The organism is Kroppenstedtia sanguinis (genome assembly GCF_050433445.1).
Classification (GTDB): Bacteria; Bacillota; Bacilli; order Thermoactinomycetales; family DSM-45169; genus Kroppenstedtia; species Kroppenstedtia sanguinis.
This window is the reverse complement of sequence record NZ_JBNPXF010000005.1, coordinates 57,672-115,342: the sequence shown is the minus strand read 5'-3', so window position 1 is coordinate 115,342 and position 57,671 is coordinate 57,672. Positions and strand designations below refer to the sequence as shown.

General features: G+C 51.6%; 56 protein-coding genes, 1 tRNA gene and 1 pseudogene (1 of these 58 only partly in view). 10 read left to right on the top strand and 48 right to left on the bottom strand.

What is annotated here, in order from left to right:
• The 18 genes from murD to JOD24_RS04725 all read right to left on the bottom strand — a co-directional run.
• Positions 1–651: the beginning of a UDP-N-acetylmuramoyl-L-alanine--D-glutamate ligase gene (gene murD, locus JOD24_RS04810; RefSeq protein WP_380164051.1), read on the bottom strand. The gene continues 717 nt to the left of window position 1, outside the view; 651 of the gene's 1,368 nt are visible here — the first part of the coding sequence; its start codon is at positions 649–651; the stop codon falls past the left edge of the window.
• A complete protein-coding gene (gene mraY, locus JOD24_RS04805) occupies positions 648–1,649 on the bottom strand; it encodes a phospho-N-acetylmuramoyl-pentapeptide-transferase (RefSeq protein ID WP_380164053.1) in 1,002 nt (333 codons plus the stop codon). The genes murD and mraY overlap by 4 nt, the downstream gene beginning before the upstream one ends.
• Positions 1,650–3,044: a UDP-N-acetylmuramoyl-tripeptide--D-alanyl-D-alanine ligase gene (locus tag JOD24_RS04800; protein WP_380164055.1), complete on the bottom strand. Its 1,395-nt coding sequence runs from the start codon at positions 3,042–3,044 to the stop codon at positions 1,650–1,652.
• Positions 3,045–3,055: 11 nt separating this feature from the next.
• A complete protein-coding gene (locus JOD24_RS04795; RefSeq protein ID WP_380164057.1) occupies positions 3,056–4,537 on the bottom strand; it encodes a UDP-N-acetylmuramoyl-L-alanyl-D-glutamate--2,6-diaminopimelate ligase in 1,482 nt (493 codons plus the stop codon).
• 123 nt (positions 4,538–4,660) lie between these two features.
• Positions 4,661–6,580, bottom strand: coding sequence for a stage V sporulation protein D (locus JOD24_RS04790; protein WP_380164059.1), 1,920 nt, complete (start codon positions 6,578–6,580; stop codon positions 4,661–4,663).
• Positions 6,581–6,736: 156 nt separating this feature from the next.
• Positions 6,737–8,866, bottom strand: a complete 2,130-nt coding sequence (locus JOD24_RS04785; protein ID WP_380164061.1) for a penicillin-binding transpeptidase domain-containing protein — start codon at positions 8,864–8,866, stop codon at positions 6,737–6,739.
• A 4-nt stretch (positions 8,867–8,870) separates the two neighbouring features.
• Positions 8,871–9,272 carry a hypothetical protein gene (locus JOD24_RS04780; protein ID WP_380164063.1) on the bottom strand — a complete coding sequence of 134 codons (402 nt, stop codon included), beginning with the start codon at positions 9,270–9,272 and terminating at the stop codon, positions 8,871–8,873.
• Positions 9,269–10,222: a 16S rRNA (cytosine(1402)-N(4))-methyltransferase RsmH gene (gene rsmH / locus JOD24_RS04775; RefSeq protein ID WP_380164065.1), complete on the bottom strand. Its 954-nt coding sequence runs from the start codon at positions 10,220–10,222 to the stop codon at positions 9,269–9,271. The genes JOD24_RS04780 and rsmH overlap by 4 nt, the downstream gene beginning before the upstream one ends.
• 23 nt (positions 10,223–10,245) lie before the next feature.
• A complete protein-coding gene (mraZ, locus tag JOD24_RS04770; RefSeq protein ID WP_380164067.1) occupies positions 10,246–10,683 on the bottom strand; it encodes a division/cell wall cluster transcriptional repressor MraZ in 438 nt (145 codons plus the stop codon).
• Between the two features lie 140 nt (positions 10,684–10,823).
• On the bottom strand, positions 10,824–12,077 hold the full coding sequence (locus tag JOD24_RS04765; RefSeq protein WP_380164069.1) for an adenosylhomocysteinase: 1,254 nt from the start codon (positions 12,075–12,077) through the stop codon (positions 10,824–10,826).
• A gap of 170 nt (positions 12,078–12,247) precedes the next feature.
• Entirely contained in the window at positions 12,248–13,873 is a 1,626-nt protein-coding gene (bshC, locus tag JOD24_RS04760) for a bacillithiol biosynthesis cysteine-adding enzyme BshC (protein WP_380164071.1), read from the bottom strand.
• A gap of 76 nt (positions 13,874–13,949) precedes the next feature.
• Complete coding sequence (locus JOD24_RS04755; RefSeq protein ID WP_380164073.1) at positions 13,950–15,356, bottom strand: MFS transporter; 1,407 nt, start codon at positions 15,354–15,356, stop codon at positions 13,950–13,952.
• Positions 15,353–16,279 carry a ketopantoate reductase family protein gene (locus JOD24_RS04750; RefSeq protein WP_380164075.1) on the bottom strand — a complete coding sequence of 309 codons (927 nt, stop codon included), beginning with the start codon at positions 16,277–16,279 and terminating at the stop codon, positions 15,353–15,355. The genes JOD24_RS04755 and JOD24_RS04750 overlap by 4 nt, the downstream gene beginning before the upstream one ends.
• An 80-nt stretch (positions 16,280–16,359) precedes the next feature.
• On the bottom strand, positions 16,360–17,895 hold the full coding sequence (locus tag JOD24_RS04745) for an acyl-CoA carboxylase subunit beta (protein WP_429246429.1): 1,536 nt from the start codon (positions 17,893–17,895) through the stop codon (positions 16,360–16,362).
• A gap of 21 nt (positions 17,896–17,916) precedes the next feature.
• The gene (locus JOD24_RS04740) at positions 17,917–18,693 is read right to left on the bottom strand and encodes an enoyl-CoA hydratase (RefSeq protein WP_380164079.1); all 777 of its coding nucleotides are present in this window, start codon (positions 18,691–18,693) and stop codon (positions 17,917–17,919) included.
• On the bottom strand, positions 18,690–19,613 hold the full coding sequence (locus JOD24_RS04735; protein ID WP_380164241.1) for a hydroxymethylglutaryl-CoA lyase: 924 nt from the start codon (positions 19,611–19,613) through the stop codon (positions 18,690–18,692). The genes JOD24_RS04740 and JOD24_RS04735 overlap by 4 nt, the downstream gene beginning before the upstream one ends.
• A 146-nt stretch (positions 19,614–19,759) precedes the next feature.
• Complete coding sequence (locus tag JOD24_RS04730; protein ID WP_380164081.1) at positions 19,760–19,978, bottom strand: acetyl-CoA carboxylase biotin carboxyl carrier protein subunit; 219 nt, start codon at positions 19,976–19,978, stop codon at positions 19,760–19,762.
• Positions 19,979–19,985: 7 nt separating this feature from the next.
• The gene (locus tag JOD24_RS04725) at positions 19,986–21,326 is read right to left on the bottom strand and encodes an acetyl-CoA carboxylase biotin carboxylase subunit (protein ID WP_380164243.1); all 1,341 of its coding nucleotides are present in this window, start codon (positions 21,324–21,326) and stop codon (positions 19,986–19,988) included.
• Positions 21,327–21,574: 248 nt separating this feature from the next.
• Here JOD24_RS04725 and JOD24_RS04720 point away from each other — a divergent pair, with 248 nt between their 5' ends.
• Positions 21,575–22,048 carry an N-acetyltransferase gene (locus JOD24_RS04720; protein WP_380164083.1) on the top strand — a complete coding sequence of 158 codons (474 nt, stop codon included), beginning with the start codon at positions 21,575–21,577 and terminating at the stop codon, positions 22,046–22,048.
• 335 nt (positions 22,049–22,383) lie between these two features.
• Here the strand turns inward: JOD24_RS04720 and JOD24_RS04715 are convergent, their stop codons facing one another.
• Positions 22,384–23,001, bottom strand: coding sequence for an RsfA family transcriptional regulator (locus JOD24_RS04715; RefSeq protein WP_429246428.1), 618 nt, complete (start codon positions 22,999–23,001; stop codon positions 22,384–22,386).
• A 712-nt stretch (positions 23,002–23,713) separates the two neighbouring features.
• On the opposite strand from JOD24_RS04715, the gene JOD24_RS04710 reads away from it, so the two are divergent.
• Positions 23,714–23,941 carry a DUF2626 family protein gene (locus JOD24_RS04710; protein WP_380164087.1) on the top strand — a complete coding sequence of 76 codons (228 nt, stop codon included), beginning with the start codon at positions 23,714–23,716 and terminating at the stop codon, positions 23,939–23,941.
• Between the two features lie 62 nt (positions 23,942–24,003).
• On the opposite strand, the gene JOD24_RS04705 is transcribed toward JOD24_RS04710, so the two are convergent.
• The 7 genes from JOD24_RS04705 to JOD24_RS04675 all read right to left on the bottom strand — a co-directional run bounded on the left by JOD24_RS04705 (position 24,004) and on the right by JOD24_RS04675 (position 29,246).
• Positions 24,004–25,134 (bottom strand): class I SAM-dependent methyltransferase, encoded by a 1,131-nt coding sequence (locus JOD24_RS04705; protein ID WP_380164089.1) that lies wholly within the window; start codon positions 25,132–25,134, stop codon positions 24,004–24,006.
• A 4-nt stretch (positions 25,135–25,138) separates the two neighbouring features.
• Complete coding sequence (gene cysK, locus JOD24_RS04700; RefSeq protein ID WP_380164091.1) at positions 25,139–26,101, bottom strand: cysteine synthase A; 963 nt, start codon at positions 26,099–26,101, stop codon at positions 25,139–25,141.
• Positions 26,077–26,400, bottom strand: coding sequence for a rhodanese-like domain-containing protein (locus JOD24_RS04695; RefSeq protein ID WP_380164093.1), 324 nt, complete (start codon positions 26,398–26,400; stop codon positions 26,077–26,079). The genes cysK and JOD24_RS04695 overlap by 25 nt, the downstream gene beginning before the upstream one ends.
• Positions 26,401–26,481: 81 nt before the next feature.
• A complete protein-coding gene (resA, locus tag JOD24_RS04690) occupies positions 26,482–27,012 on the bottom strand; it encodes a thiol-disulfide oxidoreductase ResA (protein ID WP_429246427.1) in 531 nt (176 codons plus the stop codon).
• Positions 27,013–27,088: 76 nt separating this feature from the next.
• The gene (locus JOD24_RS04685) at positions 27,089–27,799 is read right to left on the bottom strand and encodes a cytochrome c biogenesis CcdA family protein (RefSeq protein WP_429246426.1); all 711 of its coding nucleotides are present in this window, start codon (positions 27,797–27,799) and stop codon (positions 27,089–27,091) included.
• A gap of 28 nt (positions 27,800–27,827) precedes the next feature.
• Positions 27,828–28,430 carry a TlpA family protein disulfide reductase gene (locus JOD24_RS04680; protein ID WP_380164099.1) on the bottom strand — a complete coding sequence of 201 codons (603 nt, stop codon included), beginning with the start codon at positions 28,428–28,430 and terminating at the stop codon, positions 27,828–27,830.
• A 90-nt stretch (positions 28,431–28,520) separates the two neighbouring features.
• Entirely contained in the window at positions 28,521–29,246 is a 726-nt protein-coding gene (locus tag JOD24_RS04675) for a hypothetical protein (RefSeq protein ID WP_380164101.1), read from the bottom strand.
• 232 nt (positions 29,247–29,478) lie between these two features.
• On the opposite strand from JOD24_RS04675, the gene JOD24_RS04670 reads away from it, so the two are divergent.
• Positions 29,479–30,021 carry a TVP38/TMEM64 family protein gene (locus JOD24_RS04670; protein WP_380164103.1) on the top strand — a complete coding sequence of 181 codons (543 nt, stop codon included), beginning with the start codon at positions 29,479–29,481 and terminating at the stop codon, positions 30,019–30,021.
• Positions 30,022–30,262: 241 nt separating this feature from the next.
• On the opposite strand, the gene JOD24_RS04665 is transcribed toward JOD24_RS04670, so the two are convergent.
• From JOD24_RS04665 to JOD24_RS04645, 5 genes are all read right to left on the bottom strand, one after another.
• A complete protein-coding gene (locus JOD24_RS04665; RefSeq protein ID WP_380164105.1) occupies positions 30,263–31,408 on the bottom strand; it encodes a M20 family metallopeptidase in 1,146 nt (381 codons plus the stop codon).
• 30 nt (positions 31,409–31,438) lie between these two features.
• Positions 31,439–32,287 carry a MurR/RpiR family transcriptional regulator gene (locus tag JOD24_RS04660; protein ID WP_380164107.1) on the bottom strand — a complete coding sequence of 283 codons (849 nt, stop codon included), beginning with the start codon at positions 32,285–32,287 and terminating at the stop codon, positions 31,439–31,441.
• Between the two features lie 74 nt (positions 32,288–32,361).
• Entirely contained in the window at positions 32,362–33,747 is a 1,386-nt protein-coding gene (locus JOD24_RS04655) for a YfcC family protein (protein WP_429246425.1), read from the bottom strand.
• 366 nt (positions 33,748–34,113) lie between these two features.
• The gene (locus tag JOD24_RS04650) at positions 34,114–35,124 is read right to left on the bottom strand and encodes a helix-turn-helix transcriptional regulator (protein WP_380164111.1); all 1,011 of its coding nucleotides are present in this window, start codon (positions 35,122–35,124) and stop codon (positions 34,114–34,116) included.
• 111 nt (positions 35,125–35,235) lie between these two features.
• A complete protein-coding gene (locus JOD24_RS04645; RefSeq protein ID WP_429246424.1) occupies positions 35,236–35,814 on the bottom strand; it encodes a spore coat protein in 579 nt (192 codons plus the stop codon).
• A 188-nt stretch (positions 35,815–36,002) separates the two neighbouring features.
• Between JOD24_RS04645 and JOD24_RS04640 the strand changes: the two are divergent.
• Positions 36,003–36,209: pseudogene (locus JOD24_RS04640) on the top strand (antibiotic biosynthesis monooxygenase family protein); the annotation flags it as partial.
• Positions 36,210–36,851: 642 nt separating this feature from the next.
• Here JOD24_RS04640 and JOD24_RS04635 read toward each other — a convergent pair.
• From JOD24_RS04635 to JOD24_RS04625, 3 genes are all read right to left on the bottom strand, one after another.
• Positions 36,852–36,927, bottom strand: a tRNA-Ala gene (locus JOD24_RS04635).
• A gap of 267 nt (positions 36,928–37,194) precedes the next feature.
• A complete protein-coding gene (gene map / locus JOD24_RS04630; protein ID WP_429246423.1) occupies positions 37,195–37,977 on the bottom strand; it encodes a type I methionyl aminopeptidase in 783 nt (260 codons plus the stop codon).
• A 53-nt stretch (positions 37,978–38,030) separates the two neighbouring features.
• On the bottom strand, positions 38,031–38,666 hold the full coding sequence (locus JOD24_RS04625; RefSeq protein ID WP_429246422.1) for an MBL fold metallo-hydrolase: 636 nt from the start codon (positions 38,664–38,666) through the stop codon (positions 38,031–38,033).
• A gap of 127 nt (positions 38,667–38,793) precedes the next feature.
• On the opposite strand from JOD24_RS04625, the gene JOD24_RS04620 reads away from it, so the two are divergent.
• A complete protein-coding gene (locus JOD24_RS04620) occupies positions 38,794–39,375 on the top strand; it encodes a YhcN/YlaJ family sporulation lipoprotein (RefSeq protein ID WP_380164117.1) in 582 nt (193 codons plus the stop codon).
• 110 nt (positions 39,376–39,485) lie between these two features.
• Here the strand turns inward: JOD24_RS04620 and JOD24_RS04615 are convergent, their stop codons facing one another.
• The 7 genes from JOD24_RS04615 to JOD24_RS04585 all read right to left on the bottom strand — a co-directional run bounded on the left by JOD24_RS04615 (position 39,486) and on the right by JOD24_RS04585 (position 44,617).
• Complete coding sequence (locus JOD24_RS04615) at positions 39,486–39,791, bottom strand: hypothetical protein (RefSeq protein ID WP_380164119.1); 306 nt, start codon at positions 39,789–39,791, stop codon at positions 39,486–39,488.
• Between the two features lie 44 nt (positions 39,792–39,835).
• On the bottom strand, positions 39,836–40,117 hold the full coding sequence (locus JOD24_RS04610) for a YlaH-like family protein (RefSeq protein ID WP_380164121.1): 282 nt from the start codon (positions 40,115–40,117) through the stop codon (positions 39,836–39,838).
• Positions 40,118–40,147: 30 nt separating this feature from the next.
• A complete protein-coding gene (locus JOD24_RS04605; protein WP_429246421.1) occupies positions 40,148–40,978 on the bottom strand; it encodes a deoxyribonuclease IV in 831 nt (276 codons plus the stop codon).
• 124 nt (positions 40,979–41,102) lie between these two features.
• On the bottom strand, positions 41,103–41,834 hold the full coding sequence (locus JOD24_RS04600; protein WP_380164125.1) for a glycerophosphodiester phosphodiesterase: 732 nt from the start codon (positions 41,832–41,834) through the stop codon (positions 41,103–41,105).
• Between the two features lie 120 nt (positions 41,835–41,954).
• Positions 41,955–42,710 (bottom strand): fumarylacetoacetate hydrolase family protein, encoded by a 756-nt coding sequence (locus JOD24_RS04595; RefSeq protein ID WP_380164127.1) that lies wholly within the window; start codon positions 42,708–42,710, stop codon positions 41,955–41,957.
• A 75-nt stretch (positions 42,711–42,785) separates the two neighbouring features.
• The gene (locus JOD24_RS04590) at positions 42,786–44,291 is read right to left on the bottom strand and encodes a leucyl aminopeptidase (protein WP_380164129.1); all 1,506 of its coding nucleotides are present in this window, start codon (positions 44,289–44,291) and stop codon (positions 42,786–42,788) included.
• Positions 44,292–44,425: 134 nt separating this feature from the next.
• A complete protein-coding gene (locus tag JOD24_RS04585; protein ID WP_380164131.1) occupies positions 44,426–44,617 on the bottom strand; it encodes a hypothetical protein in 192 nt (63 codons plus the stop codon).
• 287 nt (positions 44,618–44,904) lie between these two features.
• Between JOD24_RS04585 and JOD24_RS04580 the strand changes: the two genes are divergently transcribed.
• Positions 44,905–45,531: a YktB family protein gene (locus JOD24_RS04580; protein WP_380164133.1), complete on the top strand. Its 627-nt coding sequence runs from the start codon at positions 44,905–44,907 to the stop codon at positions 45,529–45,531.
• A 760-nt stretch (positions 45,532–46,291) separates the two neighbouring features.
• Positions 46,292–47,752: an aminotransferase class I/II-fold pyridoxal phosphate-dependent enzyme gene (locus JOD24_RS04575; protein WP_429246420.1), complete on the top strand. Its 1,461-nt coding sequence runs from the start codon at positions 46,292–46,294 to the stop codon at positions 47,750–47,752.
• 38 nt (positions 47,753–47,790) lie between these two features.
• Here JOD24_RS04575 and JOD24_RS04570 read toward each other — a convergent pair whose 3' ends face one another.
• The 6 genes from JOD24_RS04570 to JOD24_RS04545 form a co-directional block, all read right to left on the bottom strand.
• The gene (locus JOD24_RS04570) at positions 47,791–48,576 is read right to left on the bottom strand and encodes an HAD-IIA family hydrolase (RefSeq protein ID WP_429246419.1); all 786 of its coding nucleotides are present in this window, start codon (positions 48,574–48,576) and stop codon (positions 47,791–47,793) included.
• Between the two features lie 17 nt (positions 48,577–48,593).
• A complete protein-coding gene (locus JOD24_RS04565) occupies positions 48,594–50,297 on the bottom strand; it encodes an ABC transporter permease (protein WP_429246418.1) in 1,704 nt (567 codons plus the stop codon).
• 11 nt (positions 50,298–50,308) lie between these two features.
• Complete coding sequence (locus JOD24_RS04560) at positions 50,309–51,448, bottom strand: ABC transporter ATP-binding protein (protein WP_429246417.1); 1,140 nt, start codon at positions 51,446–51,448, stop codon at positions 50,309–50,311.
• Positions 51,449–51,458: 10 nt separating this feature from the next.
• Complete coding sequence (locus JOD24_RS04555) at positions 51,459–52,499, bottom strand: extracellular solute-binding protein (RefSeq protein ID WP_380164143.1); 1,041 nt, start codon at positions 52,497–52,499, stop codon at positions 51,459–51,461.
• A 144-nt stretch (positions 52,500–52,643) separates the two neighbouring features.
• Positions 52,644–52,763 carry a GapA-binding peptide SR1P gene (locus JOD24_RS04550; RefSeq protein WP_380164145.1) on the bottom strand — a complete coding sequence of 40 codons (120 nt, stop codon included), beginning with the start codon at positions 52,761–52,763 and terminating at the stop codon, positions 52,644–52,646.
• Between the two features lie 242 nt (positions 52,764–53,005).
• Entirely contained in the window at positions 53,006–53,446 is a 441-nt protein-coding gene (locus JOD24_RS04545) for a hypothetical protein (protein WP_380164147.1), read from the bottom strand.
• A 286-nt stretch (positions 53,447–53,732) separates the two neighbouring features.
• Between JOD24_RS04545 and JOD24_RS04540 the strand changes: the two genes are divergently transcribed.
• Both JOD24_RS04540 and dinB read left to right on the top strand, forming a co-directional pair.
• Entirely contained in the window at positions 53,733–54,149 is a 417-nt protein-coding gene (locus JOD24_RS04540; protein WP_380164149.1) for a DUF1885 family protein, read from the top strand.
• 119 nt (positions 54,150–54,268) lie between these two features.
• Positions 54,269–55,489, top strand: a complete 1,221-nt coding sequence (gene dinB, locus JOD24_RS04535) for a DNA polymerase IV (RefSeq protein WP_380164151.1) — start codon at positions 54,269–54,271, stop codon at positions 55,487–55,489.
• A gap of 2 nt (positions 55,490–55,491) precedes the next feature.
• On the opposite strand, the gene JOD24_RS04530 is transcribed toward dinB, so the two are convergent.
• Positions 55,492–56,022 (bottom strand): phosphatase PAP2 family protein, encoded by a 531-nt coding sequence (locus tag JOD24_RS04530; protein ID WP_380164153.1) that lies wholly within the window; start codon positions 56,020–56,022, stop codon positions 55,492–55,494.
• A 764-nt stretch (positions 56,023–56,786) separates the two neighbouring features.
• Between JOD24_RS04530 and JOD24_RS04525 the strand changes: the two genes are divergently transcribed.
• Positions 56,787–57,590 carry a transporter substrate-binding domain-containing protein gene (locus JOD24_RS04525; RefSeq protein ID WP_380164155.1) on the top strand — a complete coding sequence of 268 codons (804 nt, stop codon included), beginning with the start codon at positions 56,787–56,789 and terminating at the stop codon, positions 57,588–57,590.
• The last annotated feature ends 81 nt before the right edge of the window (positions 57,591–57,671 follow it).

The following is a 57,671-nucleotide window of genomic DNA, read 5'->3' as shown; positions in this document are numbered from 1 at the left end:
CGGTTGTTGGTTGGCAAAGAGCTTGCGCTTCGAGTCCAGATAATCCTCCATGGAACCGTGATAATCGAGATGAGCAGGGACCAAGTTGAGCAGCGCCCCGATCCGCGGACGGAAACGGCGTGTCCCTTTCAGTTGGAAGCTACTCAGCTCGGAGATCAGCCACTCTTCTTCTCCCATATCAGGGGCCACCTCGGACAAAGCCATCCCGATATTCCCCGCTACACGGGCCGGGATCCCCCCTCTGGCCAGCATGCGCCCCACCAAGGAGGTGGTGGTCGTTTTTCCGTTAGAGCCGGTGATCCCGATCATCGACGCCTCCGTCAATTGCCAGGCGATCTCCACCTCGGTGACCACCGGGATCCCCTGTGTCTCTGCTTCCTGTAACAAAGGCACTCGGTAAGGGATACCCGGGTTTTTCACCAGAAGATCCCACTCTTGGTGGATCAATCCTTCCGGGTGTCCGCCCAATACCACCTGGATCCCCGCCTTCTCCAGCTCTTCCGCCTCCGGTGCTTCTCTGCGAGACTTGCGATCATTTACTGTAACTTTCGCCCCTAAGCGGCAGAGAAGCCGAGCCACGGCCATTCCACTGCGGGCCAGACCCAATACCAGGATTTTCTTGCCTGTATATCCCTCGTCAGACGGCTTCACTTCAGGAACACCTCCAGGTAAATACCCAAGGCGGCGCACAAGAAGCCGGCGAACCAAAAGGTGGTGACCACCCGCCATTCCGACCAACCTACCAGTTCAAAGTGATGGTGGAGGGGACTCATGCGGAAGATCCGTTTCCCCCTGATTTTGAAGGAGAGCACTTGAATCATCACCGAAAGGGTCTCAACCACAAACACACCCCCGATGATCGGCAACAAAAGCTCTGTCTTAGTGATCACCGCCAAAGCAGCCAGTCCTCCACCCAAGGCGAGGGACCCTGTGTCCCCCATAAACACTTTGGCTGGATGGGCATTGAAAACCAAAAAGCCCAACAAGGCACCCACCACCGCAGCGGAAAAGATGACCACCATATAGTTGCTTTGAACCATCCCGATGACTGCGTAGGCACCATAGGCGATGGCAGCCGTTCCCGCCACCAGACCATCCAAACCATCTGTCAGATTCACCGCATTGGAAGCAGCGATCATCACGATCACCAACAAAGGCAGATACAACCAGCTCAGTTGGAAATGGATATCGGTTCCTGGGATCCCGATGTTGGAGATCGCCGGGTTCTCCCCCCGAACAATCCGCACCTCCCACAATACCCAGAACAGAACCAGGCCGATAAAGAGCTGACCCAGCAGTTTCTGCCGCGCTGTCAATCCCAAGTTGCGCTTCATCACGACCTTGATATAGTCATCCATAAAACCCAAAATGCCATATCCCAATGTGGCAAACAGAAGAAAGAATAAATCCGAGAGCCGTTCAAAAAAGAATACATTGCTCAACGGAATAGCTGTCAACACCAAAACGGTTAGGAAAATGGTTCCCCCCATGGTGGGAGTTCCTGCTTTTTTCATGTGGGCCTTGGGCCCTTCTTCCCGGATCGCCTGACCGAACTTCAAACGTCGCAGGACCGGAATGACGAAAGGTCCCAGCAATACGCCCAGGCCAAAGGCCACAGCGAGGGGAACCAGGATCAGTCTCATATCCATTTACCCTTGGATCTCTCCTTTTGTAAGTTGCTGCACAACCCGGTCCAGACGGGCCATCAAGGAAGCTTTGACCAACAAGGCAATCCCTGATCCTCCCTGCTGGCGAAGGGTTTTGACTGCTTCTTCAACCGAGTTGAAATGGGTCACCGGCCGATCTGGGTCGGCGGCACGGGCACCCTCTGCGATCCAGCGAGCCCGCTCTCCTAGTGTGAACACCTGAGAGATTCCCTGCTGGAAGGCATAACTGCCCACTTCCCGATGAAGGGCCTCCTCTTGGACTCCCAATTCCAACATATCCCCTAGCAAGACCCATTTTTCTCCGTAGCCTTCCAGAGAGGTGAGCCAGTCGATGGCTGCCCGTACTGCGGTTGGGCTGGCATTGTATGAATCATCCACCACGAGCATGCCATTGGAAGCCAGGGAAGTTTCCAGACGCCTTCCTGAACCCTCAGCCCTTTTCAATCCCTCCTGGATCTCGGTTTCCGTCAATCCCAGCAACCGAGCGGCCTGAATTCCCAGCAGAGCATTCAAGGCGTTGTGTTTGCCCATCAACCCAGTTTCAAATCGAGTATGTGTGGCAGAGGAGGAAAAGGCAAGCCCCGACCTCCCCTTCAATTCTAGATCCAGGATGCGATCCTCATTGGACTCTTCGAAGCCGACCCGGATTACAGGGCGTTTCTCACCGACGAGGCGTTCCTGCAACAAGGGTTCATCGCCATTAATGATCAACGTCCCAGAAGAAGGCAAGCCTTCTCGAATTTCCAATTTGGCATCGGCAATCGCCCCTCGGCTACCGAGAAACTCCAGATGCGCTTCCCCGATATTGGTCACCAACGCCAGATCCGGAGTGGCGATGTTCGATAAGCGGGCGATTTCCCCTGCGTGATTCATCCCCATCTCCACCACGGCCACTTCTGTATCCGGTGGCATGGATAGCAGTGTGAGGGGGAGTCCAATATGATTGTTCAGGTTCCCCTGGGTCCGATGAACTCGATAGCGTGTAGACAGAATCGCAGCCGTCAGATCCTTGGTGGTGGTTTTCCCATTGCTACCGGTGATCCCCACCACTTTTACTTCCAACTCCTGCCGATATGCTGCCGCCAGTTCCTGAAGGGCACTCAGTGTATCCTCTACCTGAATCAGTGGGATAATAGGAGGATCTTCAGGAAGGGGAACCTCCTGACTCCAGAGGGAGGCTGCAGCCCCAGCACGGACCGCATCCATCCAAAAATCATGTCCGTCAAAACGTTCTCCGATCAGGGGAACATACAGATGATTGGGTTTCAGCGTTCGGGTATCGGTAGACACCCCATCCACGAGCAGATGAGAGTCGGAAACCCCGCCCACCAGTTTTCCATGGGTCCCTTTCGTGATCTCTATCAGGGTTTTCTGCATGATCATAACCTCTATTCCTTGCCAAGAATGGCTGTTCGCGCCACTTCACGATCATCAAAATCATGGCGGATTCCGTTGATTTCCTGATAGGTTTCATGCCCTTTCCCGGCAATCAGCACCACATCATCCGCCTGAGCATTCCGGACAGCATAGCGGATGGCTTCTGCCCGATCCGGAGTCACCTGAATCCGGTTCTGCGGAAATTCCTCCACCCCGACCAGCATGTCCTCGATGATCCCTTGGGGATCCTCGGTACGAGGATTGTCGCTGGTAATGACGACCTGATCGCTGTTTTCCGCCGCAATCCGAGCCATCTGTGGTCGTTTGCTCCGATCCCGATCCCCACCGCAACCCACTACACAGATGACGTTTCCTTTGGTAAACCCACGGACTGTGGTCAACACATTTTCCAGACTGTCCGGAGTGTGAGCGTAGTCCACCAGCACCGGGAATGGCTGGCCCGCCTTCACCGCTTCCAGACGGCCCGGTACCCCCTCGACCTGAGATAGAACTTCGCCGATCTTCTCTAAGGAAATCCCTTCCCCCAAAGCGACCGCCGCTGCTGCCAAGGCGTTGTAGACACTGAATTTCCCCATCAGCTTCATATCGATATCGACGCTGCCCTGGTAGGTGTTCAGCGTAAAGCGAGTCCCGCCGGAATAAAAGCGGATGTTTTCCCCGCGGACATCCGCCGGGTGTTCCACCCCATATGTAATCACTTGGGCGGAGGTGGTCTCCATATAGATTTTGCCCGCTTCATCATCGATGTTCAATACTGCCAAAGGCTGATCCGCTACCTGATCCCCATAGACGTTCCCCAGCTGACCGAAAAGGATCCCTTTGGCGGCACGGTAGTGATCCATCGTCCCATGGTAATCCAGATGATCCTGAGTCAGATTGGTAAAGACAGCGGTTTTAAAGCGACAACCCCGGGTCCGCCCCAGATGTAGTGCATGGGAAGAAGCCTCGATAACGGCATGGCTACAACCGCAATCCACCATTTTGCGAAATCCCTGTTGCAGTTCCAACACATCTGGCGTCGTGTTCTTCACCGGATAGGTCTTATGTCCGATCTGCATGTTGATGGTGCCAATCAGGCCGGTTTCATGTCCGCAATCTCGGAAAATATTTCGGATCAGATGAGTGACGGTGGTCTTGCCATTGGTTCCCGTCACTGCAATCAAGTTCAGATCATGAGTGGGATGGCCGTAAAAAACATCAGCCAAAACAGCCATCGCCCTGCGGGTGTCCGGTACGCGGATGGTAGGGACCTCCACCTCCATCTCCTCTTCCAAAACGACGGCCTGGGCTCCTTTTTCCACTGCTTGGCGGATAAAGCGATGCCCGTCCACGGTGAATCCTTTCAAAGCAATAAATAAGTCACCCGGCCGAACTTGCCGGGAATCCACTTCCATACCGGTGATCTCCAGATCGGTAATGTTTCCGGTAATCTGTGCTACCACAAGTGAATCGATCAGCGTATTCAGGTTCAACAGAAACCCTCCTCACCGGTTCACCCCGACGGGGCTTTCCGGGCATGCCTTGTGAAACAAGAGAAATGCCAGGGATTCCTGGCATACAACCGTTTATTCTACCTTATTTTAATCCGACGGAGCTCATTTGTCACCCAGATAGATGCGGATGGGCGTCCCCTTCTTCACCCGCTCTCCCGGTTTGGGCGCCTGATTGATCACCATTTTGCCTTTTCCGCTCGTTTGGAGAGGGGTGTCATAAAGACTGTTACGAAGATCTGAAATCTCTTCGCCGATCAAATCCGGCACTTCCACGTAGGTTTCCGTTAAGGGGGTGGTCGCCTCCGGAGGGATCTGTCTCTTCCGTTTCTCCACCTTCATATAGCGCAGACTGTCATGCAGGATGTTACGTACGATTGGAGCCGCCACCACACCTCCGAACTGAACTCCCTTCGGGTTATCGACGGCTAAATAGACCACCATCTCTGGATCATCCATGGGAGCCACCCCGATAAAAGAGACAATGTGATTGTTCCGAAGATATCGACCGTCGGGGCCCACCTTCTGTGCTGTCCCAGTCTTGCCCCCCACCCGATATCCATCGATGAAAGCCCTGCGACCCGTTCCCTTAGCCACCACACTTTCCAAGGAGCTTCTCACTTGAGCCGAGGTCTCTTCAGAGATCACCCGTCGCTTCACCTTGGGTTTTGTTTTTTGCAACAGGGCTTTGCTTTCCGGATCCTTCCATCCCTTTTGCAAGTGGGGTTCCATCAGTTTGCCCCCGTTCACCGCCGCCGCCACAGCTGTCACCTGTTGGATCGGGGTGACTGAAACCCCCTGACCGAAGGAGGTGGTTGCCAACTCCACAGGTCCCACCTTCTTCGGCTGAAACAAAATCCCCTTAGCTTCCCCATTCAAGTCGATTCCTGTTTTCTCTCCAAAACCGAACTTGTGGATATATTGAAACAACTTCTCCTTGCCGAGGCGTTGCCCCAGAGCGACAAATCCGGGGTTGCAGGAGTTTTCCACAACTTCGAGGAAACTTTGAGAACCGTGCCCCCCGTGTTTCCAACAACGGAGTCGCGCTCCCGCCACTTTGACATAACCTGGATCATGAAAGCGTTCTTTCAGATTAACTTTTTGCTCTTCCAGAGCGGCAGCCAAAGTGATGATCTTAAAAGTGGAGCCCGGCTCATAAGTACGCCAGATCGGCAGATTGCGATTGTACACTTCGGGATCCACATTGCGGAAGTCCGCCGGTTCAAAGGTGGGCCGACTACCCATACCTAGGATCTCCCCGGTTTTGGGATTCATGGCGAGGGCCAGGACATTGTCCGGATCATACTGAGCCATCGCCTGGTCCATTTCCCGCTCCATGATCCCCTGTACATGTCTGTCCAGAGTCAGAACCAAGTCCATCCCATCTTCCGATGGTGTGTACTTATCCTCACTGCCAGGCAACCTCTCCCCTTTGGCATTAGCACCGAAGGAGACGCGCCCCTTCGTCCCCCGAAGCTTCTCATCATAAATCAGTTCCAAGCCCGCCAGCCCCTGGTTGTCAATTCCGGCAAAGCCGAGAACATGGGCAGCCAAACTTCCCAAAGGGTAATGGCGTTTATTATCCTCAGCCACGGTGATCCCGGGCAGGCGAAGTTCATGAATGGCTTGGGCACGATCCTCACTGATTTTCCGGCCATAAGGATTAAGACGGACGATCAATTCTTTTTTGGTGATCTGCCGATAGATCTTCTCTTCCGGAGCCACCAAGATCCGGGCCAATTCCCTGGCTGTCCGGGAAGGATCCTTGATCTGGGCAGGAATGGCGAGAACCGAAGGGGAGCTGACATTATAAGCAAGGACTTCCCCCTTGCGATCCAGGATACGCCCCCTCTTCCCTTCAAAGGGAATATCCCGTGTCCACAGATCTTGAGCCTTTTCATTCAACTTTTTTCCCTGGACCAGTTGCACATAGCCGAGACGGGTCAACAGCCCGACAAACAATAAAAGACCCACCACCATGGCGATAAACAACCGTTTCCGAACCAGATGACTGGGTACAGGCAATGGGTACACTCCTTCCGTGAGACAGGTTCTATAAGACAACCATATTTCACGGAAAGGTGGGTTATACCCCTCAAAAATCAAAACCTGGATTGTCCATCCACTGATACTGATACCAAAATAAAACCCAAGGCCCCCCAGGTGGAAGGGCTTTGGGTTTTATCCGCTGTCCGGGTTCAGTTCCAAGCGGATTGTAGACTGTTCCATGATCGGGGCACCAGGAGAGATCGACTGCCGGGCTACAAAGCCTTCTCCGTGAATCTCCGGTTTCAGCTCTAACAATCGACACCACTCCATCGCCTCTCTCAGGGGGCGTCCAGTCAGGTCCGGCATTTCCAGAGCTTGCGGAGATTCCGTCAGTAACAGAACCGTGTTCCCGGACAAACTCTCCCCCGGTGTCGGGGATTGATTAATCACACGCTCCCCGCTACCGAGGACACGGACTTTCACGCCGGTCTTTTTCAGTTTTTTCTTCACCTGGTTCACTGGATCATCAGTCCAATCCGCCGCACTTCGCTTCGATGCAGACTCCCGTGAAGATGAGGAGGACTTAGCTTTTGGAACCCCCAGTTGACGGAGGGATTCCCCGATGATCCGACCCGCAGCAGGAGCCGCCACAGTCCCTCCATGGGCCGAGCGAGCTGGCTCATCGACCGCGACATAAACCACCACCTCAGGTTTTTCCGCCGGGGCGAACCCGATGAATGAGACAATATATCTGCCTGAGGCATAACCTCTCCCACCTTCCCTCGGCTTCTGGGCGGTACCGGTTTTCCCTGCCACAGAATACCCTTCCACTTCCGCCTGGCGGCCGGTTCCCTCCGTTACCACCCCCCGGAGTAGATTCCTCACCGTATCGGCGGTCTGCCGGGAGACCACTTCCTTGCGAACAGGATAAGGTTGATGTTTTTTCACCGTTTTGCCTGTCCGGGGATCTCGGATCTCTTTCACCAGATAAGGACGATATAAAGTGCCTCCGTTGGCAACGGCTGACACCGCCATCACCTGCTGGATCGGGGTGACCGCAATCCCTTGGCCAAAGGCGGTGGTCGCCAGTTCTGTCCCGTGGAGAGGACTGTGACCAAAATAGTAGCCCGCCTCTTCTCCTGGAAGATCAAGGCCTGTCTTTCGCCCATGGGCATCGGTAATTTTTCCGAAACCAAAGCGATCGATATAACGTATCAATCGATCCGACCCCAATTTCTCGCCGAGATGGACAAATGCCACATTGCTGGAAAGGTGGATTCCCCGAGCATAGGAGATCTCTCCCCAACCGCTGTCATTCCAATCCCGGATCGTCTGTCCCGCCACTTGGATGCTTCCCGATTGGAAGCGGTCCTCGGCTCGAAATTTCCCCTCTTCCACAGCGGCAGCCAAGGTGACGATCTTAAAGGTGGAACCCGGTTCGTACTGCGTGCTGACGGCCCGATTGATAGAGTTGTTTTTATCTAAGGTCCGATCAAATTCGTTGGGGTTGAAAGTGGGTCGGGAGGCCATCGCCAGCAGCTCGCCACTGTTCGGGTCGGCCACCATCGCCGTCGCCCCCTTGGCCCCGTATTTATCCATGATTTCATCCAGGGATTTCTCCACGGTGTACTGGATCTCAGCATCCAGGGTAAGGACGAGGTTCTTTCCGTGGTCTGGCGGTTGATAATCCTCAGAGGCGTTGGGGACGGGGTTCCCCTTCGCATCTTTTTCAAAACGGAGCTTGCCGGGGTGGCCCTTCAGGATGGAATCATACTGTTGCTCCAACCCGCCCCCCGGTTTTCCTTCCACATTGAGAAATCCCAACACCTGAGCGGCCAATTTCCCTTGCGGGTATTGTCTGCCCGTGGTTTGGATGGGATAAATCCCATCCAGCCCGAGGGCGATGATCCGATCCCTGACTTCCCTGGAAACTTTGAAATTCCCTTTCCGTTTCAGCTCCACCTGTCTGACACCTTTCTGGGTCAAACGTTGATAAAGCTCCTCTTCGGAATAGCCCTCCATCACTGTCGCCAATTTACGGGCAGTTTTCCGCGGTTTTTTCACCTGGCTGAGATCTGCTGCAATCACGTACTGATCCACGCTTTCAGCCAAGCTGACTTCACCGGTCCGGTCTAAAATACTGCCCCGGTTTGGCTGGATGGCCTCTTTTTTCTCCCATGTTTTTTGTGCCTGTTCCCGAAGGAAGGAAGCACTGACGGTCTGAATCCAAAGCAATCGAAAGATCACCGCCGACAACATCAGAGTAATCCCCAACCCCACCAGCAGTGATCTCATCTTGCTTTTTTTCTTTTCGTGATTCATCGCGTCAACCCCGTTCGTCGTCGCGAGCTGGATTCTTCTGTTTATCTGTTTGTGTTTTGCCGGGGGACTGTTTTTCCATCCGGACCATGCCGTTCTCTTCCGCGAACTGGCGAATCCGCTCCCCGCTCTTCAGTGCGTGGATCCTTTCCCGATGGGCGTCGTTCTCTTCTTCCACCGCGGCAGCCTGACGCTCCACCTGTTGCAATTTCAGATTGACTTCCGCCGCCTTGGCATATTGGGACAGCACACCGGAAGCGAGAGCAACACAGAGAATCAGGCTGGCCAGATACAACAATTTTTCACCTGCTGGAAACCCTACTTGCGGCTGTCTTTTTGTCTGTGTCGCCTGTTTCGGTTGGGGTTCCATTTGGTACGCAACCGAAGTGTTTCCCCGGTAATCTTTCATCTCTCTCTTTGACCCTCCTCACACTTTTCCGCAATACGCAACCGGGCGGACCGTGCCCGGGGATTTCGCCCGGTTTCCGCCGCCGACGGTTGCAAAGATTTCTTTGTGATAATGCGGAGTTCCGGAGTTTTCCCGCAAGTACAGATGGGGAAATCAGGTGGGCAAATGCACCCCTTCGCTTTTTCTTGAAAAAAACGCTTGCAGATCCGATCCTCCAGGGAATGGAAGGTAATGACGCTCACTCGACCACCAGGGTTCAGATAGCGGACGGCCTGCTCCAGTCCCTCTTCCAAAGCATTTAATTCATCGTTGACTGCAATCCGAATCGCTTGAAAACTGCGGCGGGCGGGATGGGGACCCTTTCGTCTCGCCGGCGCCGGAATCCCCTCCTTGACTACCGTAGCCAACTCTGCGGTGGTTTCGATGGGACGCTGAGAACGGGTTTCCACTATTTTGCGCGCAATTCTTCTGGAAAACTTCTCCTCCCCATAGCGAAACAGAATCTGCGCAATCTCCTCTTCAGACCAAGTGTTCACCACGTCGCGGGCGGTCAACTCTCCATCGGGGTCCATCCGCATATCTAGTGGAGCATCATACTGGTAACTGAATCCTCGCTCCCCTTCATCCAGTTGCGGTGAGGAAACCCCGATATCGAACAGGACTCCATCCACTCGCTCCAGATCCAACCGCTCCAACACTTTTTCCAAGCGGCGAAAGTTACTCTTCATCAGGTGAACCTGACAGTCGACACCTTTTAGCCGATCGGAGGCGGCCTGCAAGGCTTGGTCATCCTGGTCCAACCCGATCAGGATCCCCTCTTTGCCCAAGCGCTCCGCTATCAATAAACTGTGCCCGGCACCACCCAATGTGCAATCGACATAGATGCCACCGGGACGGACCAACAAGCCTTCCACTGCTTCTTCTCTCATTACAGTTTCATGTCGAAACAAACGGCTTCAACCTTTCCATCGACCTACAGATTCAAATCCAAGTCCACCAATTTTTCTGCAATTTCGTTGAATGAATCCTGGGAAGTCTCATAGTAGGATGACCACGCTTCTTTACTCCATATTTCCACCCGACTGGAAACACCGATGACGACACAATCCTTTACCAGCTTCGCAAATTCCCGCAGGTTTCCCGGAAGGTTAACCCGGCCCTGCTTGTCCAACTCCGCTACGATCGCACCCGAAAAGAAAAAACGGGTGAATGCGCGGGCGTCGGCTTTTGTGAACGGGAGCGATTTCAGTTTTTGTTCCAACTGCTTCCACTCCGGCATGGGATAAACAAACAGGCAGTGGTCCAGTCCACGGGTGATGACAAAGGTCTCCCCCAGATCTTCCCGGAATTTGGACGGGACGATCAGACGACCTTTATCGTCCACACTGTGACGATATTCACCCATGAACACACCACCTACCCCCCTTCACTCCCCCTTATTCCCCACTTCCTACCACTTTCCACCACAATGTAAATTATACCACAGCCAAACAAAAAAATCCTGCACCGAGTGCAGGATTTTTACATTTTATTCTTTTGGTGGAATAAAGCTTACACCAGCCAACTGTTGAGATACTCTTTCTGTTCATCTGTCATATCGTCAATCGCTACACCAAGGGATTCCAGCTTGTAGATGGCCACCTGTTCATCAATGTGATAAGGAACATCCATGACATGGGGACCTATTTTTTCATAGTTTTCTAGAACATAGATCAGCGAGAGGGTTTGCAGAGCAAAGGTCATGTCCATAATCTCCGCCGGATGGCCATCCCCGGCTACCAGATTGACTAGGCGGCCCTCGCAGAGAAGATGAATCCGACGCCCATCGGCCAACTGGTACTCCGTGATATCCTTACGCACGATCCTTTTGCTCACAGCCAGTCCTTCCAAAGACGGTTTGTCGATCTCCACATCGAAGTGACCGGCATTGGCTAGGATGGCTCCGTCTCTCATCTGGGAGAAGTGCTCTTCGGTGATCACTTTTTTATTCCCGGTCACCGTGACGAAGATCTCGCCCACTTTGGCCGCTTCCGCCATGGGCAGGAGAGTGTAACCGTCCATGTGTGCTTCCGTCGCCTTGATCGGATCCACTTCGACTACCACCACTCGCGCACCCAATCCCTGTGCCCGCATGGCCACACCCCGGCCGCACCAGCCATAGCCGACCACCACCACGGTTTTGCCGGCCACGACCAGATTGGTGGCTCGATTGATTCCGTCCCAAACCGATTGACCGGTTCCGTAGCGGTTGTCAAAGAGGAATTTGGAGTAGGCATCGTTTACTGCCAACATCGGAAACTTCAGCTCTCCTGACTTTTCCAGGGCACGCAACCGCAAAATTCCCGTCGTCGTCTCCTCACAGCCTCCCTTCACCTGTTCCAACAGATCGGGCCGCTCCGCATGGAGGACGCTGACCAAGTCCCCACCATCATCGATGATCAGATCGGGACGAGTTTCCAAGGTGAGCATCAGGTGCTCTTTATATTCTTCCGGGCTCGGATTATACTTGGCAAATACAGTCACTCCAGATTCCGCCAAGGCTGCGGCCACATCGTCCTTGGTGGACAGCGGGTTGCTCCCGGTGATCGTCACCTCGGCTCCCGCATCCTTCAGCAGTTCAGCCAGGCAGGCCGTTTTGGCCTCCAAGTGCAGAGCGATGGCCACTCGTTGTCCCTCCAGGGGCTGTTCCTCGAGAAACTCCCTGCGGATCCGATTGAGCACCGGCATATGTTGACGAGCCCAATCCATCTTCAAACGCCCTTGAGGGGCCAGACTTCTGTCCCGTATGATACTCATCAAACTCATATAAATCCTCCTTTATTCTTTGGACGGGCGGATGTCAAAATCCTGTTCAAGTCCTGAACTTTGCGTTCGTCACACTTTCAGTGTCCCTATTCAGATAGATCTTGTTTCCCTCCGACAGGATACAACGCATACCCATGAACCCGCCTGCATCATGAATTTCCAGGATCATCTTAAAGGTAAACTACCCGGTGAGTCTGAATCGAAAGCAGTGGGGAGCGGACCAGCTCCTCCAATGCACCTTCCCCGAGGAGATTCCACCAGGGGATCCAATTGTGCACTCGCTCTTGCAAGTGGCCGCAGGGTCGCAATTCCGCCTCCAGCTCACTAAACCGGCGCAGATCCGTCTCCCCCCTTTTCTCCAGTGCCTTCCATGTTTCCTTCTTCAGATATTCCACCTGCTCCAGTACTTTCCCTCGGTTGGTCTCACCCAGACTTTCCAAATCAGGTCGAATGGAGGAAATCTCTCGGAGCAAAGGCTGGTAGATCCCATCGATGCGAGTTTGCACCTGAGAGAAGGTCGTCTCCACATCCAGATCCACCTGCGTTTGCAACCATCGCTGCTTTTTTTCCTGCAGACGATGCAACACATCATCCACAGTGAGTCGAAACCGCCTCATCTCTTTCTCTGCCTTACGGCTGACCAAGGTGATCCCGATCCGCGGGAACAGAATCGGCATCTCCAGCCCGGCTTGTTGGAAAGCGGATCGGAGCAATCCCCAGTAACTGATCTCTCCTGGTCCGGCTACAAAAGCGAGGGTGGGAAAGAGAACTTCCTGCATCAGAGGCCGAGTCAACACATTATTGCTGAACCGGACGGGATTCGCCTCCAGTTCCTTCAATAATTGCTCTCGACTAAACCGATTTTCCCCGTCCTTGGTATAAAAGATTCCCTCTGCATTCCGATAAAGGGCTTGTCGCTGCCCTTCCACCTGCAGAAAAAGATGGGCCTTATCCGCTTCTAGATCGACTGAAACTGGATAACCTGCTGCCTGTAATCGGGTGGCCTGCTTCAGCACTGCCTGACCCAAGGTTTCATTATGTTGAATCAGCCACCGGAAAAAAGGGAGTTCCAAATGGCGGAGAGGTGGGAAAGCAGAATCGATCATCAACAGACCGTAATGGCTGAACAGATGATGCATCAACCGGGCAAAATGACGGGAGAGGCTAACTTCATCCCGGGAGATCTCCCTTAAGACCTCCAATAACTGCGATTTGTATGGAGTATCCGGGAGCTGATCTCCCAGCTCCCGGAGCCATGCTTCAAGCAACTCTTTTCCGGGAACGACCTCCGACACGGGCACTTTCTCACCTGCCTCCACAGGCAGAATGATCTTTTCGGTGTTTCCCTGCGAAAAGAGATGGAGATGGTTGACCTCCTCCAGATCATGATCTTCACCGGCGATCCAAAAGACCGGGATGACCGGGCGCTGCAAACGTTTCTCCTCCCGCTGGGCCAATTGGATCAGGGTGATCGCTTTATATATGGTGTAAAGGGGACCAGTCAGAATTCCGGCTTGCTGTCCACCCACTACCACGACGCTGTCAGGTTGGCGCAGACGATCCAGATTGGACTGTACTGCCGGATGTTCCAGCCCCATGTGATACTGCTCCAGCACCGAAGCCAGAGCCTCCCGGGATACAGGAGTCTCCCGACGCTTCAACCTTTCCGCCCGCATCACAAAGGCGGAATCTTCTCCGGGGTTGTAATCATAAAAAGGTTCCAGATGATGAAAGTGATGCAGATAATCTTTTACAAGCGAGTGATCCGGCTCCAGATAGACATCCTCTACTCTCATTTTGTATTTTCCTCCATTAGACACCACTTTCCCGCTGAATCTTCCCCAGTATAGCACGGAGTAGCTTCGCTGAAAATCAATCCTCTCGGGAACCGCCTCCATCGGAAAGAGGAAGCAAAAGGGAGATCACAAAGCCTAGAACCGCCGCCCCCGCCGCTGTTAGTAAGCCTACTTGAAATCCCGTCGCTGCTAACCCGCCTTGGGCCGGATTCAAAGGATCAAAGAGAGTCAGACCGATCAGGAGCAATCCCAAGGTACCCCCTGCCGTCCGGAACATGGCGATCACCATCAATCCATTTTTGATCTCTCGAAGAGGAAGGATTTCAAACAGCAGTTCGTGAACCGGAGCCATCAGGGTCAAACTGAGTCCTCCTCCCAGCAATACCAAAGCGACGATAGATATCAAGGGATCCTCCACCAACGCTAGAGTAAAGTAAGCGGAAGCAAGGACAAAAAAGCCAATCGCCAATGCCCCCTGATATCCCCAGTGGGTGGTGATCCAGCGGGCCAGTGGAAGGCTCAACCATGCCGCACCTGCAACGATAGAAAAAAACAAACCTCCGGTCCCCTGGGGCTGACCAAAGATCTCCACCATCCAGCCGGGCACCAATACCACCGCCACCCAGGTGCAGCCCGCCAACGCCACCACTCCATGTATTCCGATCAGCCGGAGATCCGTGAATATCCGAGGATGGAAGAAGGGGTGTTCCGATTGGCGCTCCACCATCAGCAATGGAACCGTCAACCCGACGGAAAGAATCGCAAAGGGCAGAAAATCTGGATCCGCCAACATGGCCCACCCATGGGACGGGTTGAGACGGGAGATGGCGATCATCGATGAGAGAAGAATGCCTGCGAAATAAAAGAGACCCGCCGTTTGCTGAGAGGAAACGCGGGAACCTCCCCCAGAGGAAAACCGGAAACTCAAGAAGTAGATCCCCACGGTGGCAGGAAGGTTAATCCAAAACAACCAACGCCAACTGGATTGCCACGCCACCCAGGAAGAAAAAAGAGGGACCAGGATGAGCAATCCTCCCAGACCCAAGTGAATCGCAATTCCCCAGAAACGGCTATTCAGTCGGGTGAGGCGGCGGAGTTCCGCAGACAACAGCGGAACAATCCCTCCCGCTCCTACCGCTTGAATCACTCGTCCGCTGAACAGGGTCAGCCACTGGTTACCCGACCCCGCCACGAGAGAGCCCAAGGAAAAGAATGTAAGAGAGATGACAAAACATCGACTCGGGCCGATTCGTGCTCCCCACCTCTCCATCAAGGGAAGAGCGAGGACGAATACCGCTAGGTGAAGAGCGATCACCCAGATCACCCAGTGAACCGGAAAGCCGAGGTCTGTGGCGATCACAGTCAATGACGGGGCGATCATACCGAAATCCAGCGCACTCAGGAAAATCGCAATCACATAAGAGTCCAGGGAGTACTTTTTTCCGAAGGGCACCGTAATCGCCTCCACAACCGGAATCCTCAATCCGCTCCGCCTTCGGCCTGATGGACGAGGCGGGTCAATCGCTCATTGTACGGGGCGGGAATACCTCCCTTTCCCCCCTGTTCCACTACAGCACCATTGATAAAATCCACTTCAGTCAGCTCCCCTCGGTCCAGATCCTGGAGCATGGAGGAGCGGTTGGTTGCCGTATGCAGGCAAACGCTCAAAACTTTTTTCTGCAGTTCCTCCTGGGAAAGGTAAATTCCTTCCTTTTGCGCCACCTGGACCACCTCATGCAGAATCTTCTCCATCCAGGGATAAAAATCGTCCTGCTCCGGTAGCGCACCATTGGGAAGGTTCCATATAGCGGTCAGCGGATTGATCACACAGTTGACAGCTAACTTCTCCCACACCCGCTGACGCAGATCGGTAGCAAAGTGGATCGGAACGGACTTTGAGGAAAGTTCCTGTATCAGTCTCTCCACCCTCGGCGAAAAATTTTCCCCGCAGGCAGGGCCGACCCAGCTTTCCCCACTCCCTGTATGATAAACATGGGCCCATCCCTTCCGCAACGCTCCCTCCGTAGTGACAGCACGGTAAATTTGTTCCGACGAAAAGTAGGGGAGGAAAAATTTTTCCCCACCCAGACCATTCTGCCATAAAAAAAGAGAAGCCGCAGGTGAACAAATTTCAGCCAACCGGGGAGCGATCCCCGAGAGGATCCTTTGTTTCACGGTGATAAATACAGCATCCAGCCGGGGGATTCTCTCACTTGCCACCCATTCGACCTGGATTTGCCTGCGATGACACCTTCCGTCGACTCCTGTGACTCGAATTCCCTGGGCCTGGATTTCATCTCGCTGGGCCCGGGTTCTCGTGATGAGGATCGTCTCCGGAAACTCTGCAGCCAACCGATCTGCCCACAAGAGCCCCAGAGAACCCCCGCCCCAAACCGCCACCTGCATCCCACACCCCTCCTATCCCCCATATAATAACAGATTCCTCCCACCTGATGTGAGAGGAATCGAAGATCAGCTACCAAGGGTCACACCGGATAAACAGGGTGTTTGCGGCGACTGAAGGTCATCGCTTTGTCCGCATAGGCTCTCAATCGCCCACTCAGCTCCCGCCGAAGGTCATCCGGTGCCACAATTCCATCGATGATCAATTCGGAGGCCAGCCGGTAAAGGTCGATATCCTGTTGGTATTCTGCTCGCTTCTCTTGGACAAACTTGACCTTTTCCGCTCCTTCCAGTTGGGTGATCTTGTTGCTGTAGACCGCATTAACCGCAGCTTCCGGTCCCATCACGGCAATTTGAGCTGTCGGCAAAGCTAGACAGCAGTCCGGTTCAAAAGCGGGACCCGCCATCGCATAAAGGCCAGCACCGTATGCCTTGCGGACAATCACAGACAGTTTGGGTACGGTCGCCTCCGACATCGCGGCGATCATCTTGGCCCCATGTCGGATCAGACCCGCCCTTTCCGTCTGGGTGCCGATCATAAAACCAGGAACATCCGCCAGGAACAAAAGCGGAATATTGAAGGCATCGCATAGGGTAATAAAGCGGGCTGCCTTGTCAGCAGAGTCGACGAACAAAACTCCGCCCTTCACTTTGGATTGGTTGGCAATGATCCCGACCGGTCGACCCTCCAACCGGGCCAGACCGGTAATCAATTCTTTGGCAAACAGCGGCTTGACCTCGAAGAAAGAGTCTTCATCCACCAGTGACCGGATCAACTCCGACATATCGAAGGGAGCGTTCTGGTGATCGGGAACGATTTCAGAAACCTTTTTCGTGTCGGGAGCCGGCGCTTTCCCTTCGATTTGGACTGGTTTTTCTCTGTGATGGGCCGGAAAAAAGCGGAGATAATGACGGGCGGAAGCGATCGCTTCCTCTTCATTCGCTGCCAGAACATCCCCACAACCGCTGACCGTACAGTGCATGCGGGCGCCACCCATCTCCTCCAGAGAAACTTTCTCTCCGATCACCATCTCCGCCATCCGCGGGGACCCCAGATACATACTGGCGTTGTTTTCCACCATGATCACCAGATCACAAAAAGCGGGGATATAGGCTCCACCTGCCGCAGAAGGCCCAAACAAAACGCAGACCTGGGGGATGACACCAGAAAGCTTCACCTGGTTATAAAAGATGCGTCCGGCTCCCCGCCTTCCGGGAAACATCTCGATCTGATCCGTGATCCGGGCTCCAGCGGAATCGACGAGGTAGATCAAGGGTACCCGCATCTTCTCCGCCGTCTCCTGGATGCGGATGATTTTCTCCACGGTCCGTGCCCCCCAGGAACCCGCTTTGACTGTGGAGTCATTGGCCATGACACAGACCGTCTGCCCGTTGACCTTACCGATGACGGTTACCACCCCGTCCGCGGGCAAGCCTGCCTCCAGTCCGTTGGCAAACAGTCCGTCCTCCAATTGAAAGCCGTCATCAAACAGAAGTTCCAGGCGCTTTCGGACAAACAGCTTGTTCTGTTCCTTCAGTTTTTCATGATATCTGGGGGCTCCTCCCTGGCGGATCCGTTCCACCCGTTCCTTGAGTTGGTTCACCATTTCTTCCCGCATGGTTTCTCCCTCCCATGATCGTCACTCGCCCAAATAGATGGGCTTTCTTTTCTCCTTAAAAGCTTGCAACCCTTCCAGACGGTCCTTGGTGGGGATCAATCTTTCATATGCCTGGGTTTCCATGACCAGACCCGTCGCCAGATCTGTTTCCGAGCCATGATTGATGGCATATTTGGCCTGAGCCAAGGCCAAGGGCGCATTTTCATTGATTTGAGCCGCCATTTCCAGGGCAGCTTCCATCACCGTTCCCCCCCTCACCACCTGATTGAGCAGACCCAGCGCTTCCCCTTCCTGGGCTGTGATCCGTTTGGCAGTGAAGATCAACTCCTTGGCCCGAGCCGTCCCGATCAAACGGGCTAATCGCTGCGTCCCACCCGCTCCCGGAATAATCCCCAGAGAGGTCTCCGTCAGTCCCAAGACCGCATGTTCATCGGCGATCCGAAGATCACAAGCCAAAGCCAGTTCCATCCCTCCACCGAAGGCAACACCATTGACTGCGGCGATCACCGGTCGAGGAAGAGAGGCCACAGCATCGAAGGTTTCTCGGATCATGTGAATATAGCGGCGAACCTGATCCTCTGTGAAACCCCGCCGTTCTTTCAGATCCGCTCCGGCACAAAAAGCTTTTTCCCCAGCTCCAGTCACCACCACTACCCGAGTAGCTTGAGAATGTCTCAACTCCTCTGCAATTTCACGCAATTGTTGCAAAGCGGACATATTGAGTGCGTTGGACACTTCCGGTCGATTCAGCGTCAAGATGGAGATGCCCTCTTTCCGCTCCCATTCCACCAGACTCACTCCCGGCTCTCCTCCTTCGCCTGAACATGGGCCGCCATCCTTCGCAACATTTTGGATGGCAACCGTTGTCCAAGCAGTTTTTCCGCCAACCATCCCACCTCGCACAGGGCATCCAGATCGATCCCCGTCGCGATCCCCTCTCCTTCCAATAGATAGACCAGATCCTCAGTAGCCACATTACCGGCGGCACCTGGAGCATAGGGACACCCTCCCAACCCGCCGAAGGAACTGTCTAGAGTGGTCATCCCTATCTCCAAACTGACATAAGCATTGGCCAAGGCGGTGCCGGAGGTATCATGAAAATGCCCCGCCAATCGATCCACAGGGATCACCTTTGTAAGGGCTTTCAATTTTTCCTTCACTTGACGGGGGGTGGCCACTCCGATCGTATCCCCGAGGGAGATTTCATATACCCCCATTTTCAGCAACGCTTCACAGATTTCTACGGTATTGGCCACAGGCACTTCACCTTCATAGGGACAACCGAACACCGTGGAGACATACCCGCGCACCCGCTTCCCCTGAGCCAAGGCGACCTGCACTACTTCCTCCAATACCGGATACGTCTCTCGGATCCCTTTGTTGATATTCTTTCGGTTGTGAGTTTCACTGGCGGAAAGAAAGACAGCAAACTCATCTACTGGGGTCTCCAGCGCCCTTTCCAATCCTTTTCGATTGGGAACCAAGGCCCGGTACCGTACATCCGACCGATCCGGCAGAGAGCAAGCCAGTTCAGCTGCGTCAGATAGCTGAGGAATCCATCGGGGGTGGACAAAAGAGGTGATCTCCAGTTCCTTGACCCCGGCGGCGATCAATCCTTCAGTCAGCTGCTTCTTGTCGGCAGTGGACAGGATGCAGGATTCATTTTGCAGTCCATCCCGCAATCCCACTTCCACGAGCGTCACTTCCCTCACCGACAGACCTCCTCTCCTCTATAAGCGTTGTGCTACCCTGCCTTTGCAGAGGGTCAGGTGGGGTTTCACATGACGTTTTCGTTGTTCCTATCGATGCAAACTCACTCCATGTGAAACCCAATCCTCCCTATGAACTTTTTTTCACAACACTTCTATTCCCCTTCCAGTTCGAGCAGGGACTCTCCTTCACTGACAAATCCGCCAACTTCCGCCTTGACAGATGTCACGGTCCCACTTTCCTCCGCTTGCACGGGTACTTCCATCTTCATCGACTCCAGCAGCACCACATCTTGTCCCGCTTGCACCTGATCTCCTTTGGCCACCAGCACCTGTAACACCGTTCCAGCCATCGTTGCCTGCACAGTTTTCATCTTGGGTTCACCTCTGGTTGGATTGAAGTTTGGTCAACAGTGCCGTATCATATTTCCCCCGGCGAAAATCTGGTTGCTCCAGAACCCGGAGCAGCAGAGGGAGATTGCATTGGATTCCCTCGATCCTAAAGGAAGAGAGCGCTTTCATACTTCGGGCCAAAGCTTCCTCCCGGTCCTTTCCCCATACGATGCACTTGGCGATCAGTGGATCATAAAATGGGGTGACCACCGATCCGGTTTCCACGCCAGCATCGACGCGAATCCCCTCCCCTTTTGGAGGGATGAAGTCTTTCAGAGTCCCCGGCGAGGGATAATAACGGTCAGGGTCTTCCGCATAGATGCGGTATTCCAAGGCATGGCCCTTGGACTCGATCCTCTCCTGTCCAAAGGGAAGGGGCTTCCCTTCCGCCACATCCAGTTGCAGAGCGACCAGATCCAACCCAGTCACCATTTCAGTGACGGGATGTTCCACCTGGAGGCGGGTGTTCATCTCCAGAAAGAAAAAGTTCTCCTCTGGATCTATCAGAAATTCCACCGTCCCCGCTCCTGTATATCCCACCGCTTTTGCCGCCTGGACAGCCGACCGGCAAAGAGCCTCCCTTGTTTCAGGCCGGATGGATGGAGAAGGACTCTCTTCCATCACTTTTTGGTTTCTGCGCTGGACAGAACATTCTCGCTCAAAGAGATGCCATGTATTTCCATTTGCATCAGCAAAAACCTGTACCTCCACGTGTCGCGGCGATTCAATAAAGCGCTCCATGAACAAGGTCCCATCCCCAAAGTAGGCCTGAGCGCGCCCTTGCGCGGAGATAAAGGCTTTTTCCAAATCCGCCTCGGAGAAGAGCCTTTCCATTCCGATCCCCCCACCGCCAGCACTGGCTTTCAGCATCACCGGGTAGCCGATCCGGGTCGCCTCCCGGGACGCTTCTGCCAGATCACGGATTCCAGCAGATCCCGGCACCACAGGAATCCCCGCTTCTTCCATCTGACGGCGTGCTGTCACTTTGTCTCCCATCCGGGCGATCACTCCCGGAGAGGGACCGACGAAAATCAAGCCGGCTTCCTGCACTCGCCTCGCAAATTCCGCATTTTCAGAGAGAATACCGTATCCCGGATGGATGGCATCTGCACCGGTATCCTCGGCGGCATCCAAAATGGCGTCCATTTGCAGGTAGCTCTGGGCCACCGGAGGCGGTCCGATGTTTACAGCTTCATCTGCTTCCCGGACAAAGGGCAAATCCCGATCCGCCTCGGAGTGAATGGCAACCGTCTGAATCCCTCGCTGCCGACAAGTTTTCAGAATCCGTCGGGCAATCTCGCCACGGTTGGCAATCAACAGTTTTTGGATGTTCATCTTTCACCTCACTGAAGATCTTCGATGATCCTGATTCTTTGCGTTTCTCTTCAACGTCTGCACACAAATACGGATCTCTCCACTCTTATTAAACAGAATGAGATCCATGTATAAGATATTCGGCAAAAACACCTCCCGATCCTGCCTGAAGAAGTCTGAATTTCACCTCTTGGAACGATTGGGCAAACTCTTCAGGCTCATGTATAATAAATAAAGGAGAGATGGAAAGGAGAGTCTGTTCGATGAATACACATCGAGTGGAACGGCTGAAGATCAATTATAAAACCCTAGAAGAGTTCCAAAAGTTCCGGGAATACGGAGTACAGGAACTCTCCATGCTGGAGGACCTCCAGGCGAACATCATCGAAAATGATAGTAACTCCCCTTTTTACGGTATTTATGAGGAAAATCAATTAGTTGCCCGGATCAGCCTTTACCGGATCGATGCCAAGTATGACCGGTATTTCAAACCGGCCCAAGATTACTACGAACTCTGGAAGTTGGAAGTGCTACCTCAATATCGAGAGCAAAATTACGGAACCGCTTTGGTCAATCACTCCAAGAGTTTCGGCTTGCCAGTCAAGACGAACGCCCGTTGCCGGTCAGATGAATTTTGGAGAAAGATGGGATTTCAGCCGGTCACCTACAATCCGGTGCGTGATCGCGGAGAAAATCCTTTCGTCTGGTTGCCGGCGGGAGTCGACTTGCAAGACTAGCATCTCTCCATACCATGATCAGACACACTCTAGAACAGGGCTGTTGATCAACCATAAAGAGGATGATGGGAACGCAACGATCCTTTCCCTCTTCCCATTGCCCCCCATCACAAAATATCGCTTGAGGGGACGGGGAGGGTGTGAGGGCTACGATCTCTTGCAAAAAACGCAAAGGCTCTTCACCCTCCCACCATCCCGACCTGATTTCCTACCTAAAATAAGGCTAATCAACACGCCTGACTCTCGAAGTATGACACAATGCTTTTAGAACAACCGATCTGGAATAAAAAGAGAAACCCGTTTTCAAAGAAGAACATGAACGGGTTTCTCTTTTTTTATTTGTCCATTCTTTCTAGGTTGCCATTAGCTTCCATGCGAAACCGGGCTTGCCCTCCTTCTTCATCCTCTTCCAAGATAGCCAGTTTCCGTGCTCGGTCCATGATCTGGATCAATGCTTTATAATCGTCATTGACCACCCGGTAGTCCGTCTGCACATGATTGAGTCGGCCTTTCATACTTTCATTTTCCTCGGACAGCCGGCGAATTCGGTCATCTTGCTCCTCAATCTCCTTTTCCAGGTCCCCCTGCCGCTTGCGCATTTCCAGAACCTCCGCCTTATGTTGGCGTAAAAAACGGATAATCGCGTCCAAGGAAGCCGTTTGATCCTGGTCCAGGTTCAGTTCCTCCGTCTTCACCCGATTCCGACTGCGGGCCGGATTCCCCTGTTTCTTCTTCTGCCGTTGGGATTTTGCGATTTGAATCGCCGCTTCATATTTTTTTCGCACCAAGCTGTTCCATCGGAAACCACAGGCGGCGGGAGTGCGTCCTAGCTTTTCCGCCACTTCTTCAAAAGCGTTCAGTTGGGTGCCACCTTCCCGAATATGGCGCAAGGTCACCTCCGCCAAAATCAGGTCGTCGTCTGGTGTCCATGCATCTTGCCTTTTGACTGCCATCAGACCAATACCCTCCAATCCTTGATCCACTGATAACGGCATACTGGGATGTCGTTCTATCTGTATGCGTTTGGTATAAATCGTAGTATATGTAACTACTAATTTTTATTACCCAAACCCCTTCTCCCTATACCTGCTGAACACTTCCAAAAAAAAGAGCCCTTGCGGGCTTTCATCTCAGAGGGTCTCATCAGTCAAAACCAAGCGTGTTAATTAGCCAGGTTGTGAGCGGGAAGATCTTGTTCACCCACGCGGCCATCCCACAAGGAAGTGGAGATGGTCAATACCGACATAATAAGAACGAAACGACCCTTTCGCTCTTCCCACTGCCCCCCATCGTAAAATACCGCTTGAGGGGGCGGGGAGGGTGGCCGGCTACGACTCTTGCAAAGAGTGTAAAGGCTCTTCACCCTCCCACCATCCCGACCTTGTTTTCTACCCAAAATACGGAAGAAACACAAGAATGAATGTTGTCCCTAAGGGGCATGTCTGATCCTTCCTTAGCTGAGTAAGCCGATGTGCTTCCATTTTTACCCGCATCGGATCGGATATGTATTCCTGACGGTTTCATGACACAAACTACCCATGACTTGATCCCTATTTTGCACAGGGTTATAATAAGTGATGATACGAACAACAGGAGTCGGGATCCGCCTGATGGCGTGAGTCACCCATCGGGAGAAAACAGAAGGCAGGCAAGGAGTGGACTGCAATGGACCGCATGTTTCGTGTTTTGGGATTTTGGTTGCTGCTGATCGGATTGATGTTCATGGCCGGAGAGATGACTAGTCTAGCAATTTTGTTCGGCCTGCAGGCGATCCTCTTTTTCGTTCTCGGCTACATGAAGTACACTGAACGTACTTATATGTTGCTTTTCGGAGGCTATATGATCCTCGCCTTCTCCGGGATCGTCTATTGGTCCTTCTTCCAGGTCGGCTGAACCCACAACTCACAAAAACGACTGCCTGACTGCATTTTGCAGAGGCAGTCGTTTTTTTTATTTCAGGTGACCCCCCGCAAACCCCTTTGAGGAACCGCCACTCCCTTGGATTGGATCAAAACCCGAAACGATTCTCCCATTCCACCGGGGAGAGCCAGTTGCCGAATCGCCCGGTTGTGGCGGGCTTCCGGACTGAAGGGATCCCGGGGGGTCTCCAACCACCGCTCCAGGATGCCTGCCGCTTGCAAAAACCGAGGTTGAGTAGTGTACATGCACTTGCGGAATCCCAATTTCTCCCCGTAATCCTGCATTACCGAAAAATTCACATGGGAGGTTATATCGGAGGTTCCCGGCTGGAAATAGAAGTTCTCATGAAGTTGATGGTTCCGATAACAACGGAGGGTACCGTTTTTTCGTTGGGGCTGGGATAACTCTTCCGTCGTCCCCCCATAATCGATAGTGATCAGATAACCGGTTTTCATCCAATCACTCACCGCTTCCAGCCAATCCAGAGCATCCAAGGGTACTTCCACCGTCCATCCTTCTGAAAGGTTCCAATCCAGATTGCGAAAATAGGCTAACAGAGGCGGATGACGAAGTGGCAGGGAGCACTCCATGAATCCCTCACGGTGTTCATCCCAGGTCACGTAGATCTCCTGAAGCTCTCCTCCCTTTCGTGTCACTCGATGCACAGGCAAGGCATCCAGGAACTCATTGGAATAAAGAATACAGGGGGCTCCCTCTGGAATCTCCGTCATCGCCTCCGCCCAGTAGACAGGTACCGGGGCATTTTGGAGCCGTTCTCGTTGCAGATTCTGGTGCAAAGGACTCGTCTCCACCAGCCACAGACTCTGTGGCAGCCTTTTCTCTTCCATCAGAGAAGCGAGGATACTCTCCGCCAAGCGGCCGTCCCCGCCTCCTACCTCCACCAAAGTCCAAGGGCAACCGGGAGAAAAAGAAGGCACCATTCCAGAGATGACCCGACCCAGTGTTTCGCCAAACACCTCTCCCAGCTGGGGACTGGTGTAAAAATCGCCCCTCTTTCCGACCTTCAAACCCTCTCGGCGGTAATACCCCCAGCGGGGGTGGTACAATGCCAGTTCCATATACCGACGAAAAGAAATCCGTTTTTCAGGATGGTCTTCCATCTCCTCGACAATCACCGCCAACAGTGGATCATCCAGCTGCGCCACCCCCTTAGGAGGAAAACAGATCCGTGCTCAAATAACGTTCCCCGGTATCCGGCGCCATGCAAATCACTCGTTTTCCCTGGCCGAGACGCCGAGCCACCTGAAGAGCAGCCCAGACCGAGGCACCAGAGGAAGGGCCCACTAGGATTCCCTCTAGCCGGGCGAGACGGCGAGTGGTTTCCGCCGCATCTTCGTCGGAGACATGCAGGATTTCATCGTAAACATCCTGGTTTAAGATCGGGGGAATAAAACCCGGACTGGTACCAGGGATTTGGTGAGGACCGGGCGCTCCGCCAGCCAAGACCGGTGAGCCCTCAGGTTCAACAACCGTGATATGGATCCCCGGATCATGCTTGCGTAATACTTCCCCGGTTCCAGTGATGGTTCCACCGGTTCCCGCCGTCGCCACAAAAGCATCCAGCTGTCCCCCCGTCTGCTCGATGATTTCCAGCCCTGTGGTCATCCGGTGCACTTCAGGATTAGCGCTGTTTTCAAATTGAAGAGGCATAAAGGAATTCGGAATCTCCTTCACCAAAGCCTCTGCCTTGCGGATCGCCCCCGGCATTCGCTCCCCGCCGGGGGTGAGCACCACTTCTGCTCCGTATGCCTTCAGAATCTGGATCCGTTCCCCACTCATCGTATCGGGCATCACCAGAATCGTCCGATAACCCTTGACCGCTCCCACCAACGCCAATCCGATCCCGGTATTGCCGCTGGTCGGCTCAATGATCGTCGCTCCCGGCTTCAGGAAGCCGGCTTCCTCCGCCCGGCAAATCATACGGAGAGCCGTCCGATCTTTCACACTTCCGCCGGGATTGAAGTATTCCAACTTCACCCATACCTGTGCATCTTCCGGACCGATCAAGCGACGGAGACGAACCAGCGGAGTCCCTCCGATCAGATCGGTGATCCGGTCCGCAGTGCCCAGAGTCTCCCCATGGGAGTTTACTTTTCCGTCGGTCCCGTCCACTCCAGCATGCCTCCCTTCAGGTTGAACAGTTGCTGGAATCCCTTTGCAGAGAGGACATGGGCGGCGATTACACTCCGACGTCCACTCCGGCAGATGAGGAGAATTTTTTGATCCTTGAACTCCTCCAACTCCCCGGCCCGTTCTTCCATCTCATCATAGGGAATGTGTCGGGCTCCAGGGAAATGCCCTGCTTGGTATTCTTCTTCTGTGCGGACATCCACCGGTATATATTGGAGCCGTTCCGCTTCCCCGGCTCGGCTCAGCTCCTCTGCATCTACGTCAGTATATCCCTTTCCCATACTTTCACCTCTTATTTTTTCAGTCTTAACCTATATGATAACACGACTTTGACTGGTCAGAAACTAAGGAAGCCCTGTCCTTCACCTGGACAAGGCTTCCAGTACATAATTCTCAATCTGGGCTTCATCCATCTGGCCCTTCACCATGCGCACCACTTTTCCATCTGAATCGATGAACAGACTGGTGGGAATCGGCCCGATCCGGTATTGATCTACCACTTTCCGTTCTTTATCAAAGACAATGGGAAAAGTTAGATCCAGCTGTCGGACAAAACCTTTCACCGTTAACTGGGATTCGGCGATGTTCACCCCTACCACTTCCAGACCCTTGTCCCGATGCTTTTCATAGACCTTTTGGATCGCCGGCATCTCGTCCCGACAAGGTTCACACCAGGTGGCCCAGAAGTTGAGGAGAACCGCCTGGCCCTGAAGCTCGCTCAATTTCATTTCCTTTCCATCCAAGGTTTGCAGTTGGAAATCCGGGGCTTCCATCCCCTCGTCCACCGTCTGCTGCTCGCCGTCATCTAGAGTCTTATAAATGGCAAGGGCCACCGCTCCCACCATGATCAACATCAGGGCCCGACGGACCCAATACCGTGTTTTCCGCTTCATTTTCCACATCACCTTCTGTCCGTCCGTTACCTGGTCTCAGGCCTGTTGATTAGCCATATTTTAGGCAGAGAGATTCTCAGAATCCGCTAAAACCTCCGAACAAATCAGTCAACCAAGCAATGATCAGGGTCATCTGATCGGTGTATAACAGAATTCCGAAAGCAACCATCAACCCTCCTCCCACTTTCATCATGGAGTTGGAGTACTTCAGGATCCAACGCGTGCGCCCCAGAAAGAAGGCCATGATGAAAAAGGGAATGGCAAAGCCGAGGGTGTAAGCCGTGATATAGGCAAATCCCGCTGAAGGGTTAGAAGCACTCATCAGCATAATAGCCCCCAAAATGGGACCATTGCACGGAGTCCACCCGGCAGCAAATCCGATCCCGATGAGCGTGGACCCCAAATATCCCCATCTTTTTCCGAACTGAAAACGCTTTTCCTTCATCATGAATTCCGGTTTGAAAATTCCCAGCAAAAACAGCCCCATCACCGCGATCAATACCCCACTCAGCATCCGGACCAGATCCCCGTATTCGCTGAAGAGTCTGCCCACCCAACTGGCAGTGAAACCGAGGGCGTAAAAGATGATGGAAAAGCCCAAGATAAAGAAAAGGGTATGGAGCATGGTCAACCGTCGCAGTTCCTTGGATTGACTCTCATCTCTGAGACGACTGACCGAAACTCCGGTGATATAGGAGATATAAGATGGATACAGCGGCAGGCAACAGGGGGAGATAAAAGAGAGAAATCCTGCCCCTACAGCCAGCCAGATACTCACGTCCGCCATTCGGACCCCCCCTCTCGGAACCCAACACTCAGGAAGTCAATTCCTTCATGATTTCTTCCAGCTGTTCTTCGGTCATCGTTCGCGTGATCTTATGAATGACCTGCCCTTTTTCATCCACAATGTAGGTCTGAGGGATGGCAAAGGCCATATATTTCTGACCCACCTTCCCCGTCTCGTCTAATAAAACAGGAAAGGTGAACTTCTCTTCCTTTAAATAGTCGATCATCTTGTCCTTGTTGTCCAGGCTAGTCAGGTTCACCATACGAAAATTCACCTGATCGCCATACTTTTCATAGGCCTTCTGCAGATAAGGCATCTCCATCTTACACGGCGGACACCAAGAGGCCCACAGATTGATCAGAGAGGGCTTTCCCTCATTTTTGGACAAGGTGACCTTGTCTCCGTCTAAGGTGTTTAGTGTGAAGTCAGGGGCTTGGAAGCCTTCTTCCGGTTGCTCTTCCCCTGCTGCCTTCGTGGTTTCACCTGAGGGCTCTTCCTTTGTGCCTTCGGTTTGCCTTTGCTCAACCGCCTCTTCCGTACCGTCATCCTTGTCGAGCCCCATCCAGATCGCACCGGCAATCGCTGCCAGAATCACGATCCCGATCAGGATGTCGCGCCAACGGTAACCCATACCATTCCCTCCTCAAAAATAATCGTAGCGGAGACGTTCTCCTCATTCCACCCCAGACCATTTTCTACTCAGTGGCCCTTGCTACCTTGTTCAGGAACGCTCCCTGCCCATTCTCCATCCCGCGACCCATCCGACCCCGGCCCATGCCACAAAAGCCCATTGTTCACCGGAAAGACCCCACAGCCCGGTGACAGGATAACGGTCGGCATAGGAGATGATCAACAATCCCACTCCCACAGCCGTCGCAATCCGGGCAAAGCTCTCGCCTTTCCGAAGCCGGCTTCGTCCCTGCCACATCCAGATCCCGACAGCCATCAGAACCGCCGCCCGGTAAAAATGGATCGGATGGTAAATCTGCTGGTATCCTTCCGGAGAGACTCCCCAGGGAAGCGTCGTGGGATCCCCCAGCCGGACAAAGAGAAGGGAGAGTCCCACCCCCGCCACCAGCGCCGTGACGGCCGCCGCATCCAACAACCGACGGTACCCGGCACTGGACTTACGGGCCACCCACACAAGAAATCCCCCCGCCGACAGCCAGGCTAACCACCGTCCCTTCTCTGTGCCAGACATATAAAGCAGAGACAAGGGGTGGTTCACAATGGATTGTGGATTCCACAACACCGGGCTCCATCTCCACAGGATATACCACAACAGTGCCGCCTGGACAAAGGGTTCCGACCATTTCACCTTGTTTTCCATGGAATCCCGCTCCAACAGGGTCGCCACTTTGCCACCGATGGCAATGCAAGCCCACAAGGCCAACCACTTGACTGGGATCAGAATGGAACCCCAAGGCAGGACATCAGTTGTCAACATCGGATTCCCCCTGGTAAGGACAACATTCCCCGCTCCTCATCGACCATCCCGAGGGATGACTACAGTATATCCCCTATCTTAACATCCAGTGTCGTCTCTCCCATCCCATTGTAACCACCACTTGTGGTGTTTCTGTGAAAAACGCCTATGGGATGAGGTCAGACCAGCCATAGGCGACAATCACTTTCTATTATATTATGAGAGCAAAGGAAACGGGGAGGCTCCCTTCATCATGATCCAGGATCTCATCCAATGGTCTGCTTCCTTTGGCGGATGGGGCGTATTCGTCGCGCTCTTGTTCAGCATTCTCTTCAATATTCTAGGGGTGATTCCCGGTGCTGTAGTCACCGGGGTTTTTGTATTGCTCTGGGGTCCTCTGGCGGGTGGCAGTCTCGCCTGGCTGGGAGAAGTATTGGGCTCCGGAATTGCCTTTCTCCTCTTGCGTCGTGGGTACCGAGGAGGAACCGGTAAGGATTCTCCTGACTGGCGCTGGGTTCGCTCTCTGAATCACTGGCCTCGAAGGCGGCAATTCCTCTCCCTTCTCTCTGCCCGTCTTCTCCCCTTCGTCCCTGCCGGCGCCATCAATATACTCGGTGCCCTGACCTGCATTCGGTTCGGGGATTACCTTCTGGCCACCGCTCTCGGCAAACTTCCCTCCACCGCTCTGGAGGTTCTCATCGCTCATGACTTGATCCAAATCCGTGAGCATAGCCTGCGGCTGGGATTGGTGTTGGTGGTATTAATCGGGGTCTGGTGGACCTGGAGGAGAAGATGAATAATCATATGGAATATGAGGGGTCTACTCGCACTGAGGATATGGTTGTGTATGGAATCCCTCTTCTCCCATCTGAAAAATGACCTCCGAAGAAACTAGCCAAGCTATCGAGGAATACATTACCTTCTACAGCAAAGTAGGTTTCCAGAAAAAAACAGACGACCTTTTCCCTATAGAACATCGGGAAAAGGTCGCTACATTTTTCATTGCTACTCTACGGATTTACTTTGTGTTCCGGCTCTTAACTCCATGATTGATCAATCTCACTCAGGAGATTCGCAAATAAAGCAACCCGCTTCGATAGGTGATCTATCAATATATGCTCTTCTTTTGCATGAGGGCCTACACCTGCAGCACCAAGGCCATCCAATGTTGGTATACCCAAGGCGGCAGCAAAACTTCCATCGCTTCCCCCTCCTACAGACGCTTCTTGAACCTCGTATCCAAATTTACTGCCACAGTTTTTAGCAATTGCAAACAGTTTTTCGGTTTGTTCTGTTTTTTCCATGCTGGGGCGCACGATACCGCCTTCAATATGAATTGTCGCTTTATCATTATATGGTTTTAGGGACTCTATGATTTCCTTTATTCTGTTAGCTTCTTGCATGCTTTTTACACGCACATCTATGTCCAACTCTGCTTGATCGGCGACAACATTGACTCCCGTACCCCCTTTTATCCTGCCGGCATTTACGGTTGTCCCCAGTGAATAATCTGTCAATCCGTCCAGGAACCTGACTTGATTCGCCAGCTCCACAATGGCATTCACGCCATCTTCAGGGTTATTTCCGGCATGTGCTGCTTTTCCTGATGCATGAATTTTATAGCGAAGGATCCCTTTTCTTTCTGTCTTCAAAGCATTGGTATAGGAAGCGGACGCTTCAGGAACAAGGACGACATCACTTTTTTTCGCTTCATATTCTATGATTTTACGCGAATGCGGTGAGGCTACTCCTTCATGATCACTATTGCAGAAAAATACAACTTTTTTATTTTTTAATGGTATATCCAATTCCTTCAATGCCTTCAACGCCCAAATTGCAATGACAAGCCCTCCTTTCATATCCAGAATCCCCGGACCAAATGCCTTATTTCCGTCCACATAATAGGAAAGTTCGCCTTGATCCCATACGGTATCGTAATGGCAAGTAATTAGAATCTGCGAGTCACTTTCGCCAAATTGATAACGCAGATGATTCCCAAATTTATCATCTTCATATATCTTCGGTTGTGCATTCAAATGGTCAGCAAACAGTTTTTGAATCTCTTCTCTGCACAGATCAGCAAATTTTTTTTCCAAAGTAGGTGATTCCTTTTTTACCAATCTTTCAATATCATACAAAATTTCCGAATCACGGCCTTTAATCCATTGATATATTTCATTCATGTTCCCATCACTCCAGTGTTTAAATATAGCCTATTCAAATAGTGAATCATCCTGTTCGTAAAATGACTCTAATTTCAGGAGCCTTTTACTAATTTCCTTCTGCTTTTTTTGTCTTACACCGACAATTAACACATTTAGTAAGCTAATCACAGGCGAAATACCGTTGTAACCACTCTCATCACGGTTCGTCTTTGTCAATAAGCTTACATCCGCTAAACGGCTAATCGGAGCCAATTCGGAGTCAGTAATGGCAATTACCTTACAGCCTCCCGTTTTTGCTTTGCTCGTAATCGTATACGTATCCTTCCGGTACCTCGGAAAAGAGATCGCTACAATCACTGTTTTGTCTGTTACTCTCAACAATTCCTGGTAGGCATTTTTTTGATCGACTAATTGGATCGATGGGAGCATCAATCCTAATGTAGCCGCAAACCAATAAGCTGCAGCATAGGCAGTATGGTGGCCAACCACCAATACTTTTTCAGCATTACCTATGAATTCGGTAGCTTTTTCAAGATCCTCTACTTGCAGTTGTTTTATTGTTTCTTGTAGGATAGCGATATCTTTTTTTATAATATCGGCGTATACTTTTTTATCTCCATCTACATCCCCACTCTCCTCATCATCCCCTTGAGAATTACCAGACAAGATCTCACGTTGTATCGCTTTTTGCATTTGCGAGAACCCATTAAAACCCAGCGCATAAGCAAAGCGTATAATTGTTGTTTCACTTACTCCAATCTTCTTTTGCAATTGAACAGTTGTACTGTAGCTGGCTTCTTCCAAGGAATTCAGCATAAACTTCGCTACACGCTGTTTCCCGGATGATAATTCATCATAATGTAATTTAACCAGCTCTTCGAATGATGGGCCGCTCATCGAGTACCATCCTTTACATTTAGACTCATTTCACCTTATGATAACCAATTTTATCATGGGTGTCATATGGCTTTTTAGAATGGCCCATATCCGGTGGCTACCGCAATCATTACAAAAATTATTGAAATCACTGACCATATGACTACAAGTGGGAAAATGAATCTGATCCATTTCGTAAACGGAATGCCGCCAATAGCGAGTACCGCCATTAACACTCCGGAAAAAGGGGTAATCATGTTGGTAATGCCATCACCCAATTTAAAAGCAACCACTGCTGTTTGTCTTGTAAGATGAAGCATATCAGCCAAAGGGGTCATTAATGGCATAACAATAGCAGCCTGACCACTTCCAGAAGGAACAAGAATATTGAAAAAGAGATTGAACAGAAACATCGCGATCGCTCCCAACATGGGAGTTAAGTGACTTAAGGGAATGAAAACCATATTGACGATCGTATCCAGAACAAGTCCATTTTCCATCAAAATAATAATCGCTCGGGCCAACCCTATAATTAGCGCCCCATACAAAATATTTTTGGCACCCTTCATGAATGTCTTCACGAACAAATTAGGGCTGATTCTGGCAATGATGGCGCTTCCAATTGCATTGATTAAAAATATAGCCGCTAGTTCGTTGACACCCCACTCCCATGTTAGAGAACCATAAACAAATATGCCTATGCATAAAAAGAAGAAAACAATAATCAGTTTATGTGTCAGTGAAAAAGGTGGCTCTTTATCTGTTTCGTCATTTACTGTCTGGTCGGCGAATCTTCGGCTTCCCATAAGGCTTTTGGATGGGTCATCAGAGATTTTTTTAACATACCTTACTACATAAATAATCGTAGAAATGATGAGCGCTATGAAAATGTAAACCCGAAACATGGCCCCTGAAAACAAAGGAAGACCGGCTATTTCCTGAGCAACCCCTAGAATGATTGGGTCAAACACCGCAGCGGCGCCCCCGGCAAAATATCCTAAATAAACAATAGCCACACCTGCTATAGCATCCAAATTTAATGCTTTTGCAAATATAATCCCTAGCGGTATAAAAGCAATAACGGCGTTAGCGCTTACACCGACTGTAGAGATAATGCCAAATATTAAGCTAACAACTCCAATAAGCAAGTATTTATTGTCGCGTGTTTTATCAACCAGGACACGGATTCCTGAGTTGATGGTACCAGGTTGTTCAATTACCGCAATAGCACCTCCCATAATCAGAACCAAAAAAATCAAATTTGCTGATTCGACAAGTCCTTCATGTATAGATAAAAACACATCCATAAACCCTAAAGATTCGGATTCAACTTGGGAGTAGCTCCCAGGTACTACAGTCCCGTTTTCCGTTTTGTCAAATTGGCCTGACGGGATAATATAACTGGCCAGCCAGACTAGGATCAGCATAACAAATAAGATCACAAAGGCATCTGGCATTGAGAATTTATGTTTCTCTTTCATATAAACACTTCCTTCCTTTTTGGATGAATCAAATACTTCATAATTGATAAACACGAAGTATTTGATTCATTAAAGAAACACTAACATACTCGCATTGTTTAGACAAGTATAATTTGTCATACATAGCTTGAGACCTTGACGAGGGTGCAGGTTTATCATCCCATTGTTGGACCTACCGCGTCTTTATGTCCCTTCAGACAGCTTTGATCTATTCATAATGAGAGACGGGATGATAGGGTAGCTCCGATCTCTCCTCCTATTTTCCTTCTCCTCTCCAAAAAACAGGTTGCCGAGAATTTCCCGACAACCTGTAGGTCCACTACGTTTTTTTCTTATGGGATTCATTTGTTCACCTGCGATCCACCTTCAGCCATGGACTTCCACCGACGCCTCTTGATGGTAGAGAGCGTACACCTGGGCTGCTTTTTCCTTGACCCGATCCACCAACTCCGGTGGTGACAGCACTTCGGCATCTCCGCCCCAGGTCATAATCCAGTTGACGAGACCTTCGCTGACGGTGGCAGTGGTATGGATGATAAAGGTTTCATCATCTGCTCTGGTGAGGGGGACATCCTTTCCGAAACGATCGATGATCACATTGATCAGTTTGTTGTGAAAGCGAATCTTCACCTGCATCTCCTCACCGGAAAACATGTGAAACACCTTGTTTATGTACTCCGCTACATTGACGTTGGGCATTTTGAAGGGCTTCGTCGTCAAGCTTACTTCATTCATCCGGTCCACCCGATAATGCTTGATTTTTCCGTCCAGAACAAACTTCCCCACCAGATAATAGTAATCCTGTTTCCAGACAAGAAAGTAGGGTTCTACCTCATAGAAATTCCCGTTCCGCCCCCATTCAATCTCCTTCATCACATTATACCGGCCGTATTTAAAACGCAGGATCTTCCGCTCAAAGATCGCATTGTGAATCTTGTCCAGCGCGTACCGCAGGTTGCGACTCTCACTGCGGATCGTATGATCCAGGTAGATCTCATTCTGCAACTGTTTCGCTTGATGGCGACTGGTAAGGGTTTTCAGTTTATCTATTAGTCGCTTGGAATCTTCCCGGCAGATAAACCGAGCCGACACCACGGCGTCGATCAACATTCTCAGCTCGTGCAATTCAAACAGACGATTCTGGTAACTGTACAGTTTCTTTCCTTGCTTTCCGTCATTTTCGATCAGATCAAAGCCATGATCCTTTAAAGTTTCCAAATCCCCTCTCAACGCCTTGCGGCCCACTCCGAAATCAGGGCCGAATTCCGTTTTTAGTCTCTGTTCCAGCTCTTTGAGACTCAACTGATGCTCTTCATCCGTTTCTCGATCCAATATCTCCTTCAACTTGAGTAATCGTGCTTTATTGTTGGCTTCCATCCCCGTCGCCTCCTCCAGTTCTTTTTACCTGTATTTATTTATTCGGAGGAGATCCATTCTTTCAGTTCATTCAAAAACCGGCAACCTTTGGGTTGCCAGTTAAAGGATGTGTCACTGCGTCACTGGTGTCATCGCCGGATTTGACTCCGGCACCTCCTGATACATTCCCGCCATCGTGGTTTGAGCACTTTGGGAGGCAGGTTCCAGCGGATAATATCCCTTTTGAACCATCCATTGCCACACATCATATGCATGACGACAGCTCATCCGGAAGGCGTCTTCCAAAAATGAGCGAAGCTCCGGATGGGACATTTCCATGGCTGCCCAAGCATATTCCCTGCCCGCCCGTTTCAAGGTTAATAGATAGGCTGTGGCAATCTCCCGGTCATTAAACTGCGGCACCTGGGTTCGGGGCATCACCGGTTGAACGGCGGTAGGAGATTGTGTAAAGGATTGAAGCACAGGGTTTAAATCCGGTACGGGAAACTCCTTCGTAGGACCTTGGGCGTTTTTCAGATATTCCGTCTTGATGTTGTAATCCCGGATATGGTAGGGGAAGTGCCGTTGAATCATCTCCCGCAGTCCCGGGTCCTGGGCTTGGGCCAGAAAGCAACCCATGTTGGTAATAGAATTGACACAGCTCATCGTCAGTTCATGCAGATCGTGTATTTCATGTCCTGCCAGTTGCATCCAATCGTCCTCCTATATGGGTGGTTAGGTGTAGCTTGTGCTGAGGAAAAATTCTCATTCATTCCCGGTTACCCAGGTGAAGTGGGACCGCCTCCTAGACGGGAGAGGATGGGAGAGTCCCTTGACATTTACCCATATGACACCTATAGTCGATAACGAATCTCATTATCAAATATGGGGTGATCCTTGTGTTTATCATGTTGAGAAAAATGGTTGTAACAGAGGGATATGCGGACCAAGTGACGGAAAAATTCAGCAAGGAAGGCCTGATGGAACAACAAGAAGGCTTTATCGATCTAACGATTATGAAACAAAAAGCCAGACGTGGCCAAGAAGTAGTTGTGATCATGATCCGTTGGGAATCGGAAGCCCACTGGAAACAATGGGAAAAAAGTCCCCTTACAACTGCACCGCTCACCTTGTAATCTCCATGATCAACTATCCCCAGGACTCGCCTGAGGTGACTCGCAATTGAGAGATCATTCTCTTATGAAGTACCCTAGACGAGAAAAAGAAGAGACATCTAGAAAAAACTTCAAGTGTGTTACAAATCGAGCAAAATATGATAAATCTTCCTTGAGTTCCACTTTAGATACCGAATAATCTCCTGGATAATTTCAGTGATTAATATGGTCTGCTGCATCTCTGTGTCATCTTGTTGCGCATTCACAAAGTGAAGTTCAATTTCAGCATGAATTCACCTCCGATCCTTAAACAGTAAAAAAACAGATGCTATTAGATAAAGCGCATACATTGACTCGATCTCGTATAATTTGATTATAAATAAAAGCCTACCATTATAAAACGCAAGCGTGTCAAGTTTTCCCGTAAATTCCCAGCGAATAGATCTGCGTGCCAATGCTAAAACGCTTCTCGTACCGCATGTCGGGGGACACGTTGATACCCCTTATTACAGCGGACACGATACATGCATGGATTTAATTCTGCCGATGGGGACACTACGGACAAACAGGACTCCCTGTTTTCGGCTTTTTTTCAGACATTATAAAAACCCCTGCCATCGCAAGGGTTTGAAATGGTGGAGCATAGCGGGCTCGAACCGCTGACCTCTACACTGCCAGTGTAGCGCTCTCCCAGCTGAGCTAATGCCCCGTATTCTATATCGTCTTGACAACATCTTATATTATACCGAAAAAGCAGCGTTTGTCAAAGGATTTTTTCTTATTCTAAGTCGCCACCACAAACCACCATGTCCTCCTTCCCTCCTTGAGTAAGATCTGCATTGGTCTAAGCTATTCCACAAAGAAGCTAACCGGATTCACGATTCACACAACGGATCAAAAAAGAGGTTAAAGCATTAAGGATGCATATAAACGCCTGAAGTTTCTTTCAAGCGTTTATATTGTTCTCGTATTTCGTTTATTTGTTACTATAGACAACCGAAAATGGAGATCTATCCACAGTTGTAATCATCGGTTGATCTTTAGTGATAATGAGGGTGTGCTCGTGTTGTGCGCACCAGCTATCATCGGGAACGGATAACGTCCATCCATCGGGACCTTCATCTACAAACTGTGCTTCAGTGGTTAAAAAAGGTTCCACAGCGATCACTAAGCCTTCCTCTAATACACGCTGATCATTCGGATCATAAAAAGGCAATATATCATCAGGTTTCTCATGCAGGGCTTTCCCGACTCCGTGACTACTACACAAATTCATAATTACCTTGTAGCCACTTTTCCGAGCTTCACTTTGAATAATCCTTCCAATCTCATTCATCTTCACACCCTGTCTTAGTTGAGAGATGACCTTCATCAGGGTATCCTGTGTCCGTAAACAGAGACGCGTTAAAGAAGGACCAACCATAGGTATCTGAAAAGACTGACCTGCATCGGCAAAGTAACCATTTAACTCAGCGGAGACATCAATATTTATTAAATCGCCTTCTTGGATCTTCCGATTTCCTGGTACTCCATGAGCGACTTCATGGTTAATGCTAATGCAAGTGTTTCCAGGAAAATTATAAGTAGACTGAGGTGCAGAAACCGCTCCATGTCTTCTTAAAAACTGCCCTCCAATCTCATCTAGTTCTTGGGTTGTCATTCCTACACGTGTTTGACGTTTCATTTCACTGATTGTTAACGCAACAATTCTGCCAACTTCCTTGAGTCCGTCCACATCATTTTTGCTCTCAACTGTCATAGTTTAAACCTTCTTCTTAATTCCGATTGATATCTCTTTGTACAATATACCCTCTATTCCAAGCCGCCAATCACAAAAGGGTTGGTATCCTGTTCCCTCCCGACGGTGGTGACGGGACCATGACCAGAATAGACCACCGTCTCTTCAGGCAGTTCCATGATGACCTGATCGATCGTCTGCATCAAGGTCTTGTAATCCCCGCCTGGAAGATCTGTCCTTCCGATGGATCCGGAAAAGAGAACATCACCGCTGAAGATGAAGTTTTCAGCACGATAGCTGACACTACCTGGAGAATGCCCCGGAGTGTGAAACACGGAAAAGGTTTCGCCCAGCAACGTCAGTTGCTCCCCACCTTCTACTGCTTTTTCGGCAGGACGACAGCGTACTTCCTCTACTGGAAACAGAGTGGATCCGTTCAGCTCCGGTTCCAGCAGCCACTCTGCCTCCTGCGGATGAACATAGACCGGTGCACCCGTAGCAGCACGCACTTCTTCCAAGCCTCCGATATGGTCAAAGTGGGCATGGGTTAACAGGATCGCCTCGATATTCAGATTCAGGGTCTGGATCCGTCTGACCACTTCTTCCGCCCCGGTCCCGGGATCGATCACCAGACCGGATTCCCCCTTTTCTTTATAAACCAGGTAACAGTTAGTCATCACCGGTCCCAAAACAAAACTTTCCACCTGCATGTTCTTCTCCCTCCTCGCCGAGTCTTTTTTCCTTTGCAAAGAATAGACCCCTTGCCGGATCATACATGCTTTTCCCTTCCTTCGGTAACAATATGGCTAACCACCAACCGTGGAAAGGGAGGTAGCCATGATACGAATTATGACCTTGGCTTTGGTCTTTGGACTTTTGATGGGCTGTCAACCGGCGAACAAACCCCCTGCCAACGAATCGGCACCAGCGCCGGGGATGCCTCAAACACAACGGGTGAAACAGACCGCTCCTGAGCCCCGGCATAGCCAAAATAATCAGGCCGTCGCCCGTCGCTTGGTAACGATCGCCAACCGGATGCCCCAGGTGGAAGGAGCGACTGCTCTGGTTGTCGGTGGATATACCATCGTGGGTCTCGATCTGGATCCGACTTTGGATCGCGCTCGATCCTCGACAGTGAAATACTCCGTCGCTGAAGCTTTGGAAGACGATCCTCAAGGGGCCAATGCCTTGGTAACCGCAGACCCAGATTTGGTGCAACGTATCCGCGAACTCTCCGATGATGTCAAAAAAGGACGCCCCCTCACCGGGCTGACAGATGAGTTAGCGGAGATCGCCGGACGGATCGCTCCCCAGCCATCCAAGGAAACTCGCAAGCGGGAAGAAACCCCTTCTCGAACGGATCAGGAAAGACAAAACCAAACCCGGAATCCCAAACCCGCCCGACAACAGAATCCCTGAACTTTGACCGACGGCGGACAGCCGTCGGTTTTCCATAGTATCCTTGCTCAGTCGCAAAGCAACAATCCTTCACTAGGCGCTGGCTGGTCCGAATCATCAGGAAAGAATCCTCACTCTGTGGATGACTTCCCTGGCGGTTGAAAGTCTCCCCCATATCGGGGCTCTGCTTCGATACTGGCGAGAAGATGTTCCACCTGAAGCCGGTCCAGGCGAAGGTGATGCTCTTCCCCTTCCCGGCGATATGCCACTTGGTATCCATCCTCTTCCCGTTCCACACGGATCTCTTCAACCCCGTGGTCCTCCGTCAGAATCTGATAAAAAAAGCGGGCAGTATCCTCTGCCGACCGATCCTGGGGCCTGGCTTCCCAAACCACCTGAATCTGCAGCCAATTCAGCAGCGCTTCTTTCAGATTCAAAAGCGTCTTCCCCTTTCCTCATGGACTCCCGTTTTCTCAGCCGGTTATTGATCGGCTTTCTTTTCCCGGTTTCCCATCCACATCCGAATTCGGGCTAATAAAATCATAATCAGAGTGACCCCAAGAATTTGGATGATCGGAAACCGAAGGATAAACATGACCCAAAACATGACACAGCCCACAGCCAACACCAGATAAACCAGCACAGATTTGAGGATCGGTAATTCTCTGGCAAAGGCTACCTTGTATACGATAGCAGTCATGATCAGGATGATCAGATAGGAGAGTAAAGGTTGGCTTCGCAACCATGTCAACCACTCTTCCACTCCGGCTCCCCTCCTTCCTCAGACTGTTTTTTATTGCTGTAATTGATGAAGGAAGCGAATCTCCTCGGCATATTCTTCTTCTTTTTCCACAGGTGTCTCCAATATTACAGGCAGTCCCTGAAACGATTCGCAACGAAGAAATCGGGCCAGCCCTTCGGAACCGATCTCACCTTTTCCGATCTGGGCATGCCGGTCTTTGCGGGAGTTGTAAGGCACCTTGCTGTCATTGAAGTGGATCGCTACCAATGCCTCCAGATACCCTGTCTCCTTCATTTGGTCCACCAGTTGGTCGAAAGAATCCGGCTTCCAGGCTCCTGAGGCAAATCCATGACAGGTGTCAAAACAGAATCCAATCTTCTCTGGGTGATTCGTCGCTTCTCGGATGCGAACCAATTCATCGACGGCCAGCCCCAGTTCACTCCCCTGACCGGCAGTGTTCTCCAGCAGGAGGAGGCATTTTCCTTCGTACTCTGCCAAAATCTCATTCAGGGTTTCCACCATGCGCCGGGTTCCAGACTCCACTCCCTCCCCCACATGTTTCCCACAGTGAACTACTGCGCCCACCGCGCCGTATGTATCTGCGATGTGGAGATCTTCTTTGATGGAACGCACTGTCACCTCGTGCAAATCTTCCTTGGGCGTGGATAGGTTGGTGATGTAGGGAGTATGAGCCACCAGAGTGATCCCGTGTTCCCGACAAAACTGAACCCCTTTTTCGGCATCTGCGTAGTTCACTTTTTTCGGTCGCAGGGCCCGGGGATTTTTTGTAAACACCTGAAAGGCTCCTGCCCCCAGTTCATCAGCTCGTTTACAAGCCTTAAAAAATCCCTTGGCTACACTGACATGACATCCCAGTTGCATGTGAAATCCCTCCGTGACATTCCTGTCCAGCCGGGCTTAAATATTAAAGAAGCGCCTCTTACAGGCGCCTCATCAACCTTCTTCATCATACCATTTTGTCCCTCATCGCCGCAACAAAGCCGACTCACGCCTCTACCAACAAGCCTGCTAGCCGATCGACTTTGTCGGTGATGATGGCGTCAACATCCAGTTGGATCAGTCTGTCCATCATCCGGGCCTGATTAACCGTGAAGGGGCGAAGGGACAACCCTTGCTCCCGGCACCCCTGTACCAGCTCCTCTGTCACTGTAGGCCAATAGGGGTGAAGGGAGGTCGCTCCCATCCAGGCGGCGTAATTCCATGGCTCGATCAGATGAGCCATATACAGCAGGGCGATATCCGCGTCGGGTTGTTTCTCCTTGATTCGCCGTAGACTGTAGTGATTAAAGGAGGAGAAGACCGTCTTCTGAGCCAGGTCGTATTGGGAAATCAGTTCCAGCACCTTCTCCTCCAATCCAGGATAAGGAAACTTATTGTTCTTTAACTCAATGTTCAACCACAGGTTTCGATCTGCCACCAACTCCAGCACCTCATGGAGCAGGGGAATCTTCTCCCCGGCAAATTCTTTTGCAAAGCGGCTACCCGCATCCAAACGGCGGAGCTCCTCCAGGGTCAGCTTCCGTACCTTTCCCTCGCCGTCGGTCGTTCGATTCACGGTTTCATCGTGAATCACCACGACCTCCCCGTCTTTGGTCAAGTGCACATCCAACTCCAACCCGTCCGCCCCGGCCTGCGCCGCCTCTCGAAAGGCCGCCATGGTGTTTTCTGGAGCCACAGAAGAAAATCCACGATGAGCAAAAATACGTATGGAGTCCATATATAGTCCCTTCTTGTTAAAAAGCTTTCCGAATCTACTTGGGTTACAGGCTGCATTGGCGTCCTTGAATCGCGCCTTCAATCAGCTGCAAACGTTGTGTCCATTCCAGACCCGCCTGTCTTAGCCTTCCACCCGATTGCTGAGAGATCCGATCCCCTCGATCTTCACTTGAATCTCATCTCCAGGCAACAACGGCGACACCCCACTCGGCGTGCCGGTCAGGATCACATCCCCTGGCTCCAGAGGAAAAACGGCAGAGATCGCTTCCACCAGAACCGGTACAGAAAAAATCATGTCTTTCGTCTGCCCATCCTGACGGACCTCCCCGTTCACCGTCAGACGAATACCGAGGTTGGAAGGATCCAGATCGGTTTCGATCCAAGGTCCCAGGGGTTTAAAGCTGTCGAAGGATTTGGCTCGGGTGTATTGTCCATCCTTTTCCTGCAGGACCCGGTTGGAAACATCGTTTCCGCAAGTATAACCGAAGATATATTCCATTGCACGGTCCTGAGGAATTTGTTTGCCTTTTTTGCCGATCACCACCGCCAGCTCCGCCTCATGGTCAATCCGGTCTTTCCGGTTGGGCAACCGGATGCTCTCTCCCGGACCGATCACCGCCGTTGGTGATGCGAGGAACATCAGGGGCTCTTCAGGAACCGGTTTTCCCCCTTCGGCGGCATGAGACACATAGTTACGACCGATCAAAATCAGCTTGTTGGGCTTCAGCGGGCTCAACAACCGAATTTCATGCCAGGGAATCTCTTCCTCACAGATCGTGAAAGATCCGAACAAACTCCCTTTCAGGGGTTGGATACGCTCCCCTTGTAAAATGCCGTATCCGATTTCCCCTTCCTTTTCATAACGAAGAATTTTCAACGTCAGTTCCCCCTCAATGTATAAGGAGGCGTCCCTGCCGGTTGGCATGGACGCCCCTGATGGATAGAGAATGGATCATTTCATTTGCCTGTCAAATTGCATCGCTAATTGGGCGAGAGTCCGGACTGCCACACCGGTGGAGCCTTTGGGATGAATGCCCTTCTCTTGGTTCGATTCCGCCGTTCCAGCAATATCCAGATGAACCCAAGGGGTCTTCTCTGCGAAATGTTTCAGGAACATCCCGCCCTGGATGGAGCCAGCAGGGCCACCCCCTTCATTTTTCAGATCAGCCACTTCACTTTTCAGGTATTCCTCGTACTCTTCAAACAAAGGTAGTTCCCACATCTTTTCCCCAGCCACCCGAGCGGCAGCCTTCACCTCTTCTGCCCATTTCTCATCATTGGTCATCAGACCGGTGGTGATGTATCCCAGAGCCGTAACCACCGCACCGGTCAAGGTGGCCACATTGACCAAGGAAGTGGCTCCCAAGCGACGAGCATAAGCTAGTCCGTCTGCCAAGATCAGCCGGCCTTCTGCGTCGGTGTGATGGATTTCGATCGTCTTCCCACTGAAAGAAGAGATGACATCCCCCGGTCGGTAACCGTTGCCGTTGATCATATTTTCACAGGTGGGAATAACGGCGGTCACGTTGCAATGAGGCTTCAAAGCCCCGATGGCCTCCATCGCTCCCAACACAGCGGCAGCACCGGCCATATCCCCCTTCATGTCTCCCATGCCCCGTCCCGGTTTCACCTGGATGCCGCCAGAGTCAAAAGTGACTCCTTTGCCCACCCAGCCGAGAATCTCCTTGGACTCCGGAGCTCCCCGGTAATGGAGCACAATCATGCGCGGTACCTCCGCGCTGGCTTTGGAAACGGAGAGAAGTGCATCCATACCCAACTCATTCAGCTTTTGTTCATCTAAAACTTCTGCCTCAATCCCATGTCGATTCGCGATTTCCAAGGCCCGCTCCGCCAGGATGGAGGGGGTCAATTTATTAGCCGGTTCATAGGTAAGATCCCGGGCGGTGTTGGTGGCGGCGGCAAAGACACGCCCCCGTTCAATACCCGCTTCAAATGCGGAATCGGTCACCCCTGGCATCACCAACCAGACCGTTTCAAGAGCTCTCTCCTGCTCTTGTTTCTGTTTATATCCCTGATAGCGATAAACGCCCAACTCAAAACCTTCCACCACGGCTTGCACCAAATCAGCCGGATTCCAGCGATTGTTCAATGTCGGGGAACAGGCGACGGTCAGCTGTTTAACCCCAGCGGCTCGCGCTTTGCGTGAGGCGATGGCCATCCCGTTTCTCATCTTGTCCAAGTCGAGCTTGCTGCACTTGCCCAGCCCCAGCACCAAGAGGCGTTTGGCAGGGATTTTCCCCCAATTGTGAACAAGTGTCACTTCTCCGTATTTCCCAGAGATCTCCCCTTCTGTCACCAGTCCAGAAATCCGGTGATCCAGGGCTGCATCCACCTCTTGGGTGCAACCCTGCAAGGAGTCTTCTCCCTCGGTATGGACCACCAGCAAACAGTCCGTAACCAACGTTGCCAAAGCTTCCTTGGTCACTTTCCACTCCATTAGGAATCCCTCCCGCATCTTTATTTATTTCGCGGATTCAATCATAGTAAAAAAGTGTATCTTCGATAAGAAGACACACTTTTTTCTTCGACAAGGACCTATAAGGCTCCTCTTTATTGAATTGTTTTATTTTTTTACAACGCTTCTAACATCATCATTTCTCGGCGAAGTTCCCGCAGACGGGATTTGCACTGTTCCACCCGGTGGGGATTGTTTTCAACCATCGCCTCATGCAACAGGGCCAGCTCGTAATCCAACTCAAGACGAAGGACAGGGATCCGTTTTTCCGGCTCCCGACAACGATAGGCCTTGATCACATCTTCCATGGTCACGCTGCACCCCTTTTTAGGTTGGTATTTGTTTGAATTTCCCACCACCCGGGCTGATGGGAGCTTCACCGATGTCCAACATTTGGCATCCGTTGATTCTGGCTACAGGATGCCCCCTTCCCTTTGGAAATAAACCCATCTCCCTTATTGAATATTTTTTCTAATCAATTTACGCAATCGAACCGATTAGGGGCACGGTATTCGCACACGCTTGCCAACCTTTGGTTTCGTGTTCATTATGTTAATATAAATGGGACAATGGGTGGCGAAAGGATGGATTCAAAATGAAAGGATTTGAGGACAGGGATTTCGAGGTGTTCACCATCGACGGATTGGAACCCCGGATGGAAGGATTGAAAGAGAGGATTCGCCCCAAACTGGCGTCGATTGGAGAGACTCTCGCTCCCTATCTCACCCGTCGGACCGGGGAAGAGATGTTCATCCATGTGGCCAAACATGCCCGACGGACCGTACATCCTCCCGATGAAACTTGGGTCGCTTGGTCCCCGCAAAAAAGAGGGTATAAATCCCAACCCCACTTTCAGCTGGGAATCCGGGAGAGCGAACTCTTTGCTATGTTTGCGCTGATCTATGAGTATCCCGCCAAACCGGAATTTGCTCAAAACCTTTTGCAACAACTGGATGAAATTCTGCCCCATCTCCCCTCAGATTTTGTCCTTTCCCGCGATCACACCCGCCCCGAGGTTCACCCTCTGAGCAAACTGGGGCGGGAAGGGTTAACAGCGGCGCTGGAGCGACTCCAGAGCGTAAAAAAAGCCGAATTTCTTTGTGGCCGGGTATGGAGCCGAGAGGATCCGAGGATACATGACCCCTCCCAATTGGAAGCGATGATCCGGGAAACCTTTGTTTCTCTGGAACCTCTATACCGCCTGGCTCGCCTCTCCCATTAGGGGGATTTATGAAAAGCGGCTACCCTTCGGTTGGACAAGCAGGGTTTGTCCCGAAAGTGGGTTGAAGTATTGGAGAAAGGGTGGTTTCACATCGAGTGATTTTGGATCGGTAGAAAAACCAAAAGGTCATGTGAAACCAGGCGTGTTGATTAACCCTATTTTAGGTGGGAAGATCCTGTTCTTCCACGCTCAGATACCATCCCAAAAGGTGTAGACGGTCCGCTCCGAATCTTCCCATCGGGCAGGCAAGGGCGAATCCGGGAGGTCAGCAACACAAGGATGAATGTTGCCCCCAAGCGCCCTCTCATAAGACTTCACTTCTACACTGGGTAGGGTAGCAGCACGACTCAGGGATGTTGTTTAATCATAAAGTGGTTGATGAGAAAGAAACAACCTTTTCTCTCTTCCCATTGTCCCCATCGTAAAATATGGCTTGAGGGAACGAGGATGGTGGGACGGCTACGAACTCTTGCAAAGAGTGCAAAGACAAATCAAAGTCCCACCCACCATCCCGACCTTATCTCCTACCTAAATTATGGCTAACCAACACGCCTGCACCCGACTCCCTTCCGCCGCCCATTTTCTGATTCATCCGAAACCCCATCCACCATCTGCAAACGAAGTAAATCATAACACTTCTAAACCGGCTGGATCCATCTCCTTCTCCAAAGGGGAGTTTTTTTTATTTCCTCTTTCTACATCCCAGCCCAATCTGCTATACTTTGCCTCATGATATTTTGTTCAGAAAGGTAGAACCTTCGTGTCCAAACAAGCACAAGCTCCTTTATTCACCCGTCTCCAAACACATGCGCGGAAAGATCCTCTACAGTTTCATATTCCCGGACACAAAAAAGGGAGAGGAATGGACCCTGAATTTCGCCGATTCATGGGAGATTCAGCCTTATCCATCGATTTGATCAATATTGAACCCCTGGATGATCTGCACCACCCCCACGGAGTCATCCAGGAAGCACAGGATCTGGCAGCGGAAGCCTTCGGAGCGGATCACACCTTCTTCTCCGTACAAGGGACCAGCGGCGCCATTATGACGATGGTTATGTCTGTCTGCCATCCCGGAGATCAGATTATCGTTCCCCGGAATGTTCATAAATCCGTTCTCTCCGCCTTGATTTTGGCAGGCGGACACCCGATCTTTGTTCATCCGGTCATGGATGAAAAGTTGGGAATTGCCCATGGGGTCACCCTACAAGGGGTGGAAGAAGCACTCCATCACCACCCTGATGTCAAGGCGATCTTGTTGATCAACCCTACGTACTTCGGGATCGCCTGTCACCTGGAAGAGATCGTAGACCTGGCCCATTCCCGGGGTATCCCCGTCCTGGTGGATGAAGCCCACGGGGTGCATACCCATTTTCACGAGAATTTACCCTTGTCCGCTATGCAAGCCGGCGCGGACATGGCTGCCACCAGTGTACACAAGCTGGGGGGATCCCTCACCCAAAGTTCGGTGTTGAATGTGCGGGAAGGTCTGATCCACCCGCGCCGGGTGCAAACGATGATCAGCATGATGACCACCACTTCCACTTCCTATCTTCTCCTCGCTTCCCTGGATACAGCCCGGCGCTACCTGGCCACCCATGGAGAAGAGCGGATCGGAGATGCACTGCGGCTGGCTGATCTCGCCCGCAGGAGAATCAATGAAATCCCCGGACTTCGCTGTGTCGGTCGGGAAATCCTCGGGGGTGAAGCTACCTATGCCATGGATGAGACCAAATTGATCATCCATTTGCACAGCCTGGATATCACTGGCTACGATGCGGAGACTTGGCTTCGGGAACAATGGAATATCGAGGTGGAATTGTCTGACCTGTATAACCTCCTGTGTCTGATTACCCCCGGAGATACCGAGGATTCCATCCATCGATTGGTGGAAGCATTGGAGGGTTTGTCCCAGGAATTTTATACCGAGAGGCAAGGGCGAGTCGACTCGGTTCGGGTTCCGGAGGTTCCCGTGCTGGCGGTCTCTCCCCGGGATGCCTTCTATGGAGAAACCGTCCCAGTTCCCTTTACCGAATCCGCCGGCCGGATCATCGCGGAATTTATCATGATCTATCCGCCGGGGATTCCCGTCTTGCTTCCCGGAGAACAGATCACACAGGAAAACATCGAGTATATCACCGAACACCGGGACGCCGGCTTGCCTGTACAGGGACCTGAAGATCCACAGATCCGTATGGTTCAGGTGTTAAAAGAGTTTTAAACGGGAAATAGCGGGTGGGGAATTCCGACCCGCTATTTTTATTTGATTTTCAGATCAGGCACCTCGGCCATACTGTCCAAGATATAATCCGGTCGCCAGGGACTTCTCTCTGCCTCCTGGCGTGTACTGATCCCAGTCAAGACCAGCACCGATCCCATGCCATTCTCCTGGGCCATCCGGATGTCCGTCTCCAACCGATCCCCCACCAGCCAACAGGCAGCCGGTTCCAAGTTCAGCTGATGAAGGGCGGCTTGCGCCATCAGAGAGGAGGGTTTGCCAACCACCTGACCCACCCGTTGACCGGTCACCGCTTCCACCGCACCGATCAAAGCAGCGGTATCCGGTAGCTCCCCTCCGTCAACGGGGCAGGTCCGATCCGGATTGGAGGCGACGATTTCCGCCCCTTGCTTCCATGCCTGAAACACCCGATTCAGTTTGTTATAGGTGAAGCCTCTGTCCCAAGACAATAACACATAGCGGGCTTCCATCGGCTCTTCTGTCAACCGGATCCCGTGTTGCAACAACTCCTCTTGGATCGGCTCCTCACCGACCACCATGACCTTCTCCCCGGAACGGCAAATCCTCTGAAAATATTGCGCCGTCACCAGAGAAGAGTTGACCACCTCCTCCAGCTCGGCAGGAATGCCCATCCCTCGCAGTTTGCGCACATAATCCTCTCGGCGGGCAATCGGTTTATTGGAGAGAAAGAGCACCCGATCTCCTCTGGCCCGCAGTGTCCGGATCGCTACATCTGCTCCCGGCACAGGATGATCCCCGAGATACACCGTTCCATCCAGATCCAAAATATATCCCCTCGGCCCCATCTTCCCTCCTCCTCACCTCAGTAAAGTTGGTCCCGCGTCAGCTTTTCGGCGAAATTTTGCAGGAAGATGACCAGAACGATGATCACGATGGACATAGCAGAAGCCATGTAAAACTCCCCGCGCAGCAAGTTCTGAAAAACAGCCAAACTCATCGGTGCCCAGTCTGTCGGTGCCATCAGGATAGAGATGCTGGTCTCCTTGATCACCGTTACAAAAACCAAGATCCCACCGGCAATAATCCCTGGCAACATCAAAGGTCCGATCACAGTGATCATGGTCATGAAAGGAGAAGCTCCGAGACTGACCGATGCCTCCTCCACATCGCGCCGGATCGCCATCATCGTCCCCATCGTGGAGCGAATCATATAAGGCATTCGTCGAATCGTATAGGCGACTATCAACAACATCGCCGTCCCCGTTAATTGCAACGGTGGTGTGTTAAAGGTTTGGATCAAGGCGATCCCCAGTGCAATTCCCGGTACCACGAGCGGAATCGACGAAAGCCAATCCAGGGAGACCGATCCCCTCCGCACCACAAACCAGGAGACAAATACTGCGATTATCACACTGAGTATCAAAGCCCCCGTGGCCAGGATCAGACTGTTGAATATATTTCCGTAAGAGGTGCTGAAGAGGGTGACATAGTGCTTCACTGTGTAGCCGTCAGGCAGTGCATGGTGTCCCCAGGTAGTGGCGATGGAAGAAAGAAAGATCGACCCCATCGCCAACAGAGGAACCAGTAGAACGAGCAGGCTGTATAAAGAGAGAACCCTATTTAGTCCCTTTCCTTTCATCCTCCCAGAACCCGTCGGTTTTCCCGAGATGGTCCCGTACTCCTTCCCACGAATCACCCACCGTTGTAACCAGAAGAAAAGGGCAGCCACTCCCACCATCACCACGGTCAAGATGGCGGACCCCGACCAATTGAAAAAGCCAGCAATCTCCCGGTAAGCCTCGACGACAATCAAATTCAGGTTCTTGGGAGCCAAGATAATCGGGGTACCAAAGTCGGAGAAGCTGATGGTGAACACCAGCAACATACTGGATAAAATCCCTGGACCCGCCAAGGGAAGGGTCACCCCGAGGAAGGTGACTCCCCCTTTTGCCCCCAAGTTGCGAGAAGCCTCTTCCAGAGCGGAATCACTGGCACGAAAAGCGGCTACCATCGGCCACAGGGCATAAGGAAAGAAAAAGAAAACCTGAACCAAGATAATCCCCAGCATCGATTGGACCTCAAACAGGACTCCCTCTCCCCCCAAAGCTCGCCACAGATGATTTACCCACCCCGTCTGTCCGAACATCAGCATAAATGCATAGGAGGAAATGAACGTCGGCATCACCAAAGGAACCGTGGCCAGCGCAGCAAAGGTTTTCTTAAAGGGCATATCCGTGCGAGCAAAGGCATAGGCCATCGGCAGACACAACAATGTCACACACACCGCAACCCCTGTGGCCAACTGGAGGCTGTTTAGGAGTGCGGACAGATAGCGGGAATCTTGCCAAAATTCCCGATACCCTGCCAGGGAAAAGCTGGTGAGTTTCTCCAGGGTCGACGTCCGGATCTGAGAATCCACCAGACTTCCCGGAAGATTGATCGGTTCCCCGACAAAACTGACCAACAGGATGGAAACCAAGGGGAGGATCAGGAAAATTATAAAAAACAGGAGGATGAGTAGTTTCAAAATCCCCAGACCGCTCCATTTTTTAATCTTCTCGCTCACGTTTCCCCCTCTCACAAAACCACCACCTGCTCCGGCTCCAAGGTGACCCAAACCGGATCCCCCTCACCCAGAAGCGTTTTCTCATCGGTGTACACCACATCCACCTTGAAAAGAATTCCTTTTGCATCCACTTCATAGCGAACCTTGGGGCCGAGATAGGTAGAGCGAATCACCTGTGCTGGCCAACAGTTGGGAGACTCCGGTGCCGGGAGCTGCTCCTCCCGTGGAAAAACAGACAGACTTTCCGGTCGGATCAGCACCTCCGCTGTCTCCCCTTCGGGAGTGAGGGCACTTACCAGATCCAGTCCGGGGCCGATGGAGAGAATCCGGCTTTGGTCTGCTTCCTCCATTTTCACTTGGGCCTGAAACAGGTTGGAGGAGCCTACAAAATCAGCTACATAAGTGGTGGCCGGCTGACTATACAGGCGAGAAGGGGTATCCGTCTGTACCACCCTCCCTTCCTTCATGACTGCAATCCGATCCGCCATGCTCATCGCTTCCTCTTGATCATGGGTGACAAAAATCGTCGTAATTCCCAATTTCCTTTGGATATTGCAGATCAGTTTTCGCATGCTCCCCCTCAGCTTCTTATCCAAATTGGACAAGGGTTCATCCATGAGCAACAGAGAAGGTTCCATGATGATGGCTCGAGCCAGTGCCACCCGCTGTTGTTGTCCCCCGGACAATTGATTCGGCAGGCGATCTTGCAGGTGATGCAGTTCTACCATCTCCAGGGTCTCCTCCACTTTTTCGCTGATCTGCGACGGAATCCGTGTCAATCTGCGACTGATCATCCTTGTCAAAATCCGTAGTTTTGTCCAAGGGCCCTCCCGGTAAAATCGCCGCAGATTCAGGGGATAAGCTACATTTTCAAACACGGTTAGATGGGGAAACAAGGCATAGCTCTGAAAAACCATGCCACAGTTCCGCCGATGAGCCGGGACCCCCCGGATATCTTTCCCGCCAATCCAAATCGTTCCGGAAGAAGGTTCTTCAAAACCGGCGATACAACGCATCGTCGTCGTTTTTCCACATCCCGAGGGGCCCAGGAGGGCGAACAACTCGCCTTCCCGGATCTCCAGATTGACATCCTCTAGCGCGTTGACCCCGGTGTAGCTCTTATTTAACTTTTGAATGGACACAAACTCCATGGGGCACCCCTCACTCAAATTTTTTACGCCACTCGTTCCGGATCCGGTCGTAATTCTTCACTGCCCAATCCACATCCAATTTTTGCGCGTGGGGGATCACCTTTTTCAAGGTGAGGGGAGTCTGGGATTTAACATCCTCCCGGATCGGAATATGGTACCATTTAGCAAGCACCTCCTGCCCTTCTTTAGACAAAAGGTAATCGATCATCGCTTTTCCACCCTCGGGATTGGGTCCATCCTTCACCAGGGTGACGGGATTGACCAGAATCGGCGTCTTCTCCGGAACCACAAAATCCACTTTTTCTCCTCGGGCCTTCATTTCATAGGCCATAAAGTCAAAGGCAACTCCGATCTCCGCCTCCCCTTTGGCTACTGCCTGCGAGGGAGCTAAGCCCGAATCAGGAAAAGCGTTGGCCTGATCCACCAATTTATCGAAATATTGCCACCCTTTTTCCTCACCCATTTCCATCATCTGGCTCATCACTGTCAATGTGGCTGTGCCGGAAGCGGCAGGATTAGGCATTTGAAACTTCCCTTTCCAGCGGGGATCCAGCAGGTCATCCCACGTACGGGGAACTTCATCTTTTTTCACCTGATCCGTGTTGTAGATAAATCCCAGAACGAATATCTCAGTACCTACCCATTTCCAATCTTTATCCCGGAGTCTGATACCGTTTTTCTCCACCGGCCAATCCTTGGCGAAGTCGGGTTTGTAAGAGGTGACAATCCCTTTTCCTTTGGCTGTTTCAAAAGGTAGAAATCCCCCCCCGCCGTACCAGAGATCTCCCATGGGACGATCTTTTTCTGCAATGAGCCGGTTTACAATCACATTGGTACCACCGTATTGCACATCCACTTTAGAGCCCGGGTTCGCCTTTTCGTAAGCTTGACCGATCTCCTTGGACATATCCGGCGTCTCTGGAGAATATAAAGTGATCTTCCCCTCAGCTCCTCCAGCTCCTGCTCCTGTATCCCCTGCACATCCCACCAGACTGATGACAGACACCAGGAGCGGGATCCCGACGAGACTCCATCCTCTTCTTTTTTTCATGTGACTGCCCCTCCGTAACCCACTTTTTTCAAGACAAACCGAAGCTTGCCCTTATCTTTATTTGATGATCGACTCCCGTGGTTTATGACTTGCACAGGCACACAAAAAAAGCCGCGGCAGATACCGCGGCGATCTATCAGCTCTTTATTCTTCGTCAGAGGTCGATTCGGTGCAACCCGGACAAGTTCCGTACAGGGTTCCGCTTTTTTCACTATCTACATAGGTGATGATTCCATCACAGGTTTGACATATGATTGCTTCCATCAGATTTGACATCCCCCTTGAAAAGCGGATTCAGCCTGAATTAAAGCGCCTTGGCCTCAAATAATATGTCACATTTATTATATTAGGATATACAATTAACGTCAACCTGTGATCTCTGGTTTCTCTTGGCAATAAAAAAATCCGGCTCCCTCGCCGGCCGATCTCAGTCCTCGCAGTTCATTCCCATAATTCGAAATTTTACATTAAAAGGATCCCTTCTCTGCGCCTTCTCTTGGCAAGGATCAGGAATTACACTCTTCCACCTTGGTTTCTAGGAGAGAAGCAATCTCACAAAAAAGAGCGATATCTTCCTCATCTACACTTCGAACCGACATGCCCACAACAACCAGTTCTCCGATCAGGTGATGCCCCCGATAGAAAGGAACATAAACCTCCACCTGATCTCCCGTCTGTTCACGTACTACACTCCCTCTGGCCGCCGCCACACTGTGGAGGCCGCAACCAAAAGAGACTGCCGGCAGGAGGGAGCAAAAACCAGCACTGTAAAACTCCACGAACCGATATCCGGATACCAGGTATACCCCGGCATAACGATAGGCAGACACCTTTTCATACAGAACCTGCGGTACAAACCGATACAATCGTTCGATGGATCCTCCCAGCCGATCCGATACCACACCGATCTCCGCCCGGATTTCGTCCAGAAGATCTGCTTTCCGCATTTCCGATCCATCCCCCATTATTGGAGTAAACTACAGCTTAGCATAACTGTTTTCCTCACTCAACACACTTTTCTTATCAAAGCATCCCGCTCCGAGATAACATTTCAACGTACCCTCCCCCTTTCCCTCTCTTTTTATATAAATATTTCATATGGAAAAAATATTAAATTCCGTTTGCAAAGGAGCCAATATTTCAATCCTTCTGTCCATTGCTTCTCAAACATGCTAACATATAGGTGTCTCTCTTTTGTCAGAACCTCAATGTATTTTTCAGGAGGGTGAACACTTGAGCAAAAGTGCTTACATCAAGCTGGCCCAACCCGTCAGCCTGAATGAGGTGAAAGAAAAACTGGATCTTCTCATCGATGGCACCTCTCGTACAGGAGAACAACTGGGTTGGGATTATGCTTCCGCCGCCTTCCCCTACTCCGTAGAGGAAAAGACCACTTCCGACGGCAATCACTGGCTTCTGCTGAGAGGAAAGGAGTCCCACTTGTACAAATATCTCTTGATCGGGATAGACCCCGGCAAAGAAGAGGACCCAGCAAGCCCTCCCTCTATTCAGCTGGTGCTTCCCGATGGGGCCACACACGGAGATCACGCCAAAGCCAATGAATTTTGCCGTTTTCTGGCCAAATCATTTGCAGCCGAACTGCAACTGTTCAACGGACGTATCATGTATTCTCATCCACGCAAAACGTAACACCATCCGCAAAGGGATGGTGTTTTCATTTTTTCCCTCTTTTCATTTCAGTCGCGGAAGGATATCCTAAGGATAGGAACACAAGTTCGTGAACTTTTGAATCGCAAGGAGGGATTCAGGTGGGAAAAGGGGAACGAATTGTGCTATTGGCGGACATGAACGCTTTCTATGCCAGTGTGGAACAGGCTCTGGACCCGGCACTGCGGGAGCAGGCGGTTATTGTCTGCGGAGATCCCGAACGTCGCCACGGCATTGTACTAGCCGCTTCTTATGAGGCTAAAGCCCTGGGTGTAAAAACGGGCATGCCGGTCTCCCAGGCAAAAGAACTGTGTCCTACCGCCCGGTGTGTCCGCCCCCAGATGTCCACCTATGTTCAGGTGTCCGTGCGGATCATCGATATTCTGAAACAATTCTCCCCCCAGGTGGAGCCCTTCTCCATCGACGAAGCCTTTGTCGAGATGACCGGTTGCGAAGCCCTCTTCGGGGACGGACTCACAGCCGCCCGGAGAATTCAGCACCGCATCCACTCTGAAACAGGCATCCACTGTTCCATCGGCATCGGCCCCAATAAACTGCTCGCCAAAATGGCTGCCGACCTGAAAAAACCCCGAGGGTTAACCCTGTTAACCCCACAGGATGTTCCCAAACGCCTCTGGCCTCTTCCCGTTATTGAGCTGTTCGGGGTGGGAAGACGGATGGAAAGCCATTTTCACCGGATGGGAATCCGGACCATCGGCGACCTGGCCCGAGCCGACCCCGATCTGCTTCACCATCGGTTCGGTGTGATTGGCCGCGTGCTTCACCAATCCGCCCATGGCATCGATCACAGTCCGGTGGATCCTACCTCCCTCGACGGAAGCAAATCCATCGGGCATCAATTTACTCTCCCCCGAGACTACACGGAAGAAGGGGAACTTCGTCTGGTCCTTCGGGAGCTGGCGGAAGAAGTGGCCGGACGAACCCGAAAAGCCGGATATACAGGAAGAACTCTTTCCTTAACCCTCAAAGGATCCGATTTTCGATCGATTCACCGCTCTCTCACCATGCCCGACCCTTCCAACCTCGGGCGTCCGCTATTCCACACAGCGATGGAGCTCTTCCACCGTCACTGGACCGGACAACCCGTCCGCCTGGTCGGGATCACTCTCAGCAATCTGCTACCCGACCGAGGGATTCAGCTCACTCTGTTCGAAGAGAAGGAAAAAGAGCAACAACTGGCAGAGGCTGTGGACGAGATTCGGGAAAAATTCGGCACTCGCAGTATCTTCCTGGCCCGCTCCCTGTCTGGAGCCAGTGTATTTGCAGATCGTTCCGGCAAGATCGGCGGTCATCTGATGTAGCCCTACCATACAAACAAGTAGTGAGTTCCCATAGCAAACACCGTTCCCAGCCATCCGCCCACGATCACATCCGTCGGATAGTGCAAGCCCAGGTAGATCCGGGACAATCCGACGGCCAGCGCCAAGGGGAAGAGGAGGACGAAAAGCCAGGGAAGATGAAAAATCCAGATCAGCGCAAGGGAAAAAGCCGCCGCAGTATGGCCAGAGGGAAATGAGTAATCTTGCAGAGGATGGGAGACTACTCGGAGGTCAGAGTACTGAAGATAAGGCCGCAACCGTTGCCAGCAATGTTTGCCCACTTGGACTCCCAGGTGGCTGGAAACCAGGGAAACCAGCCCCTCCAATGCCCAATTTCGAACTGGAGGCGTTTGAAAGATGAACCATACTAAGAGGAAGCTCAAGGTGAATCCCGCTCCTCCCAGATGAGTCACCCGAGACATCAGCCAGTCCAAAAATCTGCACTTCCACTGCTGGTTTACATAACAAACAAAACGATGGTCCACACTTTGTAACCGTGCCGCCAGCCGCTTCATAGCTCCTCTCTCTCCCCCACAGATGTTTTCAGGAAAAGAAAAAGAAGAATCTCCCTTTCACCTGTATCCCCCATTTTATCACAGTCCAAAAAAAGCGACACACCAAGCAGGCACGGCTCCCCGTGCCCGCTTGGTGAGTAGTCCAATTAGTGACCTCAGATCACTCCATACCATTTTAGTCCACTGTTCTGTTATGCACTTTATCAAGGGTTAACCACCGCTACCATATGTCCCACTATTCACAAAAAATCCATTCATATTGTTTGCACTTCAGGCGTGTTGATTAGCCATATTTTAGGTAGGGAGATCGTGTTCACCCACGCGACTGTTGCCATCCGGCAAGGAAGTGAAAACTGGCCGCTCCAAATCTTCCGATCGGGCAGGGGCAAAGCCTTACGGAAGCAACACAAGGAAGAGGTTGCCCCTAAACGCCCTCCCTCCAGATTCTCCGCTGGGTAGGATGGCAAAGGTCGCTTTGGCAGCACACGACTCCCTTCCGCTGCCCATTTTCTGGTTAATCAACAGCCCTGTTTGCACTTAGTTATCACTATTCGTTCTCTGACATAACATATGTTGATTCACGCGTGTTGATGAGTATGTGCCAACAACTTTCTCATAGATTAAAGGAGATAGCATTAGCGGTGGCCGATGGAGAATCGATCAAAGGCTGTTCGTTGACAGGAATCGGGACCTCGACTATGATGGAAAAAGATTAATTTCAGCAAAACACATCTATTAACTATGAATTAATAGGAGGAAGTCGGATGAAACGGTGGTTGATCGCAGTACTGTCAGTGATTCCATTGCTGGTGACCGGCGCTTGCAGTAGTGGAGGCGGACAGCAAAACGAGGATGACACAGACCATCTTCTCGCTGATATAAAGAAGCGTGGTGAAATCCGCATCGGAACCGAAGGCAACTACAAGCCCTTCTCCTTTCGGGAAGAGAAGAGTAACAAACTGACCGGCTACGATGTGGATGTGGCCCGGGAAGTGGCCAAACGGATGGGCGTCAAAGCAAAATTCGTGGAAACCTCCTGGGATTCCATGCTGACAGGTCTGTCCACCGGCCGTTTCGATCTGGTGGCCAACGAGGTAGGAATCAAAGAGGAACGGAAGAAAAAGTTTGACTTCAGCCAACCCTATTCCATCTCCTACGCCACGATCGTAGTCCATCAAGACAATAAAGAGATCCGGGACATCGCTGATGTCAAAGGAAAACGGGCCGCCCAGACCCCGACCAGCAACTATGGACAAATGGCTCAGGACGCCGGGGCGGAAATCGTCTCCTACGAGGACATGATGACGGCGATGCGGGATGTGGCCGCCAAACGGGCCGATCTGAGCTTCAATGACCGCCTGGCCATTGCCGAGATGATGAAAACAGTCGACCTGCCGCTGAAAACCGTGGGCAAGCCGATGGAAAAATCGGAAAGTGCCTTCCCGGTGCCCAAGGGGAACAAAGAACTACTCCAGGAAATCGACAAAGCACTGGACGAGATGCGCAAAGACGGCACCCTCACCAAGATCTCCGAAAAATGGTTTGAGGAAGATGTCTCCAGACCGTGAATTGGCAAAAATCCTCCGAAATGGCGGAGGTTTTTTTCGTATAAGGTCCCAGGTGAACAAACTCGACAAGAGGGTCAGATC

What these genes read in the sequence shown, in the direction of transcription:
- map (WP_429246423.1), bottom strand. Translation starts at nt 37,977, where the DNA reads ATGACAGTTGAGAGCAAAAATGATGTGGACGGACTCAAGGAAGTTGGC.
- JOD24_RS04605 (WP_429246421.1), bottom strand. Translation starts at nt 40,978, where the DNA reads ATGCAACTGGGATGTCATGTCAGTGTAGCCAAGGGATTTTTTAAGGCT.
- JOD24_RS04650 (WP_380164111.1), bottom strand. Translation starts at nt 35,124, where the DNA reads ATGGAAGCCAACAATAAAGCACGATTACTCAAGTTGAAGGAGATATTG.
- JOD24_RS04550 (WP_380164145.1), bottom strand. Translation starts at nt 52,763, where the DNA reads ATGGAAGCAATCATATGTCAAACCTGTGATGGAATCATCACCTATGTA.
- JOD24_RS04655 (WP_429246425.1), bottom strand. Translation starts at nt 33,747, where the DNA reads ATGAAAGAGAAACATAAATTCTCAATGCCAGATGCCTTTGTGATCTTA.
- JOD24_RS04545 (WP_380164147.1), bottom strand. Translation starts at nt 53,446, where the DNA reads ATGCGGAAAGCAGATCTTCTGGACGAAATCCGGGCGGAGATCGGTGTG.
- JOD24_RS04555 (WP_380164143.1), bottom strand. Translation starts at nt 52,499, where the DNA reads ATGAAAAAAAGAAGAGGATGGAGTCTCGTCGGGATCCCGCTCCTGGTG.
- JOD24_RS04675 (WP_380164101.1), bottom strand. Translation starts at nt 29,246, where the DNA reads ATGTTGACAACTGATGTCCTGCCTTGGGGTTCCATTCTGATCCCAGTC.
- JOD24_RS04580 (WP_380164133.1), top strand. Translation starts at nt 44,905, where the DNA reads ATGAAAGGATTTGAGGACAGGGATTTCGAGGTGTTCACCATCGACGGA.
- JOD24_RS04620 (WP_380164117.1), top strand. Translation starts at nt 38,794, where the DNA reads ATGATACGAATTATGACCTTGGCTTTGGTCTTTGGACTTTTGATGGGC.
- JOD24_RS04720 (WP_380164083.1), top strand. Translation starts at nt 21,575, where the DNA reads ATGAATACACATCGAGTGGAACGGCTGAAGATCAATTATAAAACCCTA.
- JOD24_RS04750 (WP_380164075.1), bottom strand. Translation starts at nt 16,279, where the DNA reads ATGCAGGTGGCGGTTTGGGGCGGGGGTTCTCTGGGGCTCTTGTGGGCA.
- JOD24_RS04670 (WP_380164103.1), top strand. Translation starts at nt 29,479, where the DNA reads ATGATCCAGGATCTCATCCAATGGTCTGCTTCCTTTGGCGGATGGGGC.
- JOD24_RS04765 (WP_380164069.1), bottom strand. Translation starts at nt 12,077, where the DNA reads ATGAGTTTGATGAGTATCATACGGGACAGAAGTCTGGCCCCTCAAGGG.
- JOD24_RS04710 (WP_380164087.1), top strand. Translation starts at nt 23,714, where the DNA reads ATGGACCGCATGTTTCGTGTTTTGGGATTTTGGTTGCTGCTGATCGGA.
- mraY (WP_380164053.1), bottom strand. Translation starts at nt 1,649, where the DNA reads ATGGATATGAGACTGATCCTGGTTCCCCTCGCTGTGGCCTTTGGCCTG.
- JOD24_RS04685 (WP_429246426.1), bottom strand. Translation starts at nt 27,799, where the DNA reads ATGGCGGACGTGAGTATCTGGCTGGCTGTAGGGGCAGGATTTCTCTCT.
- JOD24_RS04715 (WP_429246428.1), bottom strand. Translation starts at nt 23,001, where the DNA reads ATGGCAGTCAAAAGGCAAGATGCATGGACACCAGACGACGACCTGATT.
- JOD24_RS04570 (WP_429246419.1), bottom strand. Translation starts at nt 48,576, where the DNA reads ATGGGGCCGAGGGGATATATTTTGGATCTGGATGGAACGGTGTATCTC.
- JOD24_RS04800 (WP_380164055.1), bottom strand. Translation starts at nt 3,044, where the DNA reads ATGCAGAAAACCCTGATAGAGATCACGAAAGGGACCCATGGAAAACTG.
- JOD24_RS04560 (WP_429246417.1), bottom strand. Translation starts at nt 51,448, where the DNA reads ATGGAGTTTGTGTCCATTCAAAAGTTAAATAAGAGCTACACCGGGGTC.
- JOD24_RS04785 (WP_380164061.1), bottom strand. Translation starts at nt 8,866, where the DNA reads ATGAATCACGAAAAGAAAAAAAGCAAGATGAGATCACTGCTGGTGGGG.
- JOD24_RS04590 (WP_380164129.1), bottom strand. Translation starts at nt 44,291, where the DNA reads ATGGAGTGGAAAGTGACCAAGGAAGCTTTGGCAACGTTGGTTACGGAC.
- JOD24_RS04645 (WP_429246424.1), bottom strand. Translation starts at nt 35,814, where the DNA reads ATGCAACTGGCAGGACATGAAATACACGATCTGCATGAACTGACGATG.
- JOD24_RS04530 (WP_380164153.1), bottom strand. Translation starts at nt 56,022, where the DNA reads ATGAAGCGGCTGGCGGCACGGTTACAAAGTGTGGACCATCGTTTTGTT.
- JOD24_RS04680 (WP_380164099.1), bottom strand. Translation starts at nt 28,430, where the DNA reads ATGGGTTACCGTTGGCGCGACATCCTGATCGGGATCGTGATTCTGGCA.
- resA (WP_429246427.1), bottom strand. Translation starts at nt 27,012, where the DNA reads ATGAAGCGGAAAACACGGTATTGGGTCCGTCGGGCCCTGATGTTGATC.
- JOD24_RS04600 (WP_380164125.1), bottom strand. Translation starts at nt 41,834, where the DNA reads ATGGACTCCATACGTATTTTTGCTCATCGTGGATTTTCTTCTGTGGCT.
- JOD24_RS04695 (WP_380164093.1), bottom strand. Translation starts at nt 26,400, where the DNA reads ATGGGAAAGGGATATACTGACGTAGATGCAGAGGAGCTGAGCCGAGCC.
- JOD24_RS04745 (WP_429246429.1), bottom strand. Translation starts at nt 17,895, where the DNA reads ATGCGGGAAGAAATGGTGAACCAACTCAAGGAACGGGTGGAACGGATC.
- JOD24_RS04665 (WP_380164105.1), bottom strand. Translation starts at nt 31,408, where the DNA reads ATGAATGAAATATATCAATGGATTAAAGGCCGTGATTCGGAAATTTTG.
- JOD24_RS04585 (WP_380164131.1), bottom strand. Translation starts at nt 44,617, where the DNA reads ATGGAAGATGTGATCAAGGCCTATCGTTGTCGGGAGCCGGAAAAACGG.
- bshC (WP_380164071.1), bottom strand. Translation starts at nt 13,873, where the DNA reads ATGAGAGTAGAGGATGTCTATCTGGAGCCGGATCACTCGCTTGTAAAA.
- JOD24_RS04660 (WP_380164107.1), bottom strand. Translation starts at nt 32,287, where the DNA reads ATGAGCGGCCCATCATTCGAAGAGCTGGTTAAATTACATTATGATGAA.
- JOD24_RS04780 (WP_380164063.1), bottom strand. Translation starts at nt 9,272, where the DNA reads ATGAAAGATTACCGGGGAAACACTTCGGTTGCGTACCAAATGGAACCC.
- JOD24_RS04625 (WP_429246422.1), bottom strand. Translation starts at nt 38,666, where the DNA reads ATGCAGGTGGAAAGTTTTGTTTTGGGACCGGTGATGACTAACTGTTAC.
- JOD24_RS04730 (WP_380164081.1), bottom strand. Translation starts at nt 19,978, where the DNA reads ATGAAAACTGTGCAGGCAACGATGGCTGGAACGGTGTTACAGGTGCTG.
- JOD24_RS04525 (WP_380164155.1), top strand. Translation starts at nt 56,787, where the DNA reads ATGAAACGGTGGTTGATCGCAGTACTGTCAGTGATTCCATTGCTGGTG.